Below are 57,671 nucleotides of genomic sequence, written 5' to 3' on the forward strand. Positions count from 1 at the left end.
GATCATCACGCCGGTATATCCATGGACATGCCCGCGTGCCACGGCGAGCCCAAGCCGACCAAAACCCCCGACGAACATCATGTCCTCTGGGAGAAATGCGGCTATTGCAGCCTGCTGTTCAGTTGCCCGGCCCTGCCCGGCAGCGTCTCCTTCGTAACGCTCGGCACCCCGCCGCCAGCCAACGCGCTCATCCCCGCCCCCCGCCTGGGCCATGCTCGGCAGAGCATCTTCCCTGGCGCCCGCAGTCGTGCGCCGCCCATCGTGTCGTAAGCCCTTCACCGCGTTACTTCACCCGGCCGACTTCAATTAGACAGCCGCAGGCTGCTGGCCGTGTTGTTTACGATTGATTGATGGAATTTGTCATGTCCAGGTTTTCTGCTGACACCCGTTTGGGCGCTGCCCCTGTTTTCGCCGCTCTGTGCGGCGTACTGCTTGCCCCCTACGCCCATGCGCACGAGCACGAGCTGAGCCCCACGGTGATCACCGCGATCGCCCCCAGCTCGCCCCTCACCGTTGTCACCAACCCCAAGGATCCACGCCAGCCGGTGCCCGCGAGCGATGGCGGCGACTACCTCAAGACCATCCCCGGCTTCGCCCTGGTGCGCAACGGCGGCACCAACGGCGACCCGGTGCTGCGCGGCATGTTCGGCTCGCGCCTGAACATCCTTACCAACGGCGGCATGATGCTCGGCGCCTGCCCAGGCCGCATGGATGCGCCGACTTCGTATATTTCGCCGGAAACCTACGACAAGCTCACCGTGATCAAAGGCCCGCAAACCGTACTCTGGGGCCCGGGCGCGTCGGCCGGTACGATCCTGTTCGAGCGTGAGCCCGAGCAGTTCGGCGAGCTGGGCACGCGGGTCAATGCCAGTGTGCTGGCCGGTTCCAACGGGCGCTTCGACAAGGTCATCGATGCTGCTGCGGGAGGGCCGTTGGGCTATGTGCGGGTGATCGGCAACCAGGCCCATGCCGACGATTACAAGGACGGCAACAACGACACTGTCGCCTCGCGCTATGACAAGTGGAATGGCGATGTGGCGGTGGGGTTCACCCCCCACGCCGACACGCCGCTGGAACTCACCGCCGGCCGTGGCGACGGTGAAGCGCGCTACGCCGGACGCGGTATGGACGGCTCGCAATTCCTGCGCGAAAGCCTCGGGCTGCGCTTCGAAAAATCCAACCTCGGCGAGGTACTGGACAAGGTCGAGGCCCAGGTCTACTACAACTACGCCGACCACGTCATGGACAACTACAGCCTGCGCGTCCCTTCGGGCAGCGGCATGATGGCCGGGCCCATGGCCTCCAACGTCGACCGTCGCACCCTGGGCGGTCGCATCAAGGCAACCTGGCGCTGGGCCGATGTGCAACTGATCGGCGGCCTGGACGCGCAGACCAACGAACACCGCGCGCGCAGCAGCATGGGCATCGACACCTACAAGGACCTGCCGCGCAACAAGGACGCCAACTTCCACAACTACGGGGTATTCGGCGAGCTGACCTGGTACGCCGCCGACAACGACCGCCTGATCACCGGCGCCCGCCTGGACCGCGCCTCAGCCAAGGATTTTCGGCAACGCACCGGCTCGGCAATGATGAGCCGCCCCAACCCTACCGCCGACGACACCCGCGCAGACACCTTGCCATCGGGCTTTGTGCGCTACGAGCACGACCTGGCGGACACGCCCACGACCGTCTATGCGGGCCTGGGTCACGCTGAACGCTTTCCGGATTACTGGGAATTGTTCTCCCCCAACACCGGCGCGGTCGGCTCGGTGAATGCCTTTGACGGCGTGAAGCCCGAGAAGACCACGCAGCTGGATTTCGGCGCGCAATACAAAACCGCCGACCTCGAAGCCTGGGCCTCGGGTTACGTCGGCCAGGTGCGCGACTTCATCCTGTTCGACTACCGGCCCGGCATGATGGGCACCACCTCCCAGGCGCGCAATGTCGACGCGCGCATCATGGGCGGCGAGTTGGGTGCGGCCTACAAGCTGAGCCGCAACTGGAAAGCCGACGCCAGCCTCGCCTACGCCTGGGGCAAGAACAGCAGCGATGGCAAAGCCCTGCCGCAGATGCCGCCGCTGGATGCACGCCTGGGCCTGACCTACAGCGAAGACGACTGGAGTGCCGGCGCCTTGTGGCGCGTGGTCGCGGCGCAAAACCGCATCGACCAGAACAAGGGCAACGTGGTCGGCAAGGACTACGACAAGAGCGGCGGTTTTGGCGTGTTCTCGCTCAACGCTGCGTACCGCATCAATAAGAACTTCAAGGTCAGTACCGGAGTCGACAATCTGTTCGGCAAGGCTTATGCCGAGCATTTGAACCTGGCGGGTAACGCAGGCTTCGGTTACCCGGCGAATGACCCGCAAGCCATCAAGGAGCCGGGGCGTACGCTCTGGACCAAGGTGGACATGAGCTTCTAACAGCATCGGGAGCAAGCCCCCTCCCACACTTGAAACGCATTTCAAATGTGGGAGGGGGCTTGCCCCCGATGGCGGTGTAACCGACACAAAAAAATCAAAAGCCTTGCGGAGCCCCTGATGAGCACACCGAAGATCTCCTTCTACAACCTGGCCTGGCGCTGGCACTTCTACGCCGGTCTCTTTGTCGCCCCTTTCATGGTGCTGCTGGCCCTGACCGGCATCATCTACCTGTTCAAACCCCAGCTCGACCCGCTGATGTACGGCCACCTGCTCACCGTACCCACAGCCGAGCACGCTCTGAGCGCGGACGAACTGCTGCAACGCGCCAAAGACGCCTACCCCCAGGCCGCGATCAGCAAATACCTGCCGCCTGCCGACGCCACCAACAGCGCGCAGTTCGTGATGCACAACCAGGGCCGCGAGATCGGCGTATTCGTCGACCCGTATCGCGGCACAGTCCTGGGTGAGCAGGACGCCAAATACAACCTGCAGGCCATTGCCCGCGCCCTGCACGGCGAGCTGATGATCGGCACCACCGGCGACCGCCTGATAGAACTCGCCGCCGGCTGGGGCGTCATGCTGGTGGTGTCCGGCCTTTACCTGTGGTGGCCGCGTGGCAAGTCATCGGCTGGCGTATTGTGGCCGCGCCTCAACAGCCGTGGCCGCTTGTTCTGGCGTGACCTGCACGCTGTCGCCGGCTTCTGGGGCGCGGCATTTCTGCTGGTCATGCTGCTCAGCGGCATGACCTGGACCGGTTTCTGGGGCAAGCAATACGCCGAGCTGTGGAACACCTTCCCGACGGAGATGTGGAACAACGTGCCGCAGTCCGACCAGCAGGCGCGCGTGCTCAACACGGCCACCCAACAGACCGTGCCCTGGGCCATGGAAAACACGCCGATGCCGATGTCCGGCGACCACGCCGAACACATGAACCACGGCGCCATGCATTCAGGTCCTGCCGCACCAAGCGTGCGCCTGCAACAAGTGGTCGACCTGGCCAATGCGCGCGGCGTGGAGCCCGGCTACAGCATCGCGTTCCCCACCACCGCCACGGGGGTATTCACCGTCGCGGTGTTCGCCAACGACCCGCGCAATGACGCCACCCTGCATGTGGACCAGTACACCGGCAAGGTCCTGGCCGATGTGCGTTGGGAACATTACAACCTGGTCGCCCGCGCCACCGAGACCGGCGTGATGCTGCATGAAGGCAAGATGTTCGGCTGGGTCAACCAACTGATCGTGCTGGTGATCTGCCTGATGATCCTGCTCAGTGCGGTCAGCGGCGTGGTGATCTGGTGGAAGCGTCGCCCTGCCGGTGGCGTGGGTGTTCCGCCGTTGCGTCATGACCTGCCAAAGTGGAAAACCGCGATGGTGATCATGCTGGGCCTGGCACTTGTTTTCCCGCTGGTGGGGGCGTCGCTGATCGTGGTGTGGGTACTGGATCGTCTGGTGCTGTCGCGCTTTTTTGGCCAAGGTGAATCCGCTTCAGGTTCCGCATGAAACAGGCGAGATGCCCAATCCAGGGGGCTTGTGTAGCCTTGCGCAGACTTTTGCCCCGCAGCCGATAAGTGTTAACTTATAACACTTTCTGCGCTATCGTTGCTCGCCGCGCCCTGCGGCGAGTACCTCTCAAGAAGCGACTGATCGACCGATGAACAACTACCTTGCGAGCGGCCTGTGCCTGCTCGCCCTGCATACCAACGCCCAGGCCCTGACCCTGCCCGCCAGCCCCATTACCGCACCGGCAGTGGATAGTGAGCGCGTTGACCTCAACACCCCGACCACCGCCGGTTCGCGCCTGAATCTCACAGCGCTGCAAACCCCCGGCAGCGTTGAAAGCCAGACCGGCGCCCAGATCCGCGAACGTGGCGACGCCAGCGTGCAGGACGCCATCTCCCGCGCCACCGGCATCAGCCGCACCGGCACGCCGGGCGACGGCGGCACCTCGTTGCAGGCCCGCGGCTTTACCGGCCAAAGCTCGGTTATGCAGCTGTACGACGGCAACCGCATGTACACCGGCATGGGCACCTCGACCTTCCCGGTGGACAGCTGGGCTGTGGAACGGGTGGACGTGCTGCGCGGCCCGGCCTCGGTGCTGTACGGCGAAGGCGCCACCGGCGCGGTGATCAACACGATCTCGAAAAAACCCTTTGCGGGCGAGATCGAAAACCATATCCGCCTTGGCTACGGCTCCTACGACCGCCAGCAGCAAGCCCTCGACAGCGGCGGCTCGCTGACCGACACCTTGAGCTACCGCTTGAACCTCAACCGCCTGCGCAGCAACGGCTTCATCGACCGTGGCGATTCCAGCAGCGATTTCGTCAGCGGCGCCCTGCGCTGGCAACCAGCCGACAACCTGAGTTTCACCCTGGCCAGCGACTACGGTGATCAGCGCCCACAAAACTACTTCGGCACGCCCCTGGTCAACGGCCAGTTGCACAAGGGCCTGCGCGACAAGAACTACAACGTCAGCAACGACACCCAGCACTACAACGACCAGTGGACGCGCCTGACCAGCGAGTGGCAACTCAACGACAACGTCAGCGCCACCAACGAGCTGTACTACCTGAAAAACCAGCGTCGCTGGCAGAACGCCGAGAACTACAATTTCACCAACGGCCAACTGACCCGCAGCGGAAACTTCGGTATCAAGCACGATCAGGAACAGGTGGGCGACCGCCAGACCTTCACCTTCAAGCACACCCTGTTCGGCCTCGATAGCCAGACCGTGGCGGGCGTGGAATACAACCGCATCCGTTTCCGCCTGGCGAGCAACACGCCATTTAATGATGTCTCGGGAACCGGCCAACCCATCGACCTGTATCACCCGGCGCCCGCGCCGTTTGCCAGTAAAGACCCGTTCAAACCGGTGTTTTCCACTACGACCAAAACCTTCGCAGGTTTTGCTGAAAACCGCTTGCAGTTGACCGACCAACTCACGCTGATCACCGGTATCCGCCGCGACTACGCGCACATCGACCGCGACGACCTGCGCACTGGCGGCCAATCCGACAAAACCCTCACCGGCAATAACTGGAAAGCCGGCCTGGTCTACGCGATCACCCCGGACACCTCGGTCTACGGCCAGTACGCCACCAGCACCGACGGCGTCGGCGGGCTGATCTCCCTGAGCCCGAGCCAGCAACAGTTCGACCTGTCTACCGCCAAGCAGACCGAGGTCGGCATCAAACAAGCGTTCTGGGGTGCCCGCGGAGAATGGACCCTCGCCGCCTACCACATCGTCAAAAAGAAACTGCTGACGGATGTGCCGGGTGAGCCGGACTTCAAACAGCAAGTCGGCCAACAATCCTCCAACGGCCTGGAAGCCAGCCTCGACTTGCAACTGCCCCACGCCTGGCAGTTGCAAGCCAACGCCGCCGTCGTGCGGGCGCAGTACGACGATTTCAAACAAGACGTCAACGGCGTACAGGTCTCCCGCGACGGCAACCGCCCGGTGGACGTTCCGCGCCGCACCGCCAACCTGTGGCTGAGCAAGGCCGTGACCGACAACGTGCGTGCCGCTGCCGGTGTGCGTTACGTCGACGCACGCTATGCCGATATGGCCAACCAGAGCGAGCTGCCGAGCTATACCGTGGTCGATGCCACGTTGTCGTGGAAAGCCATGCGCGACACCACGCTGGGCCTGCAACTCAATAACCTGTTCGATCGCACTTATGCGGTCAGCCAGTACAACGATGGGCAGCAGTGGATTCTAGGTGTACCTCGCTCCATGTTCATTACCGCGGACTACACCTTCTAATGACCTCACTCACCCTCACCGACCTGGCTTGGACTCCACCCGGCCACAACCACTGCCATCACCAGTTCCAACTGCGTGACGCCAGCCTGCGCGTCGGTGCCGGGGAGTTTGTCGGGCTGATCGGGCCTAACGGCAGTGGCAAGACCAGCCTGTTGCGCTGCGCCTATCGGTTCACCCGGCCAGAACAGGGTGATGTATCGCTTGCGCACCAGAATGTCTGGAAGCAAAGCGCAAAGTGGTGCGCGCAACGCATCGCCGTGGTGCTGCAGGAGTTTCCCGATACCTTCGGCTTACGCGTGGATGAGGTGGTCGCCATGGGGCGCACACCCCACAAGGGTTTGTTCGACAGCGACACACTGCACGACCAGCAACTGATCCTTCAAGCGCTGGAATCGGTGGGCATGCAAGGCTTCGAGGACCATGCCTTCGCGACCCTGTCCGGCGGTGAAAAACAGCGCGTCATCCTTGCCCGCGCCCTGGCCCAGCAACCGCAACTGTTGATCCTTGACGAGCCGACCAACCACCTCGACCCGCGTTATCAACTTGAGTTGCTCAGGCTGGTCAGGCGTTTGAACATCGGCACCCTGGCCAGCATCCACGACCTCAACCTGGCCGCCGCCTTCTGTGATCGCCTGTACGTGATCCACCACGGGCGCATCGTCGCCAGCGGCACGCCCCACGAAGTGCTGACCGCCGCGTTGCTGCGCGACGTGTTTGGCGTCGAGGCCTTGATCGACACTCACCCCTTGGACGGCTACCCACGAATCACTTGGATAACCCAGCCATGATCCTGCGCATCCTGCTGTCTCTGCCTCTGTTGCTCGGCGCGGCTCAAGCACTCGCCGAAAGCACCCGATACCCGCTGACCATCAAAAGTTGCAACCGCGACGTGACCTTCCAGCAAGCCCCACAACACGCGGTCAGCCACGACATCAACATGACCCAGATGATGCTCGCCCTGGGCCTCAAGCCACGCATGGCCGGCTACAGCGGCGTGACCGGCTGGAAGTCAGTACCGCCGCAAATGGCCACGCTCCTCGACGGCCTGCCGGAACTGGCGAGCAAGTACCCGTCGGTGGAAACCCTGCTCAACGCCAACGTGGATTTCTTCTTCGCCGGCTGGGGTTACGGTATGCGCGTGGGCGGCGACCTCACGCCTTACACCCTGCAACCCTTGGGCATCAATGTGTATGAGTTGACCGAGTCATGTGCGTTCGTGATGAAGCGCCCAGCCGCAAGCCTCGACGATACCTATAACGACCTGCGCAACCTGGGCAGGATCTTCGACGTGCAGGATCGCGCCAATACGCTTATCGCCCAGATGCAGGCGCAAGTGGCCGAGGTGCAAAAAGACCTGCCCGCCGACAAGCCACGGGTGTTCCTTTACGACAGCGGCGAAGACCGCGCCATGACCTCGGGCCGCCTGGGCATGCCCCAGGCGCTGATCGACGCCGCCGGCGGGCGCAACATCCTCGATGACATCGACGCCAGCTGGACCCGAGTCAACTGGGAAACCGTCGTTGAGCGCAACCCACAAGTCATCGTGATCGTTGACTACAGCGAGGTCACCGCCGAACAGAAGAAACAGTTCCTGCTTGACCACCCTGCACTGCAATCGGTGGACGCCATCAAGCACCAGCGCTTCATCGTGATCCCCTATATGCAAGCCACACCAAGCATCGACAACGTGCTAGCGGTTGAAACCCTGGCCAAGGGGTTTCACGGCGAATGATCACCCGTCACTACGTCCTGTTATTAAGCGCCCTGGGTGCCTTGTTGCTGGTCTCCTGCGTGATCTCCCTGGGGTTCGGTTCGGCGCAGGTGCCAGTGGACGTGGTGTGGCGAATTTTGCTGAACAAGGTGTTCGGCTTGGGTGTGGTGGACTGGAGTGTGGGCCAGGAACATATCGTCTGGCTGATCCGTGTGCCGCGTATGCTACTGGGGGCGCTGGTAGGCGCCGGGTTGGCGCTGATTGGCGCGGTACTGCAGGCGGTCACGCGCAACTCGCTGGCCGACCCGCACCTGCTCGGTGTGACCTCCGGCGCCACCCTCGGCGCGGTGATCGTGGTGCTGCACGTGGGTGAAATCATCGGCCTGCTGACCTTGCCCCTTGCCGCCTTTATCGGTGCGCTGCTGAGCATGTTGGTGGTACTGGCCGTCGCCAGTCGCAACGGTCGCCTGGAAAGCGATCGCCTGTTGCTGTGTGGTGTCGCGGTGTCGTTCGTGATGATGGCGGTGGCCAACCTGCTGCTGTTCATGGGTGACCACCGCGCCGCCTCGGCGGTGATGTTCTGGATGCTCGGCGGCCTGGGACTGGCCCGCTGGGAACTGCTGGCAATTCCCGCCACCACGGTGCTGCTGGGGTTGCTGTTGCTGCTAGGCATGGCCCGCCCGCTCAACGCATTGATGGCCGGTGAGCAGACCGCCGTGACCCTGGGTTTGAACGCACGCAATGTACGCTTGAAAGTCTTCCTGGTCGCCTCGCTGATGACCGGCGTGCTGGTGTCCATCAGCGGCTCTATCGGCTTTGTCGGGCTGATGGTGCCGCACATCGCCCGGCGCCTGATAGGTGCCGAACACCGGCGTTTACTGCCAGTGTGCGTGCTGCTGGGCAGTGTGTTCCTGGTGTGGGTCGATGTCGCCGCACGCACACTGATAGCGCCCGAAGACTTGCCGATTGGCGTGGCGACGGCGGCGATTGGCGGGCTGTTTTTTATCGGTTTGATGCGCAAGCGTTGAGCGCGCCCCGTTGTAGCGCACAGCCACGCACCTGGCAGACCGACCCGCCATTTCATGGTGCATTTCCCATGCGCTGACCTGGGCGAAGCGACCATTTCATGCCTTTTTCCGACTCGGCACAGCGCTTGCAATCACCTGCTCAACTTTCCCCTCATAACAGTGTTGAGTCCACGGAGATCGCACCATGCAGCGTCGCAGCTTGATCAAGGCTTTCACTTTGTCGGCATCCATTGTCGCCATGGGTTTGACCTGGACCGTCCAGGCCGCCGAGACCATCAAGGTCGGCATCCTGCACTCGTTGTCCGGGACCATGGCGATCTCCGAAACCTCGCTTAAAGACATGGCGCTGATGACCATCGACGAGATCAACGCCAAGGGCGGCGTGAACGGCAAGATGCTCGAACCAGTGGTGGTGGACCCGGCGTCCAACTGGCCGCTGTTCGCAGAAAAAGGCCGGCAACTGTTGACCCAGGACAAGGTTGCCGTGGTGTTTGGCTGCTGGACCTCGGTGTCGCGCAAATCCGTATTGCCGGTGTTCGAAGAACTCAACGGTTTGCTGTTCTACCCGGTGCAATATGAAGGCGAAGAGATGTCGCCTAACGTGTTCTACACCGGTGCGGCGCCGAACCAGCAGGCGATTCCGGCAGTGGAATACCTGATGAGCGAAGAAGGCGGCAGTGCCAAGCGCTTCTTCCTGCTGGGCACCGACTACGTGTACCCGCGCACCACCAACAAGATCCTGCGCTCGTTCCTGCATTCCAAAGGTGTGGCGGATAAAGATATCGAAGAGGTCTACACCCCGTTCGGCCATGCCGATTACCAGACCATCGTCGCCAACATCAAGAAATTCTCCGCCGGCGGCAAGACTGCGGTGGTCTCCACCGTCAACGGCGATTCCAACGTGCCATTCTACAAAGAGCTGGCCAACCAGGGCTTGAAAGCCACCGAAGTACCGGTGGTGGCGTTCTCGGTGGGCGAAGAAGAACTGCGCGGCATCGACACCAAACCACTGGTGGGCAACCTGGCGGCGTGGAATTACTTCCAGTCGGTAGAGAACCCGGTCAACCAGAAATTCGTCGCCGACTGGAAAGCCTACGCCAAGAAGCACAACCTGCCGGGCGCAGACAAAGCCGTGACCAACGACCCGATGGAAGCCACCTATGTGGGCATCCATATGTGGGCCCAGGCGGCAGAGAAAGCCAAGTCCACCGACGTCGACAAAGTGCGCGAAGCCCTGGGCGGCCAGACCTTCGCCGCACCGTCGGGCTTTACCCTGACCATGGACAAGACCAACCACCACCTGCACAAGCCGGTGATGATCGGCGAGATCCAGGCTGATGGGCAGTTCTCGGTGGTGTGGCAGACCGAAGCACCGATTCGGGCACAGCCATGGAGCCCTTACATCCCGGGCAATGACAAGAAGCCGGATTACGCGGTGAAGAGCAACTAAAGCCCCACGACTCTAATGTAGGGCATGGTCAATGTGGGAGCTGGCTTGCCTGCGATGCAAACAACTCGGTGTGCCTGACACACCGCAGCGATGCCATCGCAGGCAAGCCAGCTCCCACAGACAACCAGCGCCCACACTGTCCCCGCATGATCAGGACATTTTTGTATGCCCACTGCCCTCCACCGCTTCATCCTCGCCGTGCTGTTGTTGCTGCCTTTGGCCGCACACGCCAGCGATGCCGAAGACTTCCTCAAAGCCAACCCGATGCAGCAAGCCAAGCTTCTCCAGGACTGGGCCGCACAGCCCGACCCGGCGCGCATCGAACTGGTGGATGCCCTGCAACAAGGCCAGCTCAAGCTCAATGGCGAAACCAGGACCGTACGCCTGAACAACCGTCTGCGCGGCCTGATCGACAACGTTCAAGCCAGCCAGCAACTGCTCGCCGCCGATCCCAAGGTTCGCCTGGCGGCAGCTCGAACCCTGCAAAAAAGCGCTGTGCCTGCGCAGTTGAAATTCCTCGACCAGCAGGTCGCCGCCGAAACCGACGAGGATGTGCACAGCGCCCTCAGCCTGGCCCTGGCCAACCTGCAACTGGTGGACAGTGACCCTGCGGTGCGTCTGGCCGCCGTGCGTCTGCTCGGCAGCACCGGCGACCCGCTGGCACGCACGCGCCTCGAAGCGCTGCTCGCGCCGGGCGTGGAAACCGATGCCGCCGTGCACACCGCCGCCGAAACCAGCCTGGCCCAGGTCAAACGCAAACTGATGGTCGGCGAGATCCTCGGGCAGGCGTTCAGCGGCATGTCGCTGGGCTCGATTCTATTGCTGGCGGCACTGGGTCTGGCGATCACCTTCGGCCTGCTCGGCGTGATCAACATGGCCCATGGCGAGATGCTGATGCTCGGCGCCTACTCCACCTATGTGGTGCAGCTGATGATGCAGCGCTATGTGCCCCAGGCCATCGAGTTCTACCCGCTGATCGCGCTACCGGTGGCGTTCTTCGTCACCGCCGCCATCGGCATGGCCCTGGAACGCACGGTGATTCGTCACCTCTATGGCCGACCACTGGAAACCCTGCTCGCCACCTGGGGCATCAGCCTGATGCTGATCCAACTGGTGCGCCTGGTGTTCGGCGCGCAGAACGTCGAAGTGTCCAACCCCGCCTGGCTGTCCGGCGGTATTCAAGTACTGCCCAACCTGGTGCTGCCGTACAACCGCATCGTCATCATTGCCTTCGCGCTGTTCGTGGTGGTGCTCACCTGGTTGTTGCTGAACAAGACACGCCTGGGCCTTAACGTGCGCGCCGTCACCCAGAACCGCAACATGGCCGCCTGCTGCGGCGTGCCCACCGGGCGCGTGGACATGCTCGCCTTTGGTCTGGGCTCCGGTATCGCAGGCCTTGGCGGCGTGGCCCTGAGCCAGATCGGCAACGTCGGCCCGGACCTGGGCCAGAGCTACATCATCGACTCGTTCCTGGTGGTGGTACTCGGTGGCGTCGGCCAGTTGGCCGGTAGCGTAATGGCGGCCTTCGGCCTGGGTATCGCCAACAAGATTCTTGAACCGCAAATCGGTGCCGTGCTCGGCAAGATCCTGATCCTCGCGCTGATTATTCTGTTTATCCAGAAACGCCCGCAAGGACTCTTCGCACTGAAAGGACGGGTGATCGACTGATGAACCAGCCATTGATGCTTACGGCTACGCAAAAGGCCGGCCCCAAGGTGACGATCGCCGTCGGCGTGGTGATCCTGTTCCTGCTTCTGGCGCTGCCACTGTGTTCGCTGCTGGCGCCGGACAATCCACTGCATGTGTCGGCCTACACCCTGACACTGGTGGGCAAGATCCTCTGCTACGCCATCGTCGCGCTCGCGCTGGACCTGGTGTGGGGCTATGCCGGGATGTTGTCCCTGGGCCACGGTCTGTTCTTCGCCCTGGGCGGTTATGCCATGGGCATGTACCTGATGCGCCAGGCGTCGGGCGACGGGTTGCCGGCGTTCATGACCTTTTTGTCCTGGACCGAATTGCCCTGGTACTGGGCGGGCACCGACAACTTTCTCTGGGCGCTGTGCCTGGTGGTGCTGGCCCCGGGAGTGCTCGCGCTGGTGTTCGGTTTCTTCGCCTTCCGCTCACGGATCAAAGGCGTGTATTTCTCGATCATGACCCAGGCCCTGACCTTTGCCGGAATGCTGTTGTTCTTTCGCAACGAGACCGGGTTCGGCGGCAATAACGGCTTTACCAATTTTCGCAGCATCCTGGGCTTTGGCATTACAGAACCTGGCACACGGGCGGTGTTGTTTGTGGCCACGGTGCTGTTGCTGGTGGCCAGCCTGTACATCGGCTGGCGCCTGGCGCAGAGCAAGTTCGGCCGCGTGCTGACCGCCTTGCGCGATGCCGAGAACCGCCTGATGTTCTGTGGTTACGACCCGCGTGGCTTCAAGTTGTTCGTGTGGGTGTTGAGCGCAGTGTTGTGCGGGTTGGCAGGGGCGTTGTATGTGCCGCAGGTGGGCATTATCAACCCCAGCGAAATGTCGCCGACCAACTCCATCGAGGCCGCCGTATGGGTCGCCCTCGGCGGGCGGGGCACACTGATCGGGCCATTGCTCGGCGCTGGGGTGGTCAACGGCATGAAGAGCTGGTTCACGGTGGCGTTTCCCGAGTACTGGCTGTTCTTCCTGGGGGCGCTGTTCATCATTGTCACCCTGTACCTGCCCAAGGGCGTTATCGGCCTGCTGAAGAAATGAGGAACGTCATGCTTGAACCTATTTTCGATGCGGGCAGCGGCCGCGATGCGATCGGTATCGGCCAGGCCGCAGGCAAAGGGCTCAACACCCGCCACGGCACCATCCTGACCCTGGAAGATATCAGCGTCAGCTTCGACGGCTTCAAAGCGTTGAATGACCTGAACCTGTATATCGGCGTCGGCGAATTGCGCTGCATCATCGGTCCCAACGGCGCGGGCAAGACCACGCTGATGGACGTGATCACCGGCAAGACCCGGCCCAGCCACGGTAGGGCCTGGTTCGGCGAAACCCTGGACCTGACCAGCATGAGCGAAGTGCAAATCGCCCAGGCCGGTATCGGCCGCAAGTTCCAGAAGCCTACGGTGTTCGAAGCCCTCAGCGTGTTCGAAAACCTTGAGCTGGCGCAGAAGACCGACAAGTCGGTGTGGGCCAGCCTGCGGGCGCGCCTGAGTGGCGAGCAAAAAGACCGCATCGATGAAGTGCTCGACACCATCCGCCTGACCGCCTCGGTGCATCGGCCCGCGGGTTTACTGTCCCACGGCCAGAAGCAGTTCCTGGAAATCGGCATGTTGCTGATGCAAGACCCGCAACTGTTGCTGCTCGACGAACCGGTGGCCGGCATGACCGACGCCGAAACCGAATTCACTGCCGAACTGTTCAAGCGCCTGGCCGGCAAGCATTCGTTGATGGTGGTGGAGCACGACATGGGCTTTGTCGGCTCCATCGCTGATCACGTCACCGTGTTGCACCAGGGCAGCGTATTGGCCGAAGGGTCGCTGGAACAGGTGCAGGAAAATGAGCGGGTGATCGAGGTCTACCTCGGTCGCTAACGCTGACACGAACTGCTTTATGTGGGAGCTGGCTTGCCTGCGATGGCGTCACCTCAGTGTCACACAAACACCGAGTCGCCTGCATCGCAGGCAAGCCAGCTCCCACATTTGATCCGGTTCCCGCAGGGGGATTGAAGAGGTATTGAGAATGCTGCAAGTCGACAAACTGCACCAGTACTACGGCGGTAGCCACATCCTGCGCGGGCTGTCCTTCGACGTGAAAATCGGCGAAGTCACCTGCCTGCTCGGCCGCAACGGCGTGGGCAAGACCACCCTGCTCAAGTGCCTGATGGGCTTGCTGCCGGCCAAGGAGGGCGCGGTAAATTGGGAAGGCAAGGCCATCACCGGCTTCAAGCCGCACCAGCGTGTCCATGCCGGGATCGCTTATGTGCCTCAGGGCCGGGAGATTTTTGGCCGGCTGACGGTGGAAGAAAATCTGCTGATGGGGCTGTCGCGCTTCCCCGGTTCCGAAGCCAGGGAAGTGCCCGCGTTCATCTACGAGCTGTTTCCGGTGTTGCTGCAAATGAAGCATCGACGCGGCGGCGATTTGTCCGGGGGCCAGCAGCAACAGTTGGCGATTGGCCGCGCCCTGGCCAGCCGCCCGCGCCTGCTGATCCTCGATGAGCCCACCGAAGGTATCCAGCCGTCGGTGATCAAGGAGATCGGTGCGGTGATCAAGAAGCTTGCCGAGCGCGGCGACATGGCGATCCTGCTGGTGGAGCAGTTCTACGACTTCGCTGCCGAACTGGCCGACCACTACCTGGTGATGTCACGCGGTGAAATCGTGCAGCAGGGCCGCGGTGAAAATATGGAGAGCGAAGGTGTACGCGGCCTCGTAACCATCTAATCTGTGGCGTCACGACATTAAGCCAAAAACCATGAACCTGCCCGTTTCCCCCGCCCTGTTCACCCCCAGCTGGCACGCCGCGCTGGAACTCGGCTACGCGCGTTTCGGCGACACCACGCGCCCGGTATTGCGCCGCCACCTGGGCCCGCTGCGCGTGCAAAAGCACCTGTACGCCGAAGGCCCCCAGGTGTGCCAGCACATCATCGTGCACCCGCCCGGCGGAATTGCCGGCGGCGATCGCCTGGACATCAGCGCCCACGTCAACGCCGGTGCCTGGGCGCAGTTGACCAGCCCCGGCGCCGCCAAGTGGTACCGCGCCAGCGGCCCGGCATTTCAGCAACTTGAGTTGACCGTCGAGGCCGGCGCGACCCTGGAATGGCTGCCCCAGGAAACCATCGTGTTCAGCGCCGCCCAGGCCGAACTCACTACGCGCATCGAGCTCTCGGGCGATGCGCGGTTGTTCTACTGGGACGTGGTCGCCCTGGGGCGCCCGGCCAGCGGCGAGCGGTTCGACCTCGGCCACTTTCAATCACACCTGGATATTCGCCGCGACGGCCAGTTGCTCTGGCATGAGCGCCAGCGCATTGTGGGCGCCGATGGGTTGCTGGATTCGCCCATCGGGCTGGATGGGCAGCCGGTGTTTGCCACGTTGCTGGTGACGGGTGAGGTCGATCCTGAATTGCTTGAGCGTTGCCGCTCGCTGCCCCACGCGGTGCGCGGAGATTTGACCCAACTGCCTGGGTTGCTGGTGGCGCGTTGTCTGGCCGAGGAAGCGCTGTTGGCGCGGGGGTGGTTGATTGATTTATGGCGGCTGTTGCGCCCGGCAGTGCTGGGGCGAGAAGCCGTCGCACCACGAATCTGGAGCACATGAAGATCAACAAGTGAAACTGAGTTTATGTGGGAGCTGGCTTGCCTGCGATGGCGGTGTGCCTGATACACCGCTATCGCAGGCAAGCCAGCTCCCACACCGGCCTGTTTCCACAGGGGATCTGCGGTGTTTTTATGAATGCTGTTTGAAGGACCTTGAACCATGGATTTGACCCCACGGGAAAAAGACAAACTGCTGATCTTCACCGCCGGCCTGGTGGCCGAGCGCCGCTTGGCGCGCGGCGTGAAGCTCAACTACCCGGAAACCATCGCCTATATCTCGGCCGCGCTGATGGAAGGCGCTCGCGATGGCCGCACCGTGGCCGAGTTGATGCACTTCGGCACCACCTTGCTCAGCCGCGAGCAAGTGATGGAAGGCATCCCGGAAATGATCCCGGATATCCAGGTGGAAGCCACCTTCCCCGATGGCACCAAGCTGGTGACTGTCCACCAGCCAATCGCGTGAGGCCCGGCCATGATTCGTGATGCTACCGAGCAAGACCTGCCGGCGATCCGCGACATCTACAACGACGCGGTGCTCAACACCACAGCGATCTGGAACGAACAACCGGTGGACCTGGCCAACCGCCAAGCCTGGTTCAGCGCACGCCAGGCGCAGCAGTACCCGATCCTGGTCGCGGTGGAAAACGACGAAGTCACCGGCTACGCCTCATTCGGCGACTGGCGACCTTTCGAAGGCTTCCGCTATAGCGTCGAACACTCGGTGTACGTGCGCAATGACCAGCGCGGCAAAGGCCTCGGTCCACGCCTGATGCAGGCCCTGATCGAGCGCGCCCGCAGCTGCGGCAAGCACGTCATGGTCGCCGCCATCGAAAGCGGCAACCTGGCCTCGGTCCACCTGCATGAACGCCTGGGTTTCATCACCACCGGGCATATGCCGCAAGTGGGCATCAAGTTCGGCCGCTGGCTGGACCTGACCTTTATGCAACTGACGTTGAATCCGGGCGCCGAACCGCCCAAGGAGTGAGATCGATGAGCGCTGCACAACTGCGTCGAGTCAATGCTGAAAGTTTCGCCCATTACCGCCTGGGCTTGATCGAGCTGTTGCTGGACGCGGTGCAGCATGGCGCGTCGGTGGGCTTTATGGCCGACTTCGATGAGGCCCAGGCCCGCGAGTATCTGACCGGCGTGCAAGCCGGTATCGAAGACGCCAGCCTGCTGTTGTGGGTGGTGGTACGTGAAGAACGGGTAGTCGCCAGTGTACAACTGGCGCTGTGCCAAAAGGCCAATGGCCTCAACCGCGCCGAAGTGCAAAAGTTGCTGGTGCACAGCAGCGCCCGCCGCCATGGCCTGGGCCAGCAATTGATGCACAGCCTGGAGCTCGCCGCACGCCAGCACAAGCGCGGCCTGCTGTATCTGGACACCGAGGCCGGCTCCGGCGCCGAAGCCTTCTATCAGTCGCTGCGCTACATCAAGATCGGTGAGCTGCCCGATTACTGCCAAAGCCCGGACGGGCGCTACAGCCCGACCGCCATCTACTACAAGACCCTGGGGCAACCGGCATGATTCCTGGTGAATATCAGATCCAGCCTGGCGAGATCGAACTGAATGTCGGCCGCCGCACCGTCACCTTGAGCGTGGCCAATAGCGGCGACCGGCCGATTCAGGTGGGCTCGCATTACCATTTTTTCGAGACCAATGACGCGCTGGAATTTGACCGTTCAGCGAGCCGCGGTATGCGCCTGAATATTCCGGCAGGCACGGCGGTTCGGTTTGAGCCGGGGCAGCGTCGGGAGGTGGAGTTAGTCGATTTGAGCGGCGGGCGCCGGGTGTTCGGGTTTGCCGGTCGAATTATGGGCGACCTCTAGGGCCTCATCGCAGGCAAGCCGGCTCCCACCTTTTGACAGTGTTCACAAATCAAAATGTGGGAGCGGGCTTGCCCGCGATAGCGATCTCACATTCAACACAATTAATCAGGGCAACCACATGAAAATCAGCCGCCAAGCCTACGCCGACATGTATGGCCCAACCGTCGGCGACAAAGTCCGCCTGGCCGACACCGAGCTGTTTGTCGAAGTCGAACAGGACTTCACCGTCTATGGCGAAGAAGTCAAATTCGGCGGCGGCAAGGTGATCCGTGACGGCCAGGGCCAGAGCCAGTTGCTCGCCCATGAGGTCGTGGACACCCTGATCACCAATGCGCTGATCATTGACCACTGGGGCATCGTCAAGGCTGACGTTGGCTTGAAGAACGGTCGCATCCATGCCATCGGCAAGGCCGGCAACCCGGATATCCAGCCCGGCGTGACCATGGCCATTGGCGCCAGCACCGAAGTGATCGCCGGTGAAGGCATGATCCTCACCGCCGGCGGCATCGACTCCCATGTGCACTTCATCTGCCCGCAGCAGATCGAAGAAGCACTGACCAGCGGCGTCACCACCATGATCGGTGGCGGCACCGGGCCGGCCACCGGTACCAATGCCACCACCTGCACGTCGGGGCCGTGGCACCTTGCGCGGATGCTGCAGGCCAGTGATTCGTTCCCGATGAACATCGGGTTCACCGGCAAGGGCAACGCCAGTTTGCCCGAGCCGTTGATCGAGCAGGTCAAGGCCGGTGCCATTGGTTTGAAGCTGCATGAAGACTGGGGCACCACGCCCGCCAGCATTGATAACTGCCTGAGCGTCGCCGACCAGTACGATGTGCAGGTGGCGATCCACAGTGACACGCTCAACGAGTCGGGCTTCGTCGAAACCACCCTCGCCGCGCTCAAGGGCCGCACCATTCACACTTACCACACTGAAGGTGCCGGTGGCGGCCACGCACCTGACATCATCAAGGCGTGCGGTTACCCGAACGTGCTGCCCAGTTCTACCAACCCGACGCGGCCATTCACCCGCAACACCATCGACGAGCACTTGGACATGCTGATGGTCTGCCATCACCTGGACCCGAGCATCGCCGAAGACGTGGCCTTCGCCGAGAGCCGCATCCGCCGCGAGACCATCGCCGCCGAAGACATCCTGCATGACCTCGGCGCGTTCTCGATGATCAGTTCAGACAGCCAGGCCATGGGCCGTGTCGGCGAGGTGATCACGCGCACCTGGCAGACCGCCGACAAGATGAAAAAACAGCGCGGCCCACTGCCAGGTGACGGCCCCGGCAACGACAACTTCCGCGCCAAGCGCTACATCGCCAAGTACACCATCAACCCGGCGATCACCCACGGCGTGAGCCATATCGTCGGTTCCGTCGAAGTCGGCAAATGGGCGGACCTGGTGTTGTGGCGGCCGGCGTTTTTCGGTATCAAGCCGACCCTGATCCTCAAGGGCGGCGCGATTGCATCGAGCCTGATGGGCGATGCCAACGCCTCGATTCCCACACCGCAACCGGTGCATTACCGCCCGATGTTCGCCAGCTTCGGCAGCTCGCTGCACGCCACCAGCCTGACGTTTATCAGCCAGGCGGCACAGGACGCCGGCCTGCCCGAGGCCCTGGGATTGAAGAAGCAGATTGCAGTGGTCAAGGGTTGCCGCGATGTGCAGAAAAGCGACCTGATCCACAACGATTACCTGCCGGATATCGAGGTTGATCCGCAGACCTATCAGGTCAAGGCCGATGGCGTACTGCTGTGGTGTGAACCGGCTGAAGTCCTGCCGATGGCCCAGCGATATTTCCTGTTCTAGCTCAAACTCATGTAGCGAGGGAGCTTGCTCTCTCGCCACAGGACCTTAGAACTGCTCGCGTGGGTTAAAAGCGGCTTTTTGCGCCAGCTCCTGCCACAACGCTTTCACATCCTCATTGCCCGCAGGGGGCATGACCGCCTTCAACTGGATGAACAGGTAGCCACGTTGCCCGGCCTTGTTCAGCAAGCCATGGCCCTTGGCGCGCATACGCTGGCCATTCTGGCTGCCGGCAGGCACCTTGAGGTTGATCTTGCCGGTCAGGGTCGGCACTGCCACTTCCGCACCCAAGGCCAACTCCCACGGGGCCAGCGGCAGGTTGATGACCAGGTTCTCGCCATCGACCTCGAACTTGGGGTGCGGCGCAAACTTGATGATCAGGTACAGGTCGCCATTGGCGCCACCGCCAATGCCTGGCGCGCCCTGGGCCTTGAGACGGATGCGCTCGCCGTCGGCTACACCGGCGGGGATCTTCACATTCAGGCTCTTGACGCTATTGCTGACATGCCGGCCAGAGGCGTCGTATTGCGGCACCTGAAAGCTGATCTGCTTGGACTCGGCCGACAGGGTTTCCTCAAGGGAGACCGACAGCTGCATCTCCACATCCTGGCCCTTGCGCCCGGTAGGACGACGTTGACCACCACCGAAAGCATCGCCGCGCGAGCCAAAGATCGAGCTGAAAAAGTCCGAGAAATCGCCCGCGTCCTGGCCACCGCCAAAGCCGCCACGGCTCTGCCAGCCCGGCGGGCCCTGGAACGGCTGGCCATGCTGGCCGTATTTGCGCAATTCGTCGTACTCGGCTCGCTTATCGGCGCTTTTAAGCGCTTCATAGGCTTCGGACGCGTCCTTGAATTTCTCTTCGGCGTCTTTTTCCTTGCTCACATCGGGGTGATATTTGCGCGCGAGCTTGCGATAGGCAGCCTTGATTTCCTTGTCATCGGCCGTCGGCTCGACACCCAGAATCTTGTAGTAATCTTTGAAATCCATCGACGGTTCACCATCCTTTATCGAGATCGCACTGCCCGGGGCGCAACGTGCGCTGGTTTGCACCTGGTGAGGGTTGCGGCCTGGGGGGTACGTCAAAGTGTTATCGGCATCAGCCGTATGCAACAGATGTGGGGGCAAATCCCGTACTTTCAAGCACGATTTAACGGATGGTTGGCCTACGCAAGCGCTTGCGACTGGCATACACTGCGCGGCCGTTTTTAAACCGGAACCCGATAGACATGAAAAACCCATCCCCAGCCCGTGCCTGCGGCATTGACTTCGGCACGTCCAACTCCACCGTCGGCTGGATCCGCCCCGGCATGGAAACGCTGATCGCGCTGGAGGACGACAAAATCACCCTGCCGTCGGTGGTCTTCTTCAACTTTGAGGAGCGCCGCCCGGTGTACGGTCGCCTGGCGCTGCACGAATACCTGGAGAACTACGAAGGTCGCTTGATGCGCTCGCTCAAGAGCCTGCTGGGTTCCAAGCTGATCAAGCACGACACCAGCGTGCTTGGCACTGCAATGCCTTTTACCGACCTGCTGGCGCTGTTTATCGGCTAACTCAAGAGCCGCGCCGAAGCCAACGCGGGGCGTGAGTTCGAAGAAGTGGTATTGGGCCGCCCGGTATTCTTCGTCGATGACGACCCGATGGCCGACCAGGAAGCCGAGAACACCCTGGTGGACGTGGCGCGCAAGATCGGCTTCAAGGACATCTCGTTCCAGTACGAACCGATTGCGGCGGCGTTCGACTACGAGTCCACCATTGAAAAAGAGGAGCTGGTGCTGATCGTCGACATCGGCGGTGGTACCTCCGACTTCTCCCTGGTGCGCCTGTCGCCGGATCGCCGTCACAACGACAACCGCCAGAGCGACATCCTCGCCACCGGTGGCGTGCACATCGGCGGAACCGATTTCGATAAGCAACTCTCGCTGGCCGGCATGATGCCGCTGTTCGGCTACGGCAGCCGCATGAAGAGTGGCGCCTACATGCCTACCAGCCACCACATGAACCTGGCGACCTGGCACACCATCAACTCGGTGTACTCGCAAAAGTCCCAGCTGGCCCTGGGCAGCATGCGCTACGACATCGAAGACACCGGCGGCATCGACCGCCTGTTCAAGCTGATCGAACAGCGCGCCGGGCACTGGCTGGCGATGGAAGTGGAAGAAACCAAGATCCAGCTGACGCAGGCAGACAGCCGCCATGTGCCACTGGATCGTATCGAAGCCGGCCTGGGCGTGGACCTGAGCCGGGCGCTGTTCGAGTCCTCCATCGACAACCTGCTTGAACGCGTGCGCGGCAGTGTCACGCAATTGCTCAATGACGCCTCGGTGAGCGTGGCCCAGGTGGACACGGTGTTCTTCACCGGTGGTTCCAGCGGCATCCCCGCGTTGCGCCACAGTATCTCGGCGATGCTGCCGAATGCGCGGCATGTGGAAGGCAATATCTTCGGCAGTATCGGCAGCGGTTTGGCGATTGAGGCCAGCAAGCGTTATGGGTCTTAAGCGGTAAGTTTTCAGCTGCAAGCGGCAAGTAAAAGCCAATCTGCTTCCACTTGCCGCTTGCAGCTTGTAACTCGCATCTGCGCCTAAACCATCCCACCCAACTTCAGCTCACTCTTCAGATACGCATAATAAATCGGCCCTGCCACCACCCCCGGCAAACCGAACGCGGCTTCAAACACCAGCATCGCCAGCAGCAATTCCCACGACTTGGCACTGATCTGCCCGCCGACGATGCGCGCGTTGAGGAAGTACTCGACCTTGTGGATCACGATCAAATACCCCAGCGCCGCTACCGCCACCCAGATCGACAGCGACAGCGCGACGATGGTGATCAGGGTGTTGGACATCAGGTTGCCGATCACCGGCAGCAAGCCGAGCAGGAAGGTCAGCACGATCAGGGTTTTGGTCAGCGGCAGGTGGATGCCGCACAGCGGCAGCACCACGGCGAGAAACACGGCGGTGAAAGCCGTGTTGAGCGCAGCGATTTTGATCTGGGCGAAGACGATGTTGCGAAACGCCTGAACCAGCAGGTGCAAACGGTCGAACAGCGCGGCGGCCAGGGGTTTGCGTTTGGTCAGGTCGGGCACCCGTTGCAGGGCGATGATGGCGCCGAGCACCATGCCGATCAGCAAGGTGACGAACATATGGGCGGCGTCTTTGCCGACCAGTTGCAGTTCGCTCAAGTGCTTGCTCATCCAGTCGCCGATGGCCACGCGAAACTCGGCGGCGCTGGCGGGCAGGTAGGCGTCGATGAACGGCGGTAACTGGCCGCGTGCGCGGTCGACCACGCCCATGAATTTATCCAGGGAAGCCCCGGGGTTTTCAGCTTCGTGGAGCAGGAAGCTGATGGCGCCGGCGAAGATCAAGGTGAGTACGCTGACGATCAGGGTGCCGAGCAAGGCCACCGCCAGCCAACGGGCGCGCCGGCCTTCGATCAGTCGTTGCAGTTGGGGGGTGAGCATGTTGACCAGTTCATAGACCAACAGGCCGGCCAGCAGGCTGGGCAGCAACTTCAGCGGCAGCACCAGCAGCAACCCGCCGAAAATGATGATGTAACTGGCCAGCAACAACACATGACGCTGAGAAAACGTTGGCATACAGCCTCAAAACGAACGGCGTTAAAGGATGGGCAGTCTGCCAGCGTTGCAGGCATCAAGCGAGGGGGGACGACTGTGAATGCGATCAAGTGCGGGAGGGGGCTTGCTCCCGATTACGGAGGATCAGCCAATGAATCGATTGACTGACACGGCGCTATCGGGAGCAAGCCCCCTCCCACATTTGATCTGCAGCGCCTGCGAAATCGTGATTAACCTTTGAGGCAGGTGCTCATGAATGTTTTACGCGCATCGCCGGTCAACGCTTTGGTTTTAGCCGACGCATTGCAGTCCTTCATCTTCTGCTGCTGCGGCGTCAGGGTCTTGGCATCGTTGGCGGCAGGCGCCGACAGGCAGGTCTTCATGAAGGCCTTGCGGTCATCGCCCTTGAGGGTCTTGGTGGTGGCTTCGGCATTGCAGGTGGTCATTTTGTTCTGCTGGGCAGTGGCGGCAAAACCTTGTGAACACAACAGCAGGCCCATCATCAACAACGGAATACGCAGCATCTTCATGGAGTTTTCTCCCTGTTACCGTGCCGACGGGCACGGCCTACAGCGCAGTGTAGTCAAAAGCTGTTACAACTTCACCGGCCACGAATATTCGTCCGTCGGTAGTGCTCCGGGGTGCAGCCAGCATGGCGTTGGAACATGGCGATAAATGCCGAGGCGGTGCTGTAGCCCAAATCAAACGCCACGTGCTGCACGCTGCGATCACTGTCCAGGGCTTCGATGGCCGCCAGGTAGCGCAGGCGCTGGCGCCATTCACCAAAACTCATACCCAGCTCGCGCACAAACTGACGCGCCAGGGTGCGTTCGCTCACATGTACCTGCTCAGCCCATTGCCCGAGCGGGCGATTGTCGGCGGGCTGCGCCTGCATACCTTCCAGCACCCCCAGCAGCCCGGGGTGGCGGGCGTAGGGCAGGAAGCCATCGTGGATCGGCGCCTGCTTGAGTTGGTCCACCAGCACCTGGGCCAAGCGGATATCCGCGTCCGATTGCGGGATATTCACGTCGCGCTGGGCGAAATCGCTGAGGATGGCCTTGAGAATATCGCTGATCGTCAGCGTGCACGGCGCTTGCGGCAGCTGCTCGCAGAGCGTCGGCGCCAAGCCCACCGAACGATAGACAATCGCCTGGGCGTTGTAGGAGCTGTGTTCGGTATTGGGCGGAATCCACACCGCGTACTGCGGCGGCGACATAAAACGGCTGCCAGCCACCTCCATGCGCATCACGCCGTTGGCTGAATAGTCCAACGACCCCCAGCTGTGCCGGTGCGGGGTGCACTCGGTATCGGGTGCGAAATCGGAATAGCGAAAGTACACAGGGCTCGGCAGGCGGGGGAAATCCGCCAGGCGTACGGTATGTCGGGGCATGTTGTCTGGATTCAGAGGTCGGTTGTCTGGATCGCAGTATAGGCTTCGATCCAGACAGGGGATAATCGCGCCTCGTCAATACACTGGGTTTCTTTCGATGCAATACGCGTATCCGCTGCTGGCCATCTTTATCTGGGCCGGCAACACCGTGGTCAACAAATTGGCCGTGGGCTCGATTTTCCCGGCTGAAATCGGCTTTTACCGCTGGCTGTTCGCAGCACTGCTGTTCACCCCGTTCATGCTCAAGCCGGTCGTTGCCAACTGGCCGCTTATCCGCCCCAACCTGGGCAAGATCTTCATCCTCGGCGTGCTGGGCATGGCGGTGTATCAAAGCCTGGCCTATTACGCCGCCACGCTGACCAGCGCCACCAACATGGGCATCATTCTCTCGCTGATGCCGCTGATGGCGTTGACCGCCGCGATTATCAGCCTGGGGCAACGCCTGACCTTCGGCGCTCTGACCGGCGCGGTGCTGTCGTTCGCCGGTGTCGTGGTGGTGGTATCGTCCGGCAGCCTGGGCGCGCTGTTGCAACACGGGGTCAACCTGGGTGACGGCATGATGCTGGTGGCGACGCTGGCTTATGCGGTCTACAGCACCCTGCTGAAAAAATGGCAACTGCGCCTGCCACCGTTGGTGCTGCTGTATTTGCAGGTGCTGGTGGCAGTGGTGGTACTGCTGCCGCTGTACCTGTTCTCGGCCAAGGCCGGTTTGGGCTGGACGAATATTCCGCTGGTGCTGTACGCCTGCCTGCTGGCTTCAATGCTGGCGCCGCTGGCGTGGATGCACTCGGTGAAGACCCTGGGGCCAAGCCGTACCACGCTGTTTTTCAACCTGCTGCCGTTGATTACCGCACTGATCGCAGCAGTGGTGTTGAAGGAAGAGTTGGCGCTGTATCACCTGGTGGGTGGCTTGCTGACCCTGGGTGGAGTGATCCTGTCGGAGCGCTGGACCACACCGGTCAGACGTGCTCATGACACATCCTGTTAAATCCGATAAAACTTTTCGCCTGGCCCGGGACTCACAACCTATAGCGATCACGCCGGCAGAGCGTGGCGTACAACCGGATTAGCCCCAGGAGATTGAAATGACTGAAGCACACTTGACTGACATTGCGACCCTGCGCAGCCGCGCCCGCCAGAATGTCGAAAACGGTGCCGTGACCGAAGGCTACGACGCCGACCGTCAGGAAATCATCCGCCTGCTCAACGAGTCACTGGCCACCGAGCTGGTTTGCGTGTTGCGCTACAAGCGTCACTACTTCATGGCCAACGGCCTGAAAGCCAGCGTGGCTGCCGATGAGTTCCTTGAACACGCCACCCAGGAAGCCGAGCACGCCGACAAACTGGCCGAGCGTATCGTGCAACTGGGCGGCGAGCCGGAGTTCAACCCCGACCTGCTGTCGAAGAACTCCCACGCTCAATATGTGGCAGGCAACTCGCTCAAAGAGATGGTCTACGAAGACCTGGTAGCCGAGCGCATCGCGGTGGACAGCTACCGTGAAATCATCCAGTACATCGGCGATAAAGACCCGACTACCCGTCGCATCTTCGAAGACATCCTGGCCCAGGAAGAAGAGCACGCCGATGATATGGCGGATATTCTGCAAGACCTGTAACCCGCAACACGGCAATACCCATGTGGGAGGGGGCTTGCTCCCGATAGCGGTGGTTCAGTACCCGATGTACTGACTGACACACTGCAATCGGGAGCAAGCCCCCTCCCACATTTGCTTTGCGGTTCCTACAGTTACTTCACGGTTTTCGGTGCCTTGCCTTCCTTCATCTGCTGCAGCAACGGCGCGCATTCATTCGGCTCTCCGCCGCTTGGTGCGACCAAGGCGAGCAAGCCGGCGGCTGGCCCGGCGATAACGCCCAGGGCGACCATGCCTGCACCACGTAGCGCCAGCGGAATGGCTTTCACGCCAGCATTGGGCTTGATAAACGGCCCATTGACGTACAGCGGCGAGCGCAGCGAAAACAAGCGAAAGCCCTTGGACTCCGGCGTGATGGTCAGGTCCAACTGCTCCGTGGCCATGTTCGCGGTGCCGTCGATGTAGATGATGGCGTTCTCGGTATCGAACACAAACAACCGCGTGGTCGCCAGGCCCGTCTTGATGCCGAAGTCCGCCGCTGCGCAGTTGATCTTCACTTCCTCGTCGCCGAACAGGCGCCCCACGACGTAGTTGCCCACGTTGAGCCCGGCGATTTCCATCAGGCTGCGGCTGATGGCGCCATCGTTGATCAGCATCTTCAGGTCGCCGTTGGAGGTTCCCAGCAGTGCCGCCACCGAGTTACCACGCCCGGTAATATCGGCATCGCCGTTGAGCTCACCGAAGCTGGTTTTCATCGGTTCAAAGGTCGGGAACAGTTGCTTGAGCTTGAAGTTGCGTGCCGTCAGCTTGGCGCTGCCTTCCATCGGCGTAATGCGGCCATTCAAGCGAATCTGCGCATCGAGCTTGCCGCCGGCCACGCCGAAACGCAGGGGTTCGAGGCTCAGTTGGCCGTCGTTGAGCACCAGGTGCGTGTAGAGATCGGTGAAGGGCAAGTCGGCGCTGTGCACGATACGCTTGCCGGTGAATTCCACGTCGGCATCCATCTCGCGCCAGCGCTCGGTGCGGAACTCTTCAACCGGCAGCACTTTGGTCGCCGGTTGTTTGCTTTCACCGCCACGAGCTTTTTGCTCGGCGTTGGAATCCGCGCCAATCAGAGGCGCCAGGTCATCCATCAGCAGTTGGTTGGACACCAGCGCGCCGCTGAGCTTGGGCCGTGGCTGGCTGGCGACATAGGCCAGGTCGCCATGGATGTCGCTGTTGCCGATCTTGCCGTTGAAGTTCTCGTAGCGGAATGAGGCGCCGCTGGTTTCATGCAGCTTGGCGATCAAATGGCCGTCGGTTGAATAGGCCGGCGAATCCGGCAAGGTCACACCAGTCAACGGGTAAAGGTTACCCAGGCTGCTGCCCGAGAGTTTCAGGCGCAGGTCCAGGGCACCGAGGTTAAGCGGGTCGGTCAGGGTGCCGGCCAGGGCGATGCTGGTGTCGGCGACTTTCACCTGGGCTTGCAGCGGGAACGGCTTGGCCGCGTCCTGCAAGGCCAGCAGACCGCCGATCTTGCCGGTGCCGGCGAGCTTCTGGCCGTGATATTGGCCTTTGACCTTGAGGCCGAACGCGTAGTCCTGAGGCGCCGAGCCTTTTTCCAGCGCCTTCTTGGCATCGGCGTCCCCGACGATTTCACCAAACGGGATGGGCTTGCCCAAGGGGTCGATGATCACATCCAACTGAGTCTTGAGGGTTTGATCGTCGAGGGTCACATGGCCCTTGTCAAAGCCGATGGCGCCGATATCCACCACCCAGTTGGAGGGCTCGGCGTCGGGGTCCTTGGGATCGAACTTGAACGTCCAGTTGGCGCGGCCGTCGGCCAGGCGCTGCAACTGGGCACTGGGTTCGGTGAGGTCAATGCGCGGGATCACCACGCGCTGCACCAGCAAAGCCAGGGGTGAAATACGCAGCTCGACCTTCTTGAGCGTGACCATCTGCGGTTGTTTCGACCAATCCGGGTTGCCCAGGGTCAGGTCTTCGGCGATCACATGGGGCCACGGCACCCAGGCACGCCAGCCGCCCTCATCGGGCTCGCGCTGCCACACCACCGCGAGGTTGCCGTTGATGGCGAACGGGCGATGCAGTTCTTCGGATACCTTGGCGTTGAGCGGCGGCTTGATGCGGTTCCAGTCGAAGAACACCAGCACAAGTACCGCTATGGCAATTAACAGAACGAAGCTGGCGCAGCTCCAAGCGACGATTTTACGAGTGCGCGTCATTGCACAGGGCTCCTGAATACGACTGGCTGGGCAACAGCCTTTGACACAGCTTATAGAACTACGACTGGCAAAGTGCCGGAGGGTTTAACCCAACGGCGGATTTAGCCGAAAAAAACGATTTTCCTGATCAAGCAGACAGATTTCATCATCGACAGCGCACCATTGTTACCCAGGTTCGTGTCGAAAATACCCACTGCGGTGCAAAACCGCGTGCTTGAGAGGCTCGATCTAGAGCCTTTGCAGGGAACAATCAATTCTGTTGATTATTACCATTGTGTTTATGAACTTTTATATCGACTTATCAAGAGTAGCATTAGCCCTGTACCCACTTTATCGCCCTCCCAAGGAGCAACCATCATGAAACGCCAATTACTCGCTACCGTCCTGTTATCTGTCCTGGCTTCCAGCGCTTTCGCCCTGCCAGCCGCCGAACAGGCCACTCCACAGAACAAAGCTCAAGCCATGCAGACTAGCCAAACCGTGGCGCGTAGCGGTTCGCAAGAAGACGAAAACCGTGACTACGCCAAAGGTGCTGTCGCTGAAAATGGCTACAATCGCCTGCAAGAGAAAGGTCTGGTAGAAGGCGGTGCTGAACAAGCCAACAAACGCGCCTACACCGAAGGCGTTGCTGAAGGTGGTGCCGACCGTCTGCAAGAACTGCATCAAGCACAGAGCTAAGCCCGTGGTGGCCCAGAAAAAAGCCCGATCAGCCGATCGGGCTTTTGCTTTTATATAGACCGCGTCACGCCTCGCCCCCGCCAAGTTCGACGCCGGCAAAGCGCTTTTGCTAGAGTGCGTCGCTGTACTTGCCGACAAAAGCCCATCCGCTCATGCTGCCCCGCGCCGAACAGAAGCAACAGACACGCCTTGCCTTGATGGACGCAGCCCGCCATCTGATGGAGTGTGGCCGTGGGTTTGGCAGCCTGAGCCTGCGCGAAGTGGCCAAGACCGCCGGTATTGTGCCAACTGGTTTCTATCGCCATTTTGCCGACATGGACCAGCTTGGGCTGGTATTGGTCAGCGAAGTCGGCCAGACCTTCCGCGCCACGATCCGCCTGGTGCGCCACAACGAATTCGTGATGGGGGGCATTATCGATGCCTCTGTGCGGATCTTTCTCGACGTAGTTTCGGCCAACCGTTCGCAATTCCTGTTTTTGGCCCGCGAACAGTACGGCGGCTGCCTGGCCGTGCGCCAAGCCATCGGCGCCCTGCGCGAGGACATCACCCGCGACCTGGCCGCCGACCTGACGTTGATGCCAAAATTGCAGCATCTGGATGCAGAAGGTTTACATGTGATGGCCGACCTGATCGTCAAAAGCGTGTTCGCCACCCTGCCCGATATCATCGACCCACCGGCCCATGCCCTGCCGGCCCACCTCACGCCCCAGGCGAAAATCACCCAGCAACTGCGCTTTATCTTTATCGGCCTCAAGCACTGGCAAGGGCTGGGCAGTACCGAGTAATCCCTCAGCCGGCCTTGTGAAAACGCTTGGCCGTTGTGTAGTTCTTGCTCCAGTACTTATTGCTCAACGAATCGATACGCACATGCTTGCCGGTACGCGGTGAATGGATGAACTTGCCTTCGCCGATATACAGCCCGACGTGACTCACCTGCCCTCGCCCGTTGCCTTTGAAAAATACGGCATCGCCCGGTTTTAACGCTTTTCGCTTGATGGTTGCAGCGGTTGAACGGTGCATCGCCGCAGTGGTACGCGGCAGCTGAATGTTGGCTTCGGTCTTGAACAGATAGACCAGGAAACTGCTGCAATCAAACCCCTGCTCGGCAGACGTACCGCCCCACTTGTAGGGAGTGCCGAGCAGTTGATGGGCGCGGTCGATCACATCGTCGACCGAAGACGCCGCATGGCTTGAAGCGAAAGTCGGCGGCTGTTGAAGATTGGCCGAGGCTGACGAGATAACACACGACAGGCCGACAATGACTGAACAAATAAATGACTTGAACATGATGAACATCGCGGTGAATTAAACACGGCGCGAATGTTAAAGAACCATCACGTAAGCCCACGAAGGCCGATTCTCGGGTCTTTGTAGGATAAATCCTTAAAAACGCAACGGATAATTGGATGAAAGAAATTTCATGCAGCACCAGGCTTCTTTCAGGGAAAACGCCCTTTTCCAGTGCTATAACCGCTCATGTGCACCAAATTTGAACGATCTATACAACCCGTGGATGCCCTATCCATGCGCAACCACCTGCACTGACAGGAAACTCCTACGCCAGTAGCAGGTTGGCAAGCCCCTTGCTCTAGCACTGCTATCGCTCATAGCTGGAAGCCTACCGATGCTGGTGATCCACCGCCGAATCGCCCCCCAAGCCCTCTGGGCCGCTGAGTTGCTGCTGAACTTCGAAGCCCGCAGCAAAAGCCGCCTGCGCTGTTTCAGTGCCGACGGTGAAGACGTCGGCCTGTTTTTGGAGCGTGGACAGCCGCCCTTGCACGATGGCGAGTTCCTACAAGCTGAAGACGGACGTGTCGTACGCGTTTGCGCCCGCCCTGAACAACTGCTGCACGTCACTTGCCGCAACGCCTTTGAACTGACCCGCGCTGCCTATCACCTGGGTAACCGCCATGTGGCCCTGCAAGTCGGCGACGGCTGGCTGCGCCTGCTCGACGACTACGTGCTCAAGGCGATGCTGGAACAGTTGGGCGCCGACACGCAAACCATCGAGGCGCCGTTCCAGCCGGAACATGGCGCCTACGGCGGCGGCCATCATCATTCGCGCCATGGCGACGAAGACTTCAACTACCCGCCCAAGCTGCACCAGTTCGGCGTACGTCTATGAACCCAGCCTGGGCGCTGTTGCGCCTGGCCAGTCCGCAGTTGCCGATTGGCGGCTACAGCTATTCCCAGGGCCTGGAAATGGCTGTGGACAACGGCCGCGTACAGGATGCCGCGAGCGCAGGGCGCTGGATCAGCGATCAGTTGCTGCTCAACCTTGCGCGCTTCGAAGCGCCGCTGTTGCTCGGCCATTGCCGCGCGGCCGCTGAACAGGACTGGCCTGGGCTGGCGCAATTGTGCGAAGAACACCGCGCCAGCCGTGAGACCCGCGAGCTGTATCAGGAGAGCCGGCAAATGGGCTACTCCCTGCAGCAACTGCTCAATGGCTTACCGGAACTGGACAGCACCGCCCGTGAGTTCCTTGCACAACGCGGCGAACCGCACCTGGCTCTTGGCTGGGCCCTGGCCGCCCGCGCCTGGCACATCAGCCCCGACGATGCCCTCGCCGCGTGGCTGTGGAGCTGGCTGGAGAACCAATTGGCCGTGCTGATGAAAACCCTGCCACTGGGCCAGCAAGCCGCGCAACGCCTGACCAGCGAACTGCTGCCCTTGCTACAGCAAGCCCAGCAGGACGCCGAGCGCATTGACCCTGCGCGGTTGGGCAGCGCCGCCTTTGGCCTGTCCCTGGCGTGCATGGCCCACGAACGCCAGTACAGCCGCCTGTTTCGTTCCTGAACGTTTTTTATTGTGGAGAAGCACATGAACACACAACCCCTGCGCGTCGGAATCGGCGGCCCGGTGGGCTCCGGCAAGACCGCCCTGACCCTGGCCCTGTGCCTGGCGCTGCGTGATCGCTATAACCTGGCGGTGGTCACCAACGACATCTATACCCGCGAAGACGCCGACTTTCTGGTACGTAACAAGGCACTGGCGCCGGAGCGCATCATCGGCGTGGAGACCGGCGGCTGCCCGCACACGGCGATTCGCGAAGATGCTTCGATCAACCTTGAGGCCGTGGACCAGCTCAACCGCCGCTTTCCCGGCCTGGACCTGATCCTGGTGGAGTCCGGCGGCGACAACCTGTCGGCCACCTTCAGCCCGGAACTCTCAGACCTGACCATTTATGTGATCGATGTGTCCGCTGGTGACAAGCTGCCACGCAAAGGCGGGCCCGGTATTTGCAAATCCGACTTGCTGGTGATCAACAAGATCGACCTGGCCCCGCTGGTGGGCGCCTCGCTGGAGTTGATGAACAGCGACACCCAGCGGATGCGCAACGGCAAACCCTTTGTGTTCAGCAACCAGAAAACCGGAGTCGGCCTGGACGACATCGTCGCCTTCATCGAACGCCAGGGCTTGCTGACCGCCGCCTGATCAACCCATAAGGAACCTGTCCATGAGCCTCAACAAACTCTTCGCCGCTGCCGCGCTGCTGCTGGCCCCTGCCCTGGCCTTCGCGCACCCTGGCCACGGCGACAATGGCCTGGTGGCCGGCATCAGCCATCCCTTGGGCGGCCTCGATCACTTGCTGGCCATGGTTGCGGTCGGCCTGTGGGCGGCCCAACAGAAAGGCGTCGCGCGCTGGGCACTGCCATGCACCTTCGTCGGCACCATGCTGATCGGCGGGGTGTTGGGTTTTGAAGGGCTGCAATTGCCGGCGCTGGAAAGCGGGATTGCCGCTTCGGTGCTCGCCCTGGGCCTGGCCGTGGCACTGGCGGTGCGGCCGCCGCTGTTCATGGCGGTGGGTGCCACGGCATTGTTTGCGTTGTTTCACGGCGTGGCCCATGGCCTTGAACTGCCGGACATGACCAGCCCTTGGGCGTATGCCATTGGGTTTGTGGGTGCGACCGCGGCGTTGCATGCCGCCGGTTATGCAGTCGTGCGCTTTTTGCCAGCGGCTGCGGCACCCTTGGTGCGGGTGGCCGGGGCGGCTTCGGCAGCGACTGGGGTGTGGTTGTTGGCGGGCTGATCGTCAGCGACTGCAAGGACCTCATCGCAGGCAAGCCAGCTCCCACATTTGAGAGGGTTCACACTTCAAAAATGTGGGAGCGGGCTTGCCCGCGATAGTGCCAGTACAAACACCACCGATCCCAAGCCTGCTACCATGCGCGGCAAACACCCCTGCCGTGACGACGCCAGCCAATGCCCATCGCTTCCCCCTCTTCCCTGACGCCTGTGCTCACGCACTTCCATGACCTGATCGTGCCCCTCTGGCAAGGTCCGGGTTGGAATGCCGACCTCGCACTGCCCTTTGAGGCACTGGATGCCGATCATCAACCATTGCCCCCACAACGCTATCGCGCCATGGCGTGCGCCCGGCAGCTGTACCTGTTCGCCAGCCTGATCGGCGAGCCAGGTGCGGCCTTTGCCGATGAACGGGCGGCGGCGCTGTTCCGCTCCCTGCAGCGGCACTTCCATGATGCCGAGCACGGCGGCTGGTTCTACAGCATCGACCCGGCCGGCCAACCGCTGGACAAGCGCAAGGACCTCTACACCCACGCGTTCATCATCTTTGCCTGTGCCCATTACTGGGCCAAGGTGCGTGAACCCTTGGTGGAGTCAGTGCTCAACGCCGCACTGGAAGTTGTGGCTCAACGCTTTTCCACAGGCGATGGCTTGTATGAGGCCGTACTTGAGCGCAACTGGGCCTCGCTGAAATCCGGCCCGTTGCAAAACCCGCTGATGCACTTGGCCGAGGGCTTCCTCGCCACCCTCGCGGTACGCGAGGACGCGCAGGTACAAGCCGCACTGCTGGCACTGGCGACGGCCATGCAGCAACGCTTCATCGACCGCGAGCACGGCGTGATGCTGGAGAAACCGCTGGGCGCTGTGGATAACTGGTTTGAACCAGGGCACCAGTTCGAATGGTTCTTTTTGCTGGAATCCTCAGAGGTGCTGCGCGGCACGCCGCTGCATGCATCACTGACACGGGCGTTTGACTATGCCGAGCAAAAGGGTGTGGATAAGTTAAGCGGTGCGGTCAGTGGCATGTTGGCACTCGATGGCACGGTGCGCGACGGCACTCAGCGCATCTGGGCCCAGGCGGAATACCTGCGAGCACTGACCTTGCGTCCCGGCAGCGAGACGGTGCTGCAACGTCAATTGCTGGCGCTGCAACAGCGTTTTCTGCATGCAAAGGGCTGGCATGAATGCCTGGATGCCGACGGTAAGGTGAGCCGGCGGGATATGCCTTCTACCACCCCTTATCATTTGGCGACTTGCTATCAGGGTCTGGTCCAGCATCTGGGCTGACCTGCAAGGCCCCATCGCAGGCAAGCCAGCTCCCACACCTTAATGTGCGAACCCAATCAATGTGGGAGCTGGCTTGCCTGCGATAGCCTCACCTCGGTCTAACAGACGTTATGCAATCCACTTGCGATCGCCCGTAAAACTGATCGTCAACCAACGCGCCGCATCCGGCGTGCCCAGCCCTGTGGATATCTCTTCGCGCAACCTGTCGAGGGTCGCGACCTTATCCACTGGGTAATCGGCCGGCAGCACTACATGAATCTCGATAAACCGCGCCCGCCCGTGCTTCTGCACATAGGACACGTAGTCATCGAAACCATGCCTGGCCTGCGCCGCATCCATCACTTCGCGTACTTTATCGTCCAGGTGATCCGGCGCGATCCCCAGCACTTCACGCAACGCCGGGCGCAGGATCTTGAACGCTGGCGCCAGCATACTCAGGGCCAACAGGATCAAAATCAGCGGGTCGACGTACACCGCCCATTCGCCATAGCCCTGGGACTTGAGCAGCAGTGCGGCAAGGAAGCTGATCAGCAAGCCCACCGACAGCATTGCGTCCACCAGCCAACTGATGTTGTCGAACTGGATCAGCGACGATTTAAGCGTGCGGTTGCGGTAGCGCACATAAAAGAAGTAGGCGAACTCCACGACGGTAAACACCGCCGCATAAATGATCACCAGCCCCAACTCGATCTCGCGCCCGCCGTTGATGATGCCGAACACACCATTGAGGAACGCGTAGATGGCGATCAGCAGCAGGAAGCTGCCTTCGATCAACAGCACCATCGGTTCCAGGTGCCAATAGCCGAACTGGAAGCGCTCGTTGCTTTTCTTGGCGATCAGCTTGGCCGTGATCAGCATCAGCACCTTGATGGCGGTGGCGATCAGCGAGAAAAAGCCGTCGAATAAAATGGATTGGGCGCCGGATATGACACCCGTGACAATCCCGGCGATCGCCACGGCGAACATCAGGATGGTCGATTGTTTGAGCAGTGCCTGCTCACCTCGGTTACTCACATTTCCTCCTGTCAAAACCTTTAAACCGCACAGTGCGGAGGGTTTTCAGGAGCGGAGTGTACCTTATGGCCTGTTTTTGGCCGATTTACCGCTATCGGGGCAAGCCCCCTCCCACACTTGATCTGCGAACCCGATCAATGTGGGAGGGGGCTTGCCCCCGATGCAGGCGACGCGGTCTAAGGCCCTATTTGGCCCCCCGCTCAATCGCAAACCCAGCCCAGGTCTGGCTCACAGGCATCAGCTCCAACCGGTTGATATTCACGTGCGCCGGCGTATTCATCACCCAGAAAATCGTGTCGGCAATATCCTGCGGCTGAATCGGCTCGGCACCTGCGTAGGTGGCGTCATAACGCGCCTGGTCACCGCCAAAGCGCACCAGCGAGAACTCGCTCTCGCAAAGGCCCGGCTCGATGTTGGTCACACGCACGCCAGTGCCTTGCAGGTCGCAACGCAGGTTCAGCGAGAACTGCTTTACGAACGCCTTGGAGCCGCCATACACATGGCTGCCGGGGTACGGGTAGTTACCGGCGATGGAACCCAGGTTGATGATCCCCGCACCCCGGCCATGAGCAATCAGGCGCGGCAGCAGCAGGTTGGTAGTGGTCAGCAGGCCCTTGATATTGGTGTCGACCATGGTTTCCCAGTCGTCGAGGTCGCACTTGGGGGCCGGATCAGTGCCCACGGCCAGGCCAGCGTTGTTGATCAGGCCACGCAGTTTGGCGAACGACGGCGGCAAGTTGGCGATGGCCTCCTCCATGCCTTTGCGATCGCGCACATCCACCACCAGGCCATGCACTTCGGTCTGCCTGGAAAGTTCTTCGACCAAGGCATTCAAGCGCTCGGCACGACGACCGGTGAGCACCAGTTTCCAGCCGGCTTCGGCAAAACGACGGGCACAGGCCTCGCCGAAACCTGAAGTAGCGCCAGTAATGAATAGCGTGTCGGACATGGTGTTCTCCTTGAGTGCATCGGGGAAAAAAGTTGCCAGCAGAATGCCCTTCCGCCGCGGCTGCGGCAACCGCTACGCACGTAACTTCACACGCAACTGTGCGTTTTTTAACCACCCCAAGCAAAGCCTTATAAAACGTGGCCTGCAGCCATATGCGCGCAGGTTATCCACAACTGCGCCCACAGTCTTTGGGGGCAAGTGCAAATCGCTCGAAGCCACTGTGTACAAGGCTTGCAGGCGTTTTTAGAAAGTTTTTTGCTTGACCTTGGCTGGGGCGTATGTAGCCCCTGAAAAATTCGGAAAAACGCAACGATGGCTTCAGGCCAGTCATTCCGGCCCCTGCGGGCGTCTTTCCAGAGTTTAGTCACAGACTTATCCACAGGCTGGATGGACATATTCCGGTCATATACCTGTGTCTTTAAACAGGTTGACAAAGCCGGTAGAGGGTCGAGAAAAAGCCGCCGATCAAAAAACAACCACAACGCTACAGGCCCCGTATTCAAAGGCTTTCAGCCAAGTACACCCACGTTACCCACAGCCGGTTCCACAGTGGATGGGGACAAGTCAAAACTGTGACAAAACAGGGATTTGCGGCGGCTATATGTCGCGCTTTGGAGGTGGGCTGGATTTGTTTTCCACAATTTGGTGGAGGGCTTGTTGACACCGCAAAAACAAATGTGGGAACCGGGCCTTGGGTGGGAGCTGGCTTGCCTGCGATGCAGCCACCTCGGTATGCCAGCTAAACCGAGGTGATGCTATCGCGGGCAAGCCCGGCTCCCACATAAGGCCAGGTTCCCACAGGGGTGATGTGTCTGGACTTGAGGTCAGTGACCGCCCAGGTAGGCGTTGCGCACTTCCTCGTTCACCAGCAGCTCTTTACCGGTGCCCGTCAGGCGAATCTCGCCATTGACCATCACATACGCCCGATCCGACAAGCGCAGCGCATGGTTGGCGTTCTGCTCCACCAGGAAGATGGTCATCCCGGTAGACGCCAGCTCGCGCAGGGTAGAAAAGATCTGCTTCACCACAATCGGCGCCAGTCCCAGGCTTGGCTCGTCGAGCAGCAACAGTTTGGGCCGGCTCATCAGCGCACGAGCGATGGCGAGCATTTGCTGCTCGCCGCCGGACATGGTCATGGCGCGCTGGTTACGCCGCTCCTTGAGCCTGGGGAACAGCTCGAACATGCGTTGCATATCCTCGCTGGCAAACTTGTCGCCAATGGGGATGGTGCCCATCAGCAGGTTTTCCTCGACGGTCATGTCGGGGAACACCCGCCGCCCTTCCGGCGACTGCGCAATGCCGTTGGAGGCGATGTAGTGGGAGGACTTGTGGGTAATGTCGACGCCGTTGTACAGAATCTGCCCCGACTCGGCCCGAGGCTGGCCGAAGATCGACATCAGCAGCGTGGACTTTCCCGCGCCGTTGGAGCCGATCAGGCTGACGGTTTCGCCTTCGTTGATGTGCAGCGAGACTTTCTTCAACGCCTGGATCGGGCCGTAGAACACGTCCAGGTCCTTCATTTCGAGGATAGGTGCGCTCATACCAACTCCTCTTCGTCCGCGCCCAGGTAGGCGGCGATCACTTTCGGGTCGTTGCGGATCGCGTCGGGGCCGCCTTCGGCGATCACGTTGCCGTGGTCCAGCACCACAATGTGGTCGGAAATACTCATCACCATGCCCATGTCGTGTTCGATCAGCACCACCGTGAGGTCGTGTTCGTCGCGCAGCAGGCGAATCATCGCGCTGAGGGCTTCGGTTTCCTGAGGGTTGAGGCCCGCTGCCGGTTCGTCCAGGCAGATGATCTGCGGCCGCGTGCACATGGCGCGGGCGATCTCCAGGCGGCGCTGCTGGCCGTAGGAGAGCTCGCCAGCCAGGCGGTTGGCGCAGTCCACCAGGTCCACAACCTCCAGCCAGTAGAACGCACAGTCCAGGGCATCACTTTCAGCCTTGCGGTAGCCCTTGGTATTGAGGATGCCCGCGAGCATGTTGCGGTTGACCCACATGTGCTGGGCCACCAGCAGGTTTTCCAGCACCGACATTTCCTTGAACAGGCGAATGTTCTGGAAGGTCCGTGCCAGGCCGGCGCGGTTTACCAGGTGGGTGCCGCCGAACATCTTGTAGTACACGCGGCTGAGGAAGCTTTTGGGCGATACGAAGTCGGTGGCCTCAAAGCGCTCACCCAACAACTGGATGACGTTGGTTTGCTTGCCGCGCACGTTGAGTTCGATCTTGCCGCCGCTGGCTTTGTAAAAGCCGGTGAGGCAGTTGAACACCGTAGTTTTGCCGGCGCCATTGGGGCCGATCAGGGCAAATATCGAGTTGCGTTCGACCTTGAGGCTGACATCGCTCAGGGCCTTGATGCCACCGAAGTGCATCATCAGGTGTTCGACAGATAGCACGACTTCCTTGCTCATGGCGCTACCCCCTTGCGTGGCGTCACACCGGTGCGGCTGATCCGAATCAAGCCACGCGGTCTCCAGATCATCATCACCACCATCAACACGCCAAACAGCAGCACACGGTATTCGGAGAAGCTGCGCAGCAATTCAGGCGCCACGGTCAGCACAAACGCCGCAATCACCACGCCCACCGTCGAGCCCATGCCGCCCAACACCACGATGGCCAGGATCAACGCCGACTCGAAGAAGGTAAACGACGACGGATTGACGAAGCCCTGGTAACTGGCAAAAAACACACCCGCCAATCCGGCAGTGGAAGCCCCAATGGTGAACGCCGAGAGCTTGACCAATACGTGATTCAGGCCCATGGAACGACAGGCGATTTCATCTTCACGCAAGGCTTCCCAGGCGCGACCGACCGGCATACGCGTGAGGCGATGCTTGATGTACAGCACGGCCAGCACCACCAGAAACAGCACGATGTAGATGAACATGAACTTGATGTTGGGGTTGTAATCAATGCCGAAGAACTCGTGGAACGGGATGCCGCCATCTTTGGCACGCTTGCCGAACTCCAGGCCCAGGAACGTCGGCGAAGGCACCGGCATACCGTTGGGGCCGCCGGTGAACGACAGCCAGTTGTTGAGCACCAGGCGAATGATTTCACCAAAGCCCAGGGTCACGATGGCCAGGTAGTCACCGTGCATTCGCAGCACCGGGAAGCCGAGTATGCACCCCGCCAGTGCCGCCGCGATTGCCGCCAGCGGCAGCACCGTCCAGAACCCCAGGCCGAGGTATTGGTAACCCAGCGCCAGGCCGTAGGCACCGATGGCATAGAACGCCACGTAACCCAGGTCGAGCAGGCCCGCCAGGCCCACCACGATGTTCAGGCCAAGGCCAAGCAACACGTAGATCAGCCCGAGAATCACCACGGTCAGCAGGTATTTGTTGGCGAAGATCGGAAACACGATGGCGATCACGATCAGCGCCGGGATGATCCAGCGCAGCCGCGACTTGTAGCCCGGTGGCAGCACATGCACGCCCGAGCCGCTGCTTTCAAAACCCTGCAGAATCTTCACGCCCTTGGGGGTTTGCAGGAACAGGCTGAGGGCAAAGCGTCCGGCCATCACAATGGCGACCAACGTGGCAACGCGCAGCGGCTCCAGGTTGAAGCTGTAGCCGTCGAGCACTACGCCGACGATGGGCCCGAACACGATCAGCGAAATCAGCCCGGCGAGGACCGTATCGACCACACTTTTCTTGATATCGATAGATTTGGCAGCAGACATGTTTACACCTTCGCCACGAGTGGGCGACCAAGCAGGCCCTGGGGACGGAAAATCAGAATCACCACCAGCAGGGAGAAACTGAACACGTCTTTGTAGTCAGAGTTGATCAACCCCGAGAACAGCGACTCGGAGATACCAAGGATGATCCCGCCCAGCATCGCCCCAGGCAGGGAGCCGATGCCGCCGAGTACCGCAGCGGTAAACGCCTTGATGCCGATGATGAAGCCGGCATAGAAGTCGAAGGTGCCGTAGTTGAGGGTGATAAGCACGCCGGCCAGGGCAGCCATGGCCGCGCCGATGACGAACACGTAGGAGATCACCCGGTCGGTGTTGATGCCCAGGATCGAGGCCATCTTGCGGTCTTGCTGGGTGGCGCGGCACATGCGACCCAGCTTGGTGTACTTGATGATGTAGGTGAGCAACGCCATGCCGGCGAATGCCGCCACTAGGATGAACACTTTGGTGTAGGTCAGTTGCACGAAGCCAGTGCCGATATCGACGCGCCAGGCGCCGGCCAGCAGGGTCGGGATACCTTGTTGCTTGGCGCCCTGGGCGATCTGTGCGTAGTTCTGCAGGATCAGCGAGATGCCGATGGCGCTGATCAGCGGAGCCAGTCGGGTGGAGTTGCGCAACGGTTTATAGGCGACCCGTTCAATGACCCAACCGTACACGCCAGTGACGACCACGGTGAAGATCAAGGTGCCGAGAATGAGCAGCGGGAAGGATTCGATGCCGAAGTAAGCCAGCAGTGCCAGACTGATCGCCGCGAGGTAAGCGGAAATCATATAAACCTCGCCGTGGGCGAAGTTGATCATGCCAATGATGCCATAGACCATTGTGTAGCCGATGGCGATCAGGCCATAGACCGACCCGAGGGTCAGGCCGTTGACCAGTTGCTGCAGGAAAATACCATCCATAACGCAATCTCACGCGGTGAGCACCTGCACACCTGTCGGTGTGCGGCGCTTCTGGAGGAAAAAACAGATCTCAATAACAACACCGTTCCCCTGTGGGAGGGGGCTTGCTCCCGATTTCGGTGGGTCAGTCATGCATGTGTTGGCTGACACTGCGCTATCGGGAGCAAGCCCCCTCCCACATTGGAACTGTGATGCTCAGCCTTACTTCTGTTTTTCCAGCTGATGGTACTTACCGTCCTTGTCCCACTGGTAAACCACATAGTCAGAGACTTTCAGGTCACCTTTGCCGTCCCATTCCTTCTTGCCCATTACCGTCTGCACGGGGTTGGCCTTGAGCCACTTGGCCGCGTCTTCGCCCTTGTTGGACTTGGCACCGTTGAAGCCGGCGGCCAGGGCCTGGATCGAGGCGTAGGCATACAGGGTGTAGCCTTCAGGCTCGGTGCCGTTCTTGCGGAACTCTTCCACCACGGTCTTGCTGTCTGGCAGCAGGCGCGGATCGGCGCCGAAGGTCATGTACACGCCATCGACGTACTGCGCGCCGCCGGCGGTGGCTACCAGTTCGTCGGTGACCACGCCGTCATCGGACATGAACTTGACGTCTTTCAAGCCCGCTTCACGGATCTGGCGAACCAATGGGCCGGCTTCCGGATGCAGGCCGCCGAAGTACACGACGTCGGCGCCCAGGGAACGGATCTTGGTGACCAGGGCGCTGAAGTCTTTTTCGCCACGGGTCAGGCCCTCTTCCAGCACCGGCTTGACACCGCGCTTGGTCAACTGGGCTGCGGTGGCGTCGGCCAGGCCTTTGCCGTAGGTGTCCTTGTCGTTGATCACCGCGACTTTCTTGCCCTTGAGCACATCGACGATGTAGTCGCCGGCGACGATGCCTTGCTGGTCGTCACGCCCGCACATACGGAACATGGCGCCCAGGCCGCGCTCGGTGACCTGTGGATTGGTGGAGCCTGGGGTGATGGCGATGATGCCGGCTTCGTCGTAGACCTCAGACGCCGGGATGGTGTTGGACGAGCAGAAGTGCCCGACCACACCGATCACCTTGTCCTGGTCCGCCAGGCGGTTGGCCACGGCCACGGCTTGCTTGGGTTCGCAGGCGTCATCGCCGGCAATCAGCTTGATCTGCTCGCCGTTGATGCCGCCGGCCTTGTTGATAACGTCGGCTGCCGCCTGGGCACCCTTCATGTACTGCTCACCGAAAGCGGCGTTGGCACCCGTCATCGGGCCCGCCACACCAATTTTCACATCAGCTTGAACAAACGTAGAAACACCCAGCGCCGCTGCAACGGCGAGGGCCAGAAAACCTTTCTTGTAAAACGTCTGGGACATGAGTGGTGCTCCGATATTTTTGATTTTTGGCACGACAACTTGCATTCAAACTTTTCACTGAAAGCTCAGAGCAAGCCGCGTGCCATTACTTTTTTATTCTTCAAAAAGACACGGTGTCATTGTTATTACAGGCGTTTCGGCGCCTTTTGCCAGGACGTGCAACCGTCTAGCCCCGATAGGTGCAACCAACGAACCAAAAAAGTACAACCCCGCCAGGTCGCAGCTGCAACCAGAGGGATAAACGACAGTTCCTACACCTGTAACAACGTGCGTAACGGAACTGCACATTTACAGTGCGTGATTGCTACGCCTTGCACCAATACAGATGGGTAGCCTGCTAAGAAAAAGCAGGCTTTTGAGCGGTATTTCGCTGATCAGATCACGATCCTCAGACATTGCCCGGCGTGATACAGCGAGAATCCTGCTTCATACAGGCAACTGCGCAGACCTGCACCCGCCAGTGGCTGCATCGGTGCAAAGGGGATCGGCAAGGCCTGGGGATTCTGGTGACACAGATAGTCGGCAAACGCCTTGCCGACCACACTGCCGGTGGTCACACCGCGCCCGTTATAGCCGGTGACTGCGACCAGGCCAGGGGCGGGTTCGAACAGGCGCATCAGATGGTCTGGGGTAAACGCGATGCAGCCGGTCCAGGTGTATTCCCACTGCACCGATTTGAGATACGGGAAGTAGTGCTGCTGCACCCGATCGGCCCACGCCTTGAGGAACCAGGCAGGTTTCTGGTTGCCATTGCCCAGGCTGCCAAGCAACAGACGGCCATCGGCATCGCGACGGATGCTGCTCAGTACCTGGCGCGTATCCCACGAGCCCTGGCCACCGGGGAGGATTTGCCGGGCGGCATCATCGGTCAGCGGCGCTGACGCCACCTGATAGTAATAGCCGGGGAAAAAATTGCGCCGCAACTCGGTCCATTCGCCTTCGGTGTAGGCGTTAGAGGCGATCACCACCTGAGCGGCCTGCACCGCGCCCTCGGCGGTCTGCACCGACCAATCGGCACCTTGGCGCTCAAGCTGGGTGACCGGGGAATGGTCAAACAACTGCCCGCCCAGCGCTGCGGCGGCATTCGCCAAGCCCGTGGTGTAGGCCATGGGGTTCAGGGTGCCGGCCCGTCGATCGAGCAAGGCGGCGGAGATTTTTTGGGTGCCGGTGGCTTGCTCACACGCCTGCCCGGTGAGCAATTCGACCGGCGCACCACGGCGCTTCCATTGCTCTTCACGACTGCGCAAATCCGCCTCGCCACGGGCGTTGTGGGCCATGTGCAAGGTGCCCTCGCGGCGCAATTGGCAATCGATCTTGTATTTGTCGATCAGGCTGAATACCAGGGCCGGCGCTGCGCCCAACATGCGGTTGAGCTGGCTGCCAACCGCCGTGCCAAACCCGGCTTCGATCTCATCTGGCGGGATCCACATGCCGGCATTGACCAACCCGACGTTACGCCCCGAACCGCCATGGCCGGTGCGATGGGCCTCCAGCACGGCAACGCTTTTACCCTGCTCCAGCAAATGAATGGCCGCCGACAAACCGGTGATACCGGCGCCGATCACGCAGACATCCACCTTGAGCGCGCCCCTGAGCGCGGCACGATCCGGCCGGCCGGGGGTGAGGTGTTCCCATAAACATGTTTCGCGTAGTGCCATTGCCAGACTCCGATGAGACCTAACAAACAACTTTTCAGAATTGAAAATCTGATCAAATGTGGGAGGGGGCTTGCTCCCGATAGCGGTGGGTCAGCTACAGATTTGCTGACTGAAACACTGCTATCGGGAGCAAGCCCCCCCACATTTTGATCTCACTTCGACGCGTGGGCTCAGTCGAAGGTAATGCCTTGGGCCAGAGGCAATTCCAGCGAGTAGTTCACGGTATTGGTCTGACGCCGCATATACCCGCGCCACGCATCAGAACCCGACTCTCGCCCGCCGCCTGTCTCTTTTTCACCGCCAAAGGCCCCCCCGATCTCCGCGCCGCTCGGGCCGATATTGACGTTGGCAATCCCGCAATCACTGCCCACCGCCGACATGAATTGCTCGGCTTCACGCACATCCGTGGTGAAGATGCATGACGACAGCCCCTGTGGCACCGCGTTGTTCAAGCACAGGGCTTCGGCGAAGTCGGTGTAGCCGACCACGTAGAGAATCGGCGCGAAGGTTTCCGTACACACCACGTCGCTTTGCTCGGGCATTTCCACAATTGCCGGCGAGACGTAGTAAGCGTTGGGGAATGTGTCTTGCAGTTGGCGCTTGCCGCCGAACACCTTGCCGCCTTCGCTCAAGGCTTGCTCCAGGGCGTCCTGCATGTTGTCAAAACCCTGCTTGTCGATCAGCGGGCCGATCAGGTTGCCTTCCAGCGGGTGGCCAATGCGCACCTTGGAATAAGCAGCCTTGAGGCGGGTGACGATGTCCTCCTTGACCGACTCATGGGCGATCAGCCGGCGCAAGGTGGTGCAGCGTTGGCCGGCAGTGCCGACGGCGCTGAACAGGATGGCGCGCACGGCCATGTCCAGGTCGGCGCTTGGGCCGAGGATCATCGCGTTGTTGCCACCCAGCTCAAGAATGCTACGGGCGAAGCGCGCCGCGACTTTCGGCGCCACTTCGCGGCCCATGCGCGTACTGCCGGTGGCACTGATCAGGGCCACACGCGGGTCGTCCACCAGCGCGGCGCCGGCGTCGCGGCCGCCGATGATCACCTGGCTCAGGTACTCGGGAGCATCATCAAACTTGCTCAATACGCGCTCGAACAGCGCCTGGCACGCCAGGGCGGTGAGCGGGGTCTTTTCAGAGGGTTTCCAGATCACCGCGTTGCCGCACACCAATGCCAGCGCGGTGTTCCAGGCCCATACGGCAACCGGGAAGTTGAAGGCGCTGATCACCCCGACCACGCCCAGCGGGTGCCAGGTTTCACGCATATGGTGGCCTGGGCGCTCGGAGGCAATGGTCAAGCCGTACAACTGTCGGGACAGGCCCACAGCGAAGTCGCAGATGTCGATCATTTCCTGGACTTCACCCAAGCCTTCCTGGGTGATCTTGCCGGCTTCCCAGGAGACCAGTTCGCCCAGGTCGGCCTTGTATTGGCGCAGTACGTCGCCAAACTGGCGCACCAGCTCGCCACGCCGTGGCGCCGGCACTTTGCGCCAAGCCTCAAATGCATGCTCGGCACGACTGACCTGTTGCTCCACCTCGGCAGGGCCTTCCCAGTGCACACTGCCGATACGGCTGCCATCAATCGGCGAATGCACGGGCTGTTTGCCCGCCTGGTACAGCGCCGGGTTTACCCCGAGACGATCAAGCAATGCGGCAACCATGGGTCACTCCTTCAATCTGCATACAAAAATTCGCGCCGCAATATGCACGGCGATCCTGGCCCTATTTGTAGCTGGCCCAAGACTTGCCAACAAACGACGATTAGGCGAGATATCATTCCGTTTATTCATGCAAAGAATAAAAAGAGGCAAGCCGTGCTGAACAAAAGACATTTGCCGTCGATCACCGCTCTGCAGTGCTTCGAAGCCGCCACCCGCCACCTGAGCTTCACCCGCGCCGCCGAAGAGCTGAACCTCACACAAAGCGCCGTGAGCAAACAGGTGGCGCAGTTGGAAGAGTTGTTGCAGCACCTGCTGTTTCGCAGAGTGCGCCGCCGCTTGCAGATGACCCCGGCGGGCGATCTGTACCTGGTGGAAGTGCGCAAGATCCTCACCCAGGTGGAGATGTCTACCCATTACCTGCGCTCCTACGGAGGCGAGACCGAAGTGCTGCGCGTGTCCACGCCCTATACCTTCGGCGCGCGCTGGCTGGTGCCGCGCCTCAAGGGTTGGCGCCTGCGTCACCCGCAGATCCACCTGGACCTGTGCAACGAACAGCAGCCGGACGAGCTGCTGCAAGGCAAGGCTGACATGGCGTTCTATTTCGGCCAGGGCGCACGCCCGGGTACCGAAAGCCTCAAACTCTTCAGTGAAGAGCTGGTGCCGGTATGCGCGCCGGAGAGCCTGCCGGCGCAGCCTTTCACCGACCCCACGCAACTGAGCGACCTGGTGTTGCTGCAAAACGCCTCGCGGCCCCAGGGCTGGCATGACTGGTTCGCCAGCCAGGGCTTCCACACCGAGCACAGCTACCACGGGCCGCGGTTCGACACCTTCTATATGTGCATTCGGGCCGCGCAAGTGGGTTGTGGCGTGGCGCTGTTGCCGCGCTTTCTGGTGGAAGAGGAATTGGCCGAGGGCAAGCTGGTGATTCCCTGGCAACATGCGATGCCGAGCCAGGATGCGTATTACCTGGCTTATCCGGAGCATTCGGCGGAGGTGCCGAAGGTCAGGGAATTTGTGAAGTGGATGCTTGAGCAGGTTATTTAGTGCCTGGAATACCGCTATCGGGAGCAAGCCCCCTCCCACATTTGGAACGCATTTCAACCTGTGGGAGGGGGCTTGCTCCCGATAGCGCCAGTGGCCGTGGCAAAAAAATCACTGGCAAACCGACCCACGTGTATGCGCCACTAGCCCCCTTCCTTAATTGTGCGTAAAGGCCGGCGCCCATCGCCGAGCCGTCTGGAGATTCCCGTTATGAGCGAGAGTGTGTTTGCCGATCGCATCGTGCAGAACCTGCTCGACACCGACTTCTACAAGCTGACCATGATGCAGGCGGTGCTGCACAACTACCCCAATGTGGAAGTTGAATGGGAGTTCCGTTGCCGCAACAGCGAAGACCTGCGCCCGTACCTGGCGGAAATCCGCTACCAGATCGAGCGTCTCGCCGAATTGAGCCTGAGCCCGGATCAACTGGGTTTCCTGGAACGCATCAGCTTTATGAAGCCGGATTTTTTGCGCTTCCTCGGGCTGTTCCGTTTCAACCTGCGCTATGTGCAGACCGGTATCGAGAACGGCGAGTTGTTTATCCGCCTGCGCGGACCGTGGCTGCATGTGATCCTGTTTGAAGTGCCGATGCTGGCCATCGTCAGCGAAGTGCGTAACCGCTATCGCTACCAGACCGTGATCCTCGAACAGGCCCGCGAACAGCTGTACCGCAAGTTCGATTGGCTGACGGCCAATGCCGCCAGCGATGAACTCTCGGAACTGCAAGTGGCCGACTTCGGCACGCGCCGCCGCTTCTCGTACCGCGTGCAGGAAGAAGTGGTAAGCGTGCTCAAACACGACTTCCCAGGGCGCTTTGTCGGCACCAGCAACGTGCACCTGGCTCGCGAATTCGATATGAAACCGCTGGGTACCATGGCCCATGAATGGATCATGGCCCACCAGCAACTCGGCCCGCGCCTGATCGACAGCCAGATCGCCGCCCTGGATTGCTGGGTACGCGAGTACCGTGGCCTGCTGGGCATCGCCTTGACCGACTGCATCACCACGGACGCCTTCCTCGGTGACTTCGACTTGTACTTTGCCAAGCTGTTCGACGGCCTGCGCCACGACTCCGGTGATCCGATTCAGTGGGCGGAAAAAGCCATCGCTCACTACCACAAGCTGGGCATCGAGCCGATGAGCAAGACCCTGGTGTTCTCCGACAGTCTGACGCTGCCCAAGGCGTTGGAAATATTCCGCGCGTTGCGGGGTCGGATCAATGTGAGCTTTGGTATCGGCACCAACCTCACCTGCGACATTCCGGGGGTGGAACCGATGAGCATCGTGCTTAAAATGACCGCCTGCAATGGCCAGCCCGTCGCCAAGATTTCCGATGAAGCGGGCAAGACCCATTGCACCGACCCGAATTTTGTCGCCTATTTGCGTCACGTTTTCAAAGTACCTGCCCTATCCAGCAAGGAGTGAAGCATGCAAGCCGTACAGCGTGAGATTGCGCAGCAGCTCAAGGTGCAAGCGCCGTTCAAAGACCAGGCCGCACTGGAGGCAGAAGTCGCCAGGCGCGTAGCCTTTATCCAGGACTGCCTGCGCAATTCCGGGCTCAAGGCCCTGGTGCTGGGCATCAGCGGCGGCGTCGACTCCCTGACCGCAGGCCTGTTGGCCCAACGTGCCGTGCAGGAACTGCGCGCCAGCACTGGCGATGAGGCTTATCGTTTTATCGCCGTGCGCCTGCCCTATGAAACCCAGTTCGACGAACACGAAGCCCAGGCTTCGGTGGACTTCATCGAGCCGGACGAGCGCCACACCGTCAACATCGGCCCGGCGGTCAAAGCCCTGGCCAATGAAGTAGCAGCGTTTGAAGGCAAGGCGGCGGTGTCCCGCGACTTCGTACTGGGCAACACCAAGGCGCGTATGCGCATGGTGGCGCAGTACACCATCGCCGGCGCGGCCAGTGGCCTGGTCATTGGTACCGACCATGCGGCGGAAGCGGTGATGGGCTTTTTCACCAAGTTCGGTGATGGTGCCTGCGATCTGGCGCCATTGAGCGGGCTGGTGAAAAACCAGGTGCGAGCGATTGCCCGGCATTTTGGTGCGCCCGAGTCACTGGTAGAGAAGATCCCGACGGCGGACCTGGAAGACTTGTCGCCGGGCAAGCCGGACGAAGCGTCACATGGCGTGACCTATGCAGAGATTGATGCGTTCCTGCACGGTGAGCCGGTGCGTGAGGAGGCGTTCAGAATTATCTGCGAGACGTATCGCAAGACTGAGCACAAGCGGGTGATGCCGTTTGCGCCGTGAGGTAGACCGCCATCGCAGGCAAGCCAGCTCCCACACTTGACCGAGTTCCAACATGAGAATGCGGTCGAATGTGGGAGCTGGCTTGCCTGCGATGAACGATAACGCGGTCTTACTTCAGAACCACAGTGCCTTTCATCATCGAGATGTGGCCTGGGAACGAGCAGAAGAAGCTGTACTTCTCATCGGCTTTAAGCTTGGAGACGTCGAAGGTCACCGAGTCTTTCTCGCCAGCACCAATGATCTTGGTGTGGGCGATGATGCGGTCATCACCGGCTTTCAGATAATCCTTATCGATACCTGCAGCCATACCGTCAGTAGCCACAGGCTGCATGTTGGCTTCAGTGGTCAGCACCCAGTTATGCCCCATCACGTTCTTGGGCAGGTTGCCCGAGTGAGTCAGCTCAACGGTGAACTGCTTGCAGCTCTTGTCGATGGTGATTTCTTTGGTATTGAAAGACATCTGGTCGGTGGAGTCGACAGTGACCTTGCACTCTGCAGCAAGCAACTGGCCGCTAGCCAGAGTCAGCAGGGAAACAGCAACGAGTTTGGCGAACATGTGAATCTCCAGGGCAGGGTTAGAAAACGCGTATTGCGACAAGGGTGCCTCAAGCAGGCTTAGTTTCTTATGATCTGCATCAACAGATTGTATACAACTTTAGGCTATCAGGTTGATCAACACAATCAACCAGCCAAACTGCCGCACCCTGCCTATGATCGCCCCATCACTCACGGGAGTTCATGCCATGCACCTCAATCACCTGTTCAACGGCCTGCTGGCCGCCTACGCCTGCGGTAAGTGAAAGCAAAGGGCACCCTGAAGCTGCTACCATGACGACCCAAGGCAGCTGCGCGCCGCCTACCCTCACCTTCGACCCTAGAGGATCGCCCATGGCCAAACCTAATTACTCCTTCGCCAAACGTCAGAGAGACTTGGCAAAGGAACAGAAGAAAGAGGAAAAGCTGCAACGCAAGAAAGCCGCTGCAGACGAAGAAGCCGGCGCGCTGAACCCGGATGCGGAAGGTGAAGCAGCAACTGACGAGACCGAAACCCCGAAAGACCCGGCTGAATAAATTTTGTTGGGGTGAGCAGGCCCTCCCTGTTCACCCCAACCCACCGCTACTCCAGCGGCATCACCGTCACCCGCACCTCCGGGTCATGGCTCCCTCCTCCCAGAATTACCCCACGCAACGGCGACACATCGGAGAAATCCCGGCCCCAGGCCAGGGTGATGTGCTCCAGTGCCGGCTGCACATTGTTGGTCGGATCGAAATCCACCCAGCCCAACCGCGGGCAGAACACCGAGACCCACGCATGGGACGCATCGGCGCCGATCAGCCGTGGCTGGCCGGGCGGTGGCTGAGTCAGCAGGTAGCCGCTGATATAGCGCGCCGCCAGGCCCCGTGAGCGCAGGCAGGCGAGCATCAGGTGGGCGAAGTCCTGGCACACACCGCGACGACGCTCCAGCACCTCCACCAGCGGCGTGGCGACCTGAGTAGCTTCGGCATCAAAGGTGAATTCGCTGAAAATCTTTTGCATCAACGCCTGCACGCCGACCAACAACGGCTCGCCAGGCGGGAAGCAGCTTTCAGAGAACTCGACGAAGGTTTTTTTCAGATGCACGTAAGGCGATTCGAAGCGATAGCGGCAGGCTTCAATCACCTCCATCGACAGCGCCTGGCTGCTGTAGGTAAAACTGTCACGGGTGCGGTCCCACGCCGGCGATTGCCCCAGATCCAGCGCGGGTCGCGCCAGCACTTCCACGGTCAACCCGGCATTGACCAGCAGCTCATCATGAGGACGCTCGAACGCCAGGCGCGTGATCGGGTTGCCAAACACGTCCAGCTCATCACGGCGTGAAGAGGGCGGCGGGCTGATGTCCAGGGTTTGCCAGGTGCAACGCTGCCACGCACACGGCCGTGGCCACAAATGCGCCAGCTGCTGGGCCAGGGACACCGGGCTGTCGTAGTGGTAATGGGTATCGTGAAAAATCTGATAGCGCGCACTCATCACACCGACACCGTTTGCTGGCTGACATCATCCACATGGGCAAAATGGCGCAGCGCCAGGCGATCCGACACTTGCCCGCTCTCATCGGCGACCGCTTGCAGCAGGTCGGCCAGGCCATCCAGCGCGGCACGCACGCTGGGCTCGCCAAACAACGGGTTCTCCAGGCACCCCAGGTCAAAGCGCCCCAGGCGCTCCACCAACGGCGCGAGGCCGGTTTCCCTGGGCACCCCAAAATCATCATTGAGGCGACGCACGGTACGGCTCACCAGTTTGAGCTGGAACAGCACCGCATGGGGATTCTGCTCATCGAGCAACAACAGGTCGAGCACCGGGATCAGCTGCGGCACCGCCAGGTAGCGCGAGCGATAGGTGATGCTGCTGTTGCCCAGCTCCAGCAACCACTCCAGCCCCGCCTGATCGAACACCGCCACACCGCGCAGGAACGCTGCCAGGCTGGTACTGAGAAATTGCAGACGCTCAATGCGCCGGCCCATCATCAAAAAGCGCCAGCCTTCATCGCGGGTCATATCATCCAGGGCAAACCCGGACAGCGCCGCCAAAGACATCACCAAACGGTTGAGAAAATCCAGCAGCTCGCCGAAGTCCGGGGCCTGGCTTTCCAGCTCCATGGCTTCGCGTTGCAGCTCCACCAGGGCCTGCCAGTTTTCCCGCGACAGCTTGCCGCGTACCTGGGACGCTGCCCACTGCAAGCGCTGCAAATTGGCGCGCAGGCTTGAGGGCCAGTCATCACCGAGCAAGGCCGCGAGCAGACGCTCCGGTAGCTCGCCCTCCTCCGGCAACAGGCGCAGGCTTTCTCCAAGTTCGACCGCCGCCTGCAATGCCAACGGATCGTCGCCGTCGACATAACGCGCCAGCACAACGCGCAGCCAGCGCGCACTGTCATCGCAGCGTTCGCAATAACGGCCAAACCAGAACAGGTTTTCCACCACCCGCGACGGCAGATACGGGTCGCGGCGCACCAGATCATGGACGCCAATGGCGCGCTGGGCACGCCACTGTTCACCAGCGCTGGCGCGCTCGCCGAGCACCCATGTGTCCTTGCTCGCACCGCCGCGTTGCATCGACACCACTTCGGCATCGGCGTCGGCGGCCACACGGGTCAGGCCACCGGGCAGCACGCGATACCCTTCATCGCTGGCTACTGCGTACACACGCATCCCGATGGCGCGGTGTTGCAGATGATCTTCTTCGGTATGCCACACCGGCGCCTGGGACAACTGCGCCAGCTCCTGGGCGACATAGGCGTAAGGCCGCGCGCGCATCCGCTCGGCCAGGGCCTGGCGTTGTTGTTCATTCAAATCACGACCGAACACCGGGGCGAAACTTTGCGAAGGAAACGCCGGCTTGATCAACAGTTCCGGGAGCTTCTCCAGTGCCTCGGCCAGCACCGGTGCCTCGCCGCACCACCAGGTGGCAATCGACGGCAGGATCAGCGCTTCACCGAACAGGAACTCGTTGATCTTCGGCAGGAACCCCAACAAGCCCGGCGACTCCAGCACGCCGCTGCCCAAGGCATTGGCCACCAGCACATTGCCTTGGCGCACGGCGTCAAGCAGGCCGGGCACGCCCAGGGCCGAGTCGGTACGCAGCTCCAGAGGGTCGCAGAAATCGTCATCCAGGCGGCGCATGATCGCGTGGACCCGGCGCAGACCGCTGAGGGTTTTCAGGAACACCGTGCTGTCGCGCACGGTAAGGTCGCCGCCTTCTACCAGTGGGTAGCCGAGCTGGCGGGCGAGATACAGATGTTCGAAATAGCTTTCGTTGAAACGCCCCGGCGTGAGCAGCACGATCAGTGGCGGCTGGTCATCGCCGGGCGCCTGGCGGGCCAGGGTTTCCTGCAAGGTGCGAAAAAAACCGGTGAGGTGCTGCACCTGCAAATCACGGTACAGATCCGGGAAGGCGCGAGACACAATGGTGCGGTTTTCCAAGGCGTAGCCGGCGCCCGACGGCGCCTGGGTACGGTCGGCGGTGACCCACCAACGGCCATCGGGAGTACGCGCCAGATCCACGGCGTACAGGTGCAGAAAAGCACCGTCCGGCGGCTGGATACCCTGGCACGGCCATAAAAAGTTGTTATGCCCAAATACCAGCTCGGCAGGCAACAGCCCCTCTTTGATCAGGCGTTGCGGACCATAGAGGTCGGCGAGTACCGCATTGAGCAGACGCGCGCGCTGGGCGATACCGGCCGACAACTGCCGCCACTCATCAGCGGCCAGCACATGGGGCAGCAGGTCCAGCTCCCACGGGCGATCAGCGCCCTTGGGGTCGGCGTAGACGTTATAGGTCACGCCGTTTTCCTGGATCTGCCGCGTCAGCAACGCCTGGCGCTGGGCCAATTGTGCGGGTGTACTGCGTTGCAGATGGTCGAGCAGGCGCTGCCAATGGGCACGCACCGCGCCGCCGGCGTCCAGCAGTTCGTGATAGGTGCCCGCGGTCAGCGGGTAACGGTCGAGCAAGTCGGACATGGAACGCTCGGCAGAGGCAAGGGAAGTCAGGTTAACTCAAATTCACTACGATCCAATGTGGGAGCTGGCTTGCCTGCGATAGCGGTGTGTCAGTCACCAGAACTATCGACTGAACCACCGCTATCGCAGGCAAGCCAGCTCCCACACTTGGATCATGTTCATTCCTTATTTTTTGTAAAACGCCGCAAATCCAGGGTCATTGGCAATTCACCGTTCACCACTACAGTCGGCACCACAAGCTTGCCAGGGCTATGCCCCAACCGGAAAAACCGCGCCATCCGCCGGCTCTCTGCCTCATTGGCATTGACCGGCAAGCTGTCGTAATTGCGCCCGCCCGGATGCGCCACATGGTATTGGCAGCCACCCAGCGAGCGCTGCATCCAGGTGTCGAGCAGGTCGAACACCAACGGCGCATGGACTGCAATGGTCGGTTGCAGGCAGTTGGCCGGTTGCCAGGCGCGGTAACGCACACCGGCAACAAACTCTCCCACCCGACCGGTGGGTTGCAGCGGCACGGGTATGCCGTTGCAGGTCAGCAGATAGCGCTGCGCCGGCAGGCCACTCAACTTGACTTGCAGGCGCTCCAGGGACGAATCCACATAACGTACCGTGCCGCCTACCGCGCCCTCCTCGCCCAACACATGCCAAGGCTCCAATGCCTGGCGCAGTTCCAGTTCGATACCGCTGACGGCGTAATCACCCACTTTGGGAAAGCGGAACTCCAGATGCGCGGCAAACCACTCGGCCCGCAGCGGATAACCGGCAGCGTTGAGCTCGACAATGACGTCGGCAAAGTCCTGTTCGATAAAATGCGGCAACAAAAAGCGGTCATGCAGTTCGGTGCCCCAACGCGCCAGCTTCGGCGGCGCATAAGGTTCGCGCCAGAACCGTGCGACCAGCGCGCGCAGCAGCAATTGCTGAGTCAGGCTCATGCGCGCATGGGGTGGCATTTCGAAAGCGCGCAACTCCAGCAGGCCCAGGCGGCCGGTGGCACCCTCCGGCGAGTAGAGTTTGTCGATACAAAATTCGGCGCGATGGGTGTTGCCGGTCACGTCGATCAGCAAGTTGCGCAACAGGCGGTCCACCAACCACGGCGGGCATTCCTCGCCCGGTGCCGGCATCTGCGCGAAGGCGATTTCCAGTTCATACAGCGCATCGTTGCGCGCCTCATCCACCCGTGGCGCCTGGGAGGTCGGGCCGATAAACAGGCCGGAGAACAGGTAGGACAGCGACGGATGGTTATGCCAGTAGCTGATCAGACTGCGCAGCAAATCGGGGCGACGCAGGAATGGTGAGTCCTTAGGCGTCGCACCGCCGAGGACGAAGTGGTTACCACCGCCGGTGCCGGTGTGGCGCCCGTCGATCATGAATTTCTCGGTAGTCAGGCGGGTTTGCCGGGCTTCTTCGTAAAGAAATTCGGTGCGTTCCACCAACTCATCCCAGGTGGCGGATGGCTGCACGTTGACCTCGATCACACCCGGGTCCGGCGTCACGCGAAAATTGCTCAGGCGTGTGTCGGCGGGTGGCTCGTAGCCTTCCAGCAACACGGGGCAATGCAGTTCCTGGGCGGTGGCCTCGATGGCCGTCACCAGCTCCAGATAATCCTCCACGCGTTCCAGCGGCGGCATAAACAGGTACAGGCGTCCTTCCCGCGCTTCAGCGCACAGCGCAGTGCGGGTCAGCCAATCGGCGGATTCGTCGACCTTTGGCACACGCTCATCACTTGGGGCCGGCTCGTCGTGGCTGTGCAACTGCGCGGTCGTGGGCAGCTGCGGCTGATCCTGGTTCGGGTCGGTCGGGTGTATGAACGGATACTCCGCCGCTGTCACCCACGGCTGCGAAGCCAACGGCAGCCGATAACCCAACGGCGAATCGCCCGGCACCAGGCGGCAGTGGTCATCGCGCAAGTACCAGCGCCCACTCTGCCAGCGATCATTGGCGGCGGTGCGCGCCAACGGCAGCACTTGGCCGATGACCTTGTCCAGGCCCTGGACGAAGACTTTGCGCAGGCGTTCGCGCTCCAGTTCGTCGCTTAAGCGCGGGTCCTGGGCGCTAACGTTTTGCGGCAGTGTGCCTTCGCGCCACAGGTAGTAGAAGTTGTCCTCAAAGGCAGGGAACACAAAGCGCGCCGGCAACTTCAGACGCTCGGCGACGCTGGCCAGGAAACGTCCGGCCATCGCGCCGTCAGCCCCATAGTCCTCTTGCTCATCGGCGATCAGCGCACTGTTGTGCCAGACCGGCACCCCATCGCGGCGCCAGTAGCAATTGAGCGACCAACGCGGCAGTTGCTCGCCGGGGTACCACTTGCCCTGGCCGAAATGCACCAGGCCCTGGGGCGCATAGTGCCGGCGCAGGCGCTGGAACAGCTCGGCGGACAGGCGACGCTTGTCCGGCCCCAGGGCGGCGGTGTTCCATTCGGCGCCGTCGGGATCGTCGATGGACACGAAAGTTGGCTCGCCGCCCATGGTCAGGCGCACGTCATGCTTGAGCAGGTCGCCGTCAATCTGTCGGCCCAGGGCCTGGATCGCCAGCCATTGTTCTTCGGTGTAGGGCTTGGTTACCCGAGGGGCTTCCCATATACGCTCCACCGACATCTCATGAGTAAATTCGCATTCGCACGGTTCCACCAACCCACTGATGGGTGCGGCAGACGATGGATCGGGGCTGCAGGCCAATGGGATATGCCCTTCACCGGCAAATAAACCGGAGGTGGCATCCAGGCCGATCCAGCCGGCGCCGGGCAAATACACTTCACACCAGGCGTGCAGGTCGGTGAAGTCCACTTCGGTGCCGGAGGGGCCGTCGAGGGCTTTGACGTCAGCGGTGAGCTGAATCAGATAACCAGAGACAAATCGCGCCGCCAAGCCAAGATTGCGCAGCAATTGCACCAACAGCCAGGCCGAGTCGCGGCAGGAGCCGGAAGCGTTTTCCAGGGTGAATTCCGGGGTTTGCACGCCCGGTTCCATGCGGATCAGGTAGCCGATATCGGCGGCCAGGCGCTGGTTCAGCCCAACCAGGAAATCCACCGCAGGCAAGGGTGTGCGGTCAATACCGGCCAGGTAGGCGGCAAACCTTGGCGTCAGCGGCAAGGTTTCCAGGTACGGCGCCAGCTCGCGCTGCTCATCGGCGGCGTAGCTGAAGGGGATTTTTTCGGCGTAGGGTTCCAGGAAAAAGTCGAACGGATTGAACACCGCCATCTCGGCGACCAGATCGACTTCGATGCGCAGTTGGTCGGTTTTTTCCGGGAACACCAGGCGCGCCAGGTAATTGCCCTGGGGGTCTTGCTGCCAATTGATGAAATGCTGCTCGGGCAGCACTTTCAGCGCGTAAGACAGGATCCGCGTGCGGCTATGGGCTGCCGGGCGCAAGCGCACAATTTGTGGGCCGAGTTCGACAGCACGGTCGTAGCGGTAATGCGTAACGTGGTGCAACGCGACATGTATCGACACGGCGGCCTCCTGCGAGCCTGGGCATGAGTACAACGCGCGCAAGACTTATGCCACAGCGGCCGTCATTGCGCTTTATCGTGGAGCCCGGTGCAGTACAGCACTAAAACGGTGCCAACGTACGTACCACGGTGCAAGAGCTGCACACATTTATGGCGTTAGTGTGAGGGTGGATGGTGAATCTACCCAATCAACGGGCTTTGCGCTTTGCGATTGCGGCTTGGCGCAGATGGCGTATCCCGGACAGTTTTTTGCGCATTTCGCGGTGGCGTTTGCTGTTGAGCAGCAGTAACCCCAACAGTGGAAAGAGTACAGCCGAGCCATAGACCAGCTTGTTGAGATCGTATTGAATCATTGGCAGTGCGAACAACAGACAAGCGCCCAAGTACGCCGCTACCAGCCGTGTAGCCCAGGGATAGCCGCGTGCGATCATGACGTTGCCAAAGACAAGCACTGCCACTAGCACCAGGATCGCGCCTACTGAATAGTTGGCCTTGAGCGCAGGATCAACACCGCGCAAATAGGTCACGCCAGCCATGGAAACCGCAGCCGAGCCGGAGAAGATCGCCATGAAAATCGTCCCCATGAATACGGGGAAATAGCGCGCCAGGAATCTGTTTATCGAAGGCGGCTCCTTCACATGCGACTACTCGATCTGACGGTTGATTTGACAGACTGCCGAATGCGACGGATTTCCACGAGTTTCGTGCGCATCTCTCGTTGAACCTTGCTATTAAGTGTCAATAATCCGAGCAATGGGAATAACAGCGCCAACCCATAAAGAACTTTGTGAGGCCGGAATTGAGCCATCGGAACGACAAACAGTAGACAGGCGACGTAGATACCGACCATTACCCACACCCAGGAGGGTCTGCCCCGCAAAATCATAAAGTTACTATGGACCGTCAACAGAATGAGCAGCGCCCCGACAGACATGATCTTGAGCCCCACTTGAGCCATCGGCGCATCACGAAAATAGGTGACGAACGCCAGCGCCACAGCCAACGCCAACGAAAAGTACGCAGCGAATACGCCGCCAATAAACGTCAGAAAGTAATGCCTGAAAAAGTCTCGCAGCGTCATTAACTCGCTCATTCGTTTATTTCCTCATACAACCCTATCGCGATGGTATTGACGTTCCCGGAGTA

At 61.0% G+C, this 57,671-nt stretch carries 53 protein-coding genes and 1 pseudogene (2 of these 54 cut by a window edge); 32 read left to right on the top strand and 22 right to left on the bottom strand.

Annotation, left to right across the window (positions count from 1 at the left end; all coding sequences use genetic code 11):
* The 18 genes from E4P01_RS22485 to ureC all read left to right on the top strand — a co-directional run.
* Positions 1-270, top strand: the 3' portion of a protein-coding gene (locus tag E4P01_RS22485) for a DUF2946 domain-containing protein (protein WP_216090676.1). The gene continues 120 nt to the left of window position 1, outside the view; 270 of the gene's 390 nt are visible here — the last part of the coding sequence; its start codon lies beyond the left edge, outside the window; the stop codon is at positions 268-270.
* 92 nt (positions 271-362) lie between these two features.
* Positions 363-2,423 (top strand): TonB-dependent copper receptor, encoded by a 2,061-nt coding sequence (locus E4P01_RS22490; protein ID WP_248130140.1) that lies wholly within the window; start codon positions 363-365, stop codon positions 2,421-2,423.
* 117 nt (positions 2,424-2,540) lie between these two features.
* Positions 2,541-3,923, top strand: coding sequence for a PepSY domain-containing protein (locus E4P01_RS22495; protein ID WP_216090674.1), 1,383 nt, complete (start codon positions 2,541-2,543; stop codon positions 3,921-3,923).
* Between the two features lie 151 nt (positions 3,924-4,074).
* Positions 4,075-6,183 (top strand): TonB-dependent receptor, encoded by a 2,109-nt coding sequence (locus E4P01_RS22500; protein ID WP_216090673.1) that lies wholly within the window; start codon positions 4,075-4,077, stop codon positions 6,181-6,183.
* Positions 6,183-6,971, top strand: coding sequence for an ABC transporter ATP-binding protein (locus E4P01_RS22505; RefSeq protein WP_216090672.1), 789 nt, complete (start codon positions 6,183-6,185; stop codon positions 6,969-6,971). The genes E4P01_RS22500 and E4P01_RS22505 overlap by 1 nt, the downstream gene beginning before the upstream one ends.
* Positions 6,968-7,915: an ABC transporter substrate-binding protein gene (locus E4P01_RS22510; protein ID WP_216090671.1), complete on the top strand. Its 948-nt coding sequence runs from the start codon at positions 6,968-6,970 to the stop codon at positions 7,913-7,915. The genes E4P01_RS22505 and E4P01_RS22510 overlap by 4 nt, the downstream gene beginning before the upstream one ends.
* Positions 7,912-8,922 carry an iron ABC transporter permease gene (locus tag E4P01_RS22515; RefSeq protein WP_032878137.1) on the top strand — a complete coding sequence of 337 codons (1,011 nt, stop codon included), beginning with the start codon at positions 7,912-7,914 and terminating at the stop codon, positions 8,920-8,922. Before E4P01_RS22510 ends, E4P01_RS22515 begins: the two co-directional genes overlap by 4 nt.
* Before the next feature lie 184 nt (positions 8,923-9,106).
* Complete coding sequence (gene urtA, locus E4P01_RS22520) at positions 9,107-10,372, top strand: urea ABC transporter substrate-binding protein (RefSeq protein WP_032878139.1); 1,266 nt, start codon at positions 9,107-9,109, stop codon at positions 10,370-10,372.
* Positions 10,373-10,537: 165 nt separating this feature from the next.
* The gene (urtB, locus tag E4P01_RS22525) at positions 10,538-12,040 is read left to right on the top strand and encodes an urea ABC transporter permease subunit UrtB (RefSeq protein WP_078820166.1); all 1,503 of its coding nucleotides are present in this window, start codon (positions 10,538-10,540) and stop codon (positions 12,038-12,040) included.
* Positions 12,040-13,107: an urea ABC transporter permease subunit UrtC gene (gene urtC / locus E4P01_RS22530; protein WP_032878142.1), complete on the top strand. Its 1,068-nt coding sequence runs from the start codon at positions 12,040-12,042 to the stop codon at positions 13,105-13,107. Before urtB ends, urtC begins: the two co-directional genes overlap by 1 nt.
* Complete coding sequence (urtD, locus tag E4P01_RS22535) at positions 13,104-13,937, top strand: urea ABC transporter ATP-binding protein UrtD (RefSeq protein ID WP_087149500.1); 834 nt, start codon at positions 13,104-13,106, stop codon at positions 13,935-13,937. Before urtC ends, urtD begins: the two co-directional genes overlap by 4 nt.
* Positions 13,938-14,085: 148 nt before the next feature.
* Entirely contained in the window at positions 14,086-14,784 is a 699-nt protein-coding gene (gene urtE / locus E4P01_RS22540) for an urea ABC transporter ATP-binding subunit UrtE (RefSeq protein WP_078820165.1), read from the top strand.
* 31 nt (positions 14,785-14,815) lie between these two features.
* Complete coding sequence (locus E4P01_RS22545; protein ID WP_216090670.1) at positions 14,816-15,655, top strand: urease accessory protein UreD; 840 nt, start codon at positions 14,816-14,818, stop codon at positions 15,653-15,655.
* 159 nt (positions 15,656-15,814) lie between these two features.
* Positions 15,815-16,117 carry an urease subunit gamma gene (gene ureA, locus E4P01_RS22550; RefSeq protein ID WP_032878149.1) on the top strand — a complete coding sequence of 101 codons (303 nt, stop codon included), beginning with the start codon at positions 15,815-15,817 and terminating at the stop codon, positions 16,115-16,117.
* 9 nt (positions 16,118-16,126) lie between these two features.
* The gene (locus E4P01_RS22555) at positions 16,127-16,639 is read left to right on the top strand and encodes a GNAT family N-acetyltransferase (RefSeq protein ID WP_032878150.1); all 513 of its coding nucleotides are present in this window, start codon (positions 16,127-16,129) and stop codon (positions 16,637-16,639) included.
* A 5-nt stretch (positions 16,640-16,644) separates the two neighbouring features.
* A complete protein-coding gene (locus E4P01_RS22560; RefSeq protein ID WP_078820162.1) occupies positions 16,645-17,178 on the top strand; it encodes a GNAT family N-acetyltransferase in 534 nt (177 codons plus the stop codon).
* Entirely contained in the window at positions 17,175-17,480 is a 306-nt protein-coding gene (locus E4P01_RS22565) for an urease subunit beta (RefSeq protein ID WP_032878152.1), read from the top strand. Before E4P01_RS22560 ends, E4P01_RS22565 begins: the two co-directional genes overlap by 4 nt.
* A 118-nt stretch (positions 17,481-17,598) precedes the next feature.
* Positions 17,599-19,299 carry an urease subunit alpha gene (ureC, locus tag E4P01_RS22570; protein ID WP_078820161.1) on the top strand — a complete coding sequence of 567 codons (1,701 nt, stop codon included), beginning with the start codon at positions 17,599-17,601 and terminating at the stop codon, positions 19,297-19,299.
* Between the two features lie 45 nt (positions 19,300-19,344).
* Here the strand turns inward: ureC and E4P01_RS22575 are convergent, their stop codons facing one another.
* Positions 19,345-20,283: a DnaJ C-terminal domain-containing protein gene (locus tag E4P01_RS22575; protein ID WP_032878155.1), complete on the bottom strand. Its 939-nt coding sequence runs from the start codon at positions 20,281-20,283 to the stop codon at positions 19,345-19,347.
* A gap of 239 nt (positions 20,284-20,522) precedes the next feature.
* On the opposite strand from E4P01_RS22575, the pseudogene E4P01_RS22580 reads away from it, so the two are divergent.
* Positions 20,523-21,791, top strand: a pseudogene (locus tag E4P01_RS22580) (Hsp70 family protein).
* Between the two features lie 83 nt (positions 21,792-21,874).
* Here E4P01_RS22580 and E4P01_RS22585 read toward each other — a convergent pair.
* The 3 genes from E4P01_RS22585 to E4P01_RS22595 form a co-directional block, all read right to left on the bottom strand.
* Entirely contained in the window at positions 21,875-22,888 is a 1,014-nt protein-coding gene (locus E4P01_RS22585) for an AI-2E family transporter (protein ID WP_032878157.1), read from the bottom strand.
* A 209-nt stretch (positions 22,889-23,097) separates the two neighbouring features.
* Positions 23,098-23,397 carry a PsiF family protein gene (locus E4P01_RS22590; RefSeq protein WP_005784310.1) on the bottom strand — a complete coding sequence of 100 codons (300 nt, stop codon included), beginning with the start codon at positions 23,395-23,397 and terminating at the stop codon, positions 23,098-23,100.
* A 71-nt stretch (positions 23,398-23,468) separates the two neighbouring features.
* Positions 23,469-24,257 (bottom strand): helix-turn-helix transcriptional regulator, encoded by a 789-nt coding sequence (locus E4P01_RS22595; protein WP_005784308.1) that lies wholly within the window; start codon positions 24,255-24,257, stop codon positions 23,469-23,471.
* Positions 24,258-24,354: 97 nt separating this feature from the next.
* Between E4P01_RS22595 and E4P01_RS22600 the strand changes: the two genes are divergently transcribed.
* On the top strand, positions 24,355-25,245 hold the full coding sequence (locus tag E4P01_RS22600) for a DMT family transporter (RefSeq protein ID WP_216090668.1): 891 nt from the start codon (positions 24,355-24,357) through the stop codon (positions 25,243-25,245).
* A 97-nt stretch (positions 25,246-25,342) separates the two neighbouring features.
* Entirely contained in the window at positions 25,343-25,873 is a 531-nt protein-coding gene (locus E4P01_RS22605; protein WP_005784304.1) for a ferritin-like domain-containing protein, read from the top strand.
* A 131-nt stretch (positions 25,874-26,004) separates the two neighbouring features.
* On the opposite strand, the gene E4P01_RS22610 is transcribed toward E4P01_RS22605, so the two are convergent.
* Positions 26,005-28,071 carry an AsmA family protein gene (locus tag E4P01_RS22610; RefSeq protein WP_216090667.1) on the bottom strand — a complete coding sequence of 689 codons (2,067 nt, stop codon included), beginning with the start codon at positions 28,069-28,071 and terminating at the stop codon, positions 26,005-26,007.
* Between the two features lie 357 nt (positions 28,072-28,428).
* Between E4P01_RS22610 and E4P01_RS22615 the strand changes: the two genes are divergently transcribed.
* Together E4P01_RS22615 and E4P01_RS22620 are read left to right on the top strand one after the other, a co-directional pair.
* A complete protein-coding gene (locus E4P01_RS22615) occupies positions 28,429-28,749 on the top strand; it encodes a hypothetical protein (protein WP_005784302.1) in 321 nt (106 codons plus the stop codon).
* Positions 28,750-28,901: 152 nt separating this feature from the next.
* Positions 28,902-29,534, top strand: coding sequence for a TetR family transcriptional regulator (locus tag E4P01_RS22620; protein WP_005784300.1), 633 nt, complete (start codon positions 28,902-28,904; stop codon positions 29,532-29,534).
* A gap of 4 nt (positions 29,535-29,538) precedes the next feature.
* Here E4P01_RS22620 and E4P01_RS22625 read toward each other — a convergent pair whose 3' ends face one another.
* Positions 29,539-30,036 carry a C40 family peptidase gene (locus E4P01_RS22625; RefSeq protein ID WP_032881130.1) on the bottom strand — a complete coding sequence of 166 codons (498 nt, stop codon included), beginning with the start codon at positions 30,034-30,036 and terminating at the stop codon, positions 29,539-29,541.
* A gap of 337 nt (positions 30,037-30,373) precedes the next feature.
* On the opposite strand from E4P01_RS22625, the gene ureE reads away from it, so the two are divergent.
* The 5 genes from ureE (at position 30,374) to E4P01_RS22650 (ending at position 34,062) form a co-directional block, all read left to right on the top strand.
* Complete coding sequence (gene ureE, locus E4P01_RS22630; protein ID WP_005784297.1) at positions 30,374-30,874, top strand: urease accessory protein UreE; 501 nt, start codon at positions 30,374-30,376, stop codon at positions 30,872-30,874.
* Positions 30,871-31,545 carry an urease accessory protein UreF gene (locus tag E4P01_RS22635; protein WP_032878161.1) on the top strand — a complete coding sequence of 225 codons (675 nt, stop codon included), beginning with the start codon at positions 30,871-30,873 and terminating at the stop codon, positions 31,543-31,545. Before ureE ends, E4P01_RS22635 begins: the two co-directional genes overlap by 4 nt.
* Before the next feature lie 24 nt (positions 31,546-31,569).
* The gene (ureG, locus tag E4P01_RS22640; protein WP_005784294.1) at positions 31,570-32,184 is read left to right on the top strand and encodes an urease accessory protein UreG; all 615 of its coding nucleotides are present in this window, start codon (positions 31,570-31,572) and stop codon (positions 32,182-32,184) included.
* Between the two features lie 22 nt (positions 32,185-32,206).
* Positions 32,207-32,779, top strand: a complete 573-nt coding sequence (locus tag E4P01_RS22645; protein WP_032878162.1) for a HupE/UreJ family protein — start codon at positions 32,207-32,209, stop codon at positions 32,777-32,779.
* 173 nt (positions 32,780-32,952) lie between these two features.
* Positions 32,953-34,062 carry an AGE family epimerase/isomerase gene (locus tag E4P01_RS22650; RefSeq protein WP_216090666.1) on the top strand — a complete coding sequence of 370 codons (1,110 nt, stop codon included), beginning with the start codon at positions 32,953-32,955 and terminating at the stop codon, positions 34,060-34,062.
* Positions 34,063-34,170: 108 nt separating this feature from the next.
* Here the strand turns inward: E4P01_RS22650 and E4P01_RS22655 are convergent, their stop codons facing one another.
* From E4P01_RS22655 to E4P01_RS22695, 9 genes are all read right to left on the bottom strand, one after another.
* Positions 34,171-35,076, bottom strand: coding sequence for a cation diffusion facilitator family transporter (locus E4P01_RS22655; protein ID WP_005784289.1), 906 nt, complete (start codon positions 35,074-35,076; stop codon positions 34,171-34,173).
* A gap of 184 nt (positions 35,077-35,260) precedes the next feature.
* Complete coding sequence (locus E4P01_RS22660) at positions 35,261-36,025, bottom strand: SDR family oxidoreductase (RefSeq protein ID WP_032878165.1); 765 nt, start codon at positions 36,023-36,025, stop codon at positions 35,261-35,263.
* Positions 36,026-36,849: 824 nt separating this feature from the next.
* Complete coding sequence (locus tag E4P01_RS22665) at positions 36,850-37,566, bottom strand: ABC transporter ATP-binding protein (protein WP_005784287.1); 717 nt, start codon at positions 37,564-37,566, stop codon at positions 36,850-36,852.
* Positions 37,563-38,438, bottom strand: a complete 876-nt coding sequence (locus tag E4P01_RS22670) for an ATP-binding cassette domain-containing protein (RefSeq protein ID WP_005784285.1) — start codon at positions 38,436-38,438, stop codon at positions 37,563-37,565. The genes E4P01_RS22665 and E4P01_RS22670 overlap by 4 nt, the downstream gene beginning before the upstream one ends.
* Positions 38,435-39,712 carry a high-affinity branched-chain amino acid ABC transporter permease LivM gene (gene livM / locus E4P01_RS22675; RefSeq protein WP_216090665.1) on the bottom strand — a complete coding sequence of 426 codons (1,278 nt, stop codon included), beginning with the start codon at positions 39,710-39,712 and terminating at the stop codon, positions 38,435-38,437. Before livM ends, E4P01_RS22670 begins: the two co-directional genes overlap by 4 nt.
* A gap of 2 nt (positions 39,713-39,714) precedes the next feature.
* Positions 39,715-40,629 (bottom strand): branched-chain amino acid ABC transporter permease, encoded by a 915-nt coding sequence (locus E4P01_RS22680; protein WP_003188099.1) that lies wholly within the window; start codon positions 40,627-40,629, stop codon positions 39,715-39,717.
* Positions 40,630-40,830: 201 nt separating this feature from the next.
* Positions 40,831-41,967, bottom strand: coding sequence for a branched-chain amino acid ABC transporter substrate-binding protein (locus E4P01_RS22685; RefSeq protein WP_078820153.1), 1,137 nt, complete (start codon positions 41,965-41,967; stop codon positions 40,831-40,833).
* A gap of 374 nt (positions 41,968-42,341) precedes the next feature.
* A complete protein-coding gene (locus tag E4P01_RS22690; protein ID WP_032878169.1) occupies positions 42,342-43,625 on the bottom strand; it encodes an FAD-binding oxidoreductase in 1,284 nt (427 codons plus the stop codon).
* Positions 43,626-43,795: 170 nt separating this feature from the next.
* Positions 43,796-45,286, bottom strand: a complete 1,491-nt coding sequence (locus E4P01_RS22695) for an aldehyde dehydrogenase family protein (protein WP_078820152.1) — start codon at positions 45,284-45,286, stop codon at positions 43,796-43,798.
* A gap of 153 nt (positions 45,287-45,439) precedes the next feature.
* Here E4P01_RS22695 and E4P01_RS22700 point away from each other — a divergent pair, with 153 nt between their 5' ends.
* The 3 genes from E4P01_RS22700 to nadE all read left to right on the top strand — a co-directional run bounded on the left by E4P01_RS22700 (position 45,440) and on the right by nadE (position 48,583).
* Positions 45,440-46,330, top strand: coding sequence for a LysR family transcriptional regulator (locus E4P01_RS22700; RefSeq protein WP_078820151.1), 891 nt, complete (start codon positions 45,440-45,442; stop codon positions 46,328-46,330).
* A 207-nt stretch (positions 46,331-46,537) separates the two neighbouring features.
* A complete protein-coding gene (gene pncB / locus E4P01_RS22705) occupies positions 46,538-47,752 on the top strand; it encodes a nicotinate phosphoribosyltransferase (protein WP_005784275.1) in 1,215 nt (404 codons plus the stop codon).
* A 3-nt stretch (positions 47,753-47,755) separates the two neighbouring features.
* Entirely contained in the window at positions 47,756-48,583 is an 828-nt protein-coding gene (nadE, locus tag E4P01_RS22710; RefSeq protein ID WP_078820150.1) for an ammonia-dependent NAD(+) synthetase, read from the top strand.
* Between the two features lie 109 nt (positions 48,584-48,692).
* Here nadE and azu read toward each other — a convergent pair whose 3' ends face one another.
* The gene (gene azu / locus E4P01_RS22715; RefSeq protein WP_216090664.1) at positions 48,693-49,139 is read right to left on the bottom strand and encodes an azurin; all 447 of its coding nucleotides are present in this window, start codon (positions 49,137-49,139) and stop codon (positions 48,693-48,695) included.
* A gap of 332 nt (positions 49,140-49,471) precedes the next feature.
* Between azu and E4P01_RS22720 the strand changes: the two genes are divergently transcribed.
* Positions 49,472-49,654 (top strand): hypothetical protein, encoded by a 183-nt coding sequence (locus E4P01_RS22720; protein ID WP_005784271.1) that lies wholly within the window; start codon positions 49,472-49,474, stop codon positions 49,652-49,654.
* Positions 49,655-49,700: 46 nt separating this feature from the next.
* Here E4P01_RS22720 and E4P01_RS22725 read toward each other — a convergent pair whose 3' ends face one another.
* The 6 genes from E4P01_RS22725 to E4P01_RS22750 all read right to left on the bottom strand — a co-directional run.
* Positions 49,701-50,591 carry a transglutaminase family protein gene (locus E4P01_RS22725; protein WP_078820148.1) on the bottom strand — a complete coding sequence of 297 codons (891 nt, stop codon included), beginning with the start codon at positions 50,589-50,591 and terminating at the stop codon, positions 49,701-49,703.
* Entirely contained in the window at positions 50,591-53,077 is a 2,487-nt protein-coding gene (locus tag E4P01_RS22730) for a circularly permuted type 2 ATP-grasp protein (protein WP_216090663.1), read from the bottom strand. The genes E4P01_RS22725 and E4P01_RS22730 overlap by 1 nt, the downstream gene beginning before the upstream one ends.
* A gap of 158 nt (positions 53,078-53,235) precedes the next feature.
* The gene (locus tag E4P01_RS22735) at positions 53,236-56,526 is read right to left on the bottom strand and encodes a transglutaminase family protein (RefSeq protein ID WP_216090662.1); all 3,291 of its coding nucleotides are present in this window, start codon (positions 56,524-56,526) and stop codon (positions 53,236-53,238) included.
* A 187-nt stretch (positions 56,527-56,713) separates the two neighbouring features.
* The gene (locus tag E4P01_RS22740; RefSeq protein WP_228309281.1) at positions 56,714-57,094 is read right to left on the bottom strand and encodes a hypothetical protein; all 381 of its coding nucleotides are present in this window, start codon (positions 57,092-57,094) and stop codon (positions 56,714-56,716) included.
* 65 nt (positions 57,095-57,159) lie between these two features.
* Positions 57,160-57,618, bottom strand: a complete 459-nt coding sequence (locus E4P01_RS22745; protein WP_032878185.1) for a hypothetical protein — start codon at positions 57,616-57,618, stop codon at positions 57,160-57,162.
* On the bottom strand, positions 57,615-57,671 hold the end of the coding sequence (locus E4P01_RS22750) for an NAD synthetase (RefSeq protein WP_216090661.1). 864 nt of this gene lie beyond the right edge of the window; 57 of the gene's 921 nt are visible here — the last part of the coding sequence; the start codon falls outside the window, past its right edge — the gene reads right to left on this strand; its stop codon occupies positions 57,615-57,617. The genes E4P01_RS22745 and E4P01_RS22750 overlap by 4 nt, the downstream gene beginning before the upstream one ends.

It is taken from the genome of Pseudomonas sp. NCIMB 10586 (assembly GCF_023127895.1).
GTDB lineage: Bacteria > Pseudomonadota > Gammaproteobacteria > Pseudomonadales > Pseudomonadaceae > Aquipseudomonas > Aquipseudomonas synxantha_A.

Bases quoted from the DNA above. Each gene is read 5' to 3' on its own strand.
- urtC (WP_032878142.1), top strand. From the start codon at position 12,040: ATGAACCAGCCATTGATGCTTACGGCTACGCAAAAGGCCGGCCCCAAG.
- E4P01_RS22510 (WP_216090671.1), top strand. From the start codon at position 6,968: ATGATCCTGCGCATCCTGCTGTCTCTGCCTCTGTTGCTCGGCGCGGCT.
- ureG (WP_005784294.1), top strand. From the start codon at position 31,570: ATGAACACACAACCCCTGCGCGTCGGAATCGGCGGCCCGGTGGGCTCC.
- E4P01_RS22565 (WP_032878152.1), top strand. From the start codon at position 17,175: ATGATTCCTGGTGAATATCAGATCCAGCCTGGCGAGATCGAACTGAAT.
- E4P01_RS22645 (WP_032878162.1), top strand. From the start codon at position 32,207: ATGAGCCTCAACAAACTCTTCGCCGCTGCCGCGCTGCTGCTGGCCCCT.
- pncB (WP_005784275.1), top strand. From the start codon at position 46,538: ATGAGCGAGAGTGTGTTTGCCGATCGCATCGTGCAGAACCTGCTCGAC.
- urtD (WP_087149500.1), top strand. From the start codon at position 13,104: ATGAGGAACGTCATGCTTGAACCTATTTTCGATGCGGGCAGCGGCCGC.
- E4P01_RS22690 (WP_032878169.1), bottom strand. From the start codon at position 43,625: ATGGCACTACGCGAAACATGTTTATGGGAACACCTCACCCCCGGCCGG.
- nadE (WP_078820150.1), top strand. From the start codon at position 47,756: ATGCAAGCCGTACAGCGTGAGATTGCGCAGCAGCTCAAGGTGCAAGCG.
- E4P01_RS22740 (WP_228309281.1), bottom strand. From the start codon at position 57,094: ATGGCGATCTTCTCCGGCTCGGCTGCGGTTTCCATGGCTGGCGTGACC.
- E4P01_RS22495 (WP_216090674.1), top strand. From the start codon at position 2,541: ATGAGCACACCGAAGATCTCCTTCTACAACCTGGCCTGGCGCTGGCAC.
- E4P01_RS22730 (WP_216090663.1), bottom strand. From the start codon at position 53,077: ATGTCCGACTTGCTCGACCGTTACCCGCTGACCGCGGGCACCTATCAC.
- E4P01_RS22500 (WP_216090673.1), top strand. From the start codon at position 4,075: ATGAACAACTACCTTGCGAGCGGCCTGTGCCTGCTCGCCCTGCATACC.
- E4P01_RS22695 (WP_078820152.1), bottom strand. From the start codon at position 45,286: ATGGTTGCCGCATTGCTTGATCGTCTCGGGGTAAACCCGGCGCTGTAC.
- E4P01_RS22620 (WP_005784300.1), top strand. From the start codon at position 28,902: ATGCTGCCCCGCGCCGAACAGAAGCAACAGACACGCCTTGCCTTGATG.
- E4P01_RS22590 (WP_005784310.1), bottom strand. From the start codon at position 23,397: ATGAAGATGCTGCGTATTCCGTTGTTGATGATGGGCCTGCTGTTGTGT.
- E4P01_RS22515 (WP_032878137.1), top strand. From the start codon at position 7,912: ATGATCACCCGTCACTACGTCCTGTTATTAAGCGCCCTGGGTGCCTTG.
- ureA (WP_032878149.1), top strand. From the start codon at position 15,815: ATGGATTTGACCCCACGGGAAAAAGACAAACTGCTGATCTTCACCGCC.
- E4P01_RS22725 (WP_078820148.1), bottom strand. From the start codon at position 50,591: ATGAGTGCGCGCTATCAGATTTTTCACGATACCCATTACCACTACGAC.
- E4P01_RS22680 (WP_003188099.1), bottom strand. From the start codon at position 40,629: ATGGATGGTATTTTCCTGCAGCAACTGGTCAACGGCCTGACCCTCGGG.
- E4P01_RS22670 (WP_005784285.1), bottom strand. From the start codon at position 38,438: ATGAGCAAGGAAGTCGTGCTATCTGTCGAACACCTGATGATGCACTTC.
- E4P01_RS22605 (WP_005784304.1), top strand. From the start codon at position 25,343: ATGACTGAAGCACACTTGACTGACATTGCGACCCTGCGCAGCCGCGCC.
- ureE (WP_005784297.1), top strand. From the start codon at position 30,374: ATGCTGGTGATCCACCGCCGAATCGCCCCCCAAGCCCTCTGGGCCGCT.
- E4P01_RS22625 (WP_032881130.1), bottom strand. From the start codon at position 30,036: ATGTTCAAGTCATTTATTTGTTCAGTCATTGTCGGCCTGTCGTGTGTT.
- urtE (WP_078820165.1), top strand. From the start codon at position 14,086: ATGCTGCAAGTCGACAAACTGCACCAGTACTACGGCGGTAGCCACATC.
- E4P01_RS22745 (WP_032878185.1), bottom strand. From the start codon at position 57,618: ATGAGCGAGTTAATGACGCTGCGAGACTTTTTCAGGCATTACTTTCTG.
- E4P01_RS22650 (WP_216090666.1), top strand. From the start codon at position 32,953: ATGCCCATCGCTTCCCCCTCTTCCCTGACGCCTGTGCTCACGCACTTC.
- urtB (WP_078820166.1), top strand. From the start codon at position 10,538: ATGCCCACTGCCCTCCACCGCTTCATCCTCGCCGTGCTGTTGTTGCTG.
- E4P01_RS22685 (WP_078820153.1), bottom strand. From the start codon at position 41,967: ATGTCCCAGACGTTTTACAAGAAAGGTTTTCTGGCCCTCGCCGTTGCA.
- E4P01_RS22505 (WP_216090672.1), top strand. From the start codon at position 6,183: ATGACCTCACTCACCCTCACCGACCTGGCTTGGACTCCACCCGGCCAC.
- E4P01_RS22560 (WP_078820162.1), top strand. From the start codon at position 16,645: ATGAGCGCTGCACAACTGCGTCGAGTCAATGCTGAAAGTTTCGCCCAT.
- azu (WP_216090664.1), bottom strand. From the start codon at position 49,139: ATGTTCGCCAAACTCGTTGCTGTTTCCCTGCTGACTCTGGCTAGCGGC.
- E4P01_RS22600 (WP_216090668.1), top strand. From the start codon at position 24,355: ATGCAATACGCGTATCCGCTGCTGGCCATCTTTATCTGGGCCGGCAAC.
- ureC (WP_078820161.1), top strand. From the start codon at position 17,599: ATGAAAATCAGCCGCCAAGCCTACGCCGACATGTATGGCCCAACCGTC.
- E4P01_RS22665 (WP_005784287.1), bottom strand. From the start codon at position 37,566: ATGAGCGCACCTATCCTCGAAATGAAGGACCTGGACGTGTTCTACGGC.
- livM (WP_216090665.1), bottom strand. From the start codon at position 39,712: ATGTCTGCTGCCAAATCTATCGATATCAAGAAAAGTGTGGTCGATACG.
- E4P01_RS22615 (WP_005784302.1), top strand. From the start codon at position 28,429: ATGAAACGCCAATTACTCGCTACCGTCCTGTTATCTGTCCTGGCTTCC.
- E4P01_RS22585 (WP_032878157.1), bottom strand. From the start codon at position 22,888: ATGCCAACGTTTTCTCAGCGTCATGTGTTGTTGCTGGCCAGTTACATC.
- E4P01_RS22490 (WP_248130140.1), top strand. From the start codon at position 363: ATGTCCAGGTTTTCTGCTGACACCCGTTTGGGCGCTGCCCCTGTTTTC.
- E4P01_RS22575 (WP_032878155.1), bottom strand. From the start codon at position 20,283: ATGGATTTCAAAGATTACTACAAGATTCTGGGTGTCGAGCCGACGGCC.
- E4P01_RS22610 (WP_216090667.1), bottom strand. From the start codon at position 28,071: ATGACGCGCACTCGTAAAATCGTCGCTTGGAGCTGCGCCAGCTTCGTT.
- E4P01_RS22635 (WP_032878161.1), top strand. From the start codon at position 30,871: ATGAACCCAGCCTGGGCGCTGTTGCGCCTGGCCAGTCCGCAGTTGCCG.
- E4P01_RS22720 (WP_005784271.1), top strand. From the start codon at position 49,472: ATGGCCAAACCTAATTACTCCTTCGCCAAACGTCAGAGAGACTTGGCA.
- E4P01_RS22660 (WP_032878165.1), bottom strand. From the start codon at position 36,025: ATGTCCGACACGCTATTCATTACTGGCGCTACTTCAGGTTTCGGCGAG.
- E4P01_RS22555 (WP_032878150.1), top strand. From the start codon at position 16,127: ATGATTCGTGATGCTACCGAGCAAGACCTGCCGGCGATCCGCGACATC.
- E4P01_RS22545 (WP_216090670.1), top strand. From the start codon at position 14,816: ATGAACCTGCCCGTTTCCCCCGCCCTGTTCACCCCCAGCTGGCACGCC.
- E4P01_RS22595 (WP_005784308.1), bottom strand. From the start codon at position 24,257: ATGCCCCGACATACCGTACGCCTGGCGGATTTCCCCCGCCTGCCGAGC.
- urtA (WP_032878139.1), top strand. From the start codon at position 9,107: ATGCAGCGTCGCAGCTTGATCAAGGCTTTCACTTTGTCGGCATCCATT.